General features: G+C 33.5%; 54 protein-coding genes, 3 tRNA genes and 1 pseudogene (1 of these 58 running past the window's edge). 34 read left to right on the forward strand and 24 right to left on the reverse strand.

Annotated elements, in window-relative coordinates; all coding sequences use genetic code 11:
* Positions 1–62 precede the first annotated feature (62 nt).
* From hutW to A9G03_RS10095, 8 genes are all read left to right on the forward strand, one after another.
* A complete protein-coding gene (gene hutW, locus A9G03_RS10060) occupies positions 63–1,463 on the forward strand; it encodes a heme anaerobic degradation radical SAM methyltransferase ChuW/HutW (protein ID WP_065799138.1) in 1,401 nt (466 codons plus the stop codon).
* 28 nt (positions 1,464–1,491) lie between these two features.
* Positions 1,492–1,992 (forward strand): heme utilization cystosolic carrier protein HutX, encoded by a 501-nt coding sequence (gene hutX / locus A9G03_RS10065; protein ID WP_065633005.1) that lies wholly within the window; start codon positions 1,492–1,494, stop codon positions 1,990–1,992.
* Positions 1,993–2,000: 8 nt separating this feature from the next.
* A complete protein-coding gene (locus A9G03_RS10070) occupies positions 2,001–2,639 on the forward strand; it encodes an NAD(P)H-binding protein (protein ID WP_065799139.1) in 639 nt (212 codons plus the stop codon).
* Positions 2,640–2,684: 45 nt separating this feature from the next.
* A complete protein-coding gene (locus A9G03_RS10075; RefSeq protein ID WP_065633007.1) occupies positions 2,685–3,674 on the forward strand; it encodes a FecCD family ABC transporter permease in 990 nt (329 codons plus the stop codon).
* Between the two features lie 16 nt (positions 3,675–3,690).
* Positions 3,691–4,467 (forward strand): heme ABC transporter ATP-binding protein, encoded by a 777-nt coding sequence (locus tag A9G03_RS10080; RefSeq protein WP_065799140.1) that lies wholly within the window; start codon positions 3,691–3,693, stop codon positions 4,465–4,467.
* A gap of 82 nt (positions 4,468–4,549) precedes the next feature.
* Complete coding sequence (gene zntB / locus A9G03_RS10085) at positions 4,550–5,551, forward strand: zinc transporter ZntB (protein ID WP_065633009.1); 1,002 nt, start codon at positions 4,550–4,552, stop codon at positions 5,549–5,551.
* 30 nt (positions 5,552–5,581) lie between these two features.
* Complete coding sequence (locus A9G03_RS10090; RefSeq protein ID WP_082209449.1) at positions 5,582–6,355, forward strand: GNAT family N-acetyltransferase; 774 nt, start codon at positions 5,582–5,584, stop codon at positions 6,353–6,355.
* Positions 6,356–6,370: 15 nt separating this feature from the next.
* On the forward strand, positions 6,371–8,263 hold the full coding sequence (locus A9G03_RS10095; protein WP_065799141.1) for a DNA topoisomerase III: 1,893 nt from the start codon (positions 6,371–6,373) through the stop codon (positions 8,261–8,263).
* A 66-nt stretch (positions 8,264–8,329) separates the two neighbouring features.
* Here the strand turns inward: A9G03_RS10095 and A9G03_RS10100 are convergent, their stop codons facing one another.
* A complete protein-coding gene (locus A9G03_RS10100) occupies positions 8,330–9,028 on the reverse strand; it encodes a hypothetical protein (protein ID WP_065633011.1) in 699 nt (232 codons plus the stop codon).
* A 696-nt stretch (positions 9,029–9,724) separates the two neighbouring features.
* On the opposite strand from A9G03_RS10100, the gene mgtA reads away from it, so the two are divergent.
* Positions 9,725–12,433 carry a magnesium-translocating P-type ATPase gene (gene mgtA, locus A9G03_RS10105; protein WP_065799142.1) on the forward strand — a complete coding sequence of 903 codons (2,709 nt, stop codon included), beginning with the start codon at positions 9,725–9,727 and terminating at the stop codon, positions 12,431–12,433.
* A gap of 358 nt (positions 12,434–12,791) precedes the next feature.
* On the opposite strand, the gene A9G03_RS10110 is transcribed toward mgtA, so the two are convergent.
* Entirely contained in the window at positions 12,792–13,007 is a 216-nt protein-coding gene (locus A9G03_RS10110; protein WP_065633013.1) for a YdcH family protein, read from the reverse strand.
* A gap of 102 nt (positions 13,008–13,109) precedes the next feature.
* Here A9G03_RS10110 and A9G03_RS10115 point away from each other — a divergent pair, with 102 nt between their 5' ends.
* Positions 13,110–14,630 (forward strand): helicase HerA-like C-terminal domain-containing protein, encoded by a 1,521-nt coding sequence (locus tag A9G03_RS10115; protein ID WP_065633014.1) that lies wholly within the window; start codon positions 13,110–13,112, stop codon positions 14,628–14,630.
* Positions 14,631–14,685: 55 nt separating this feature from the next.
* Positions 14,686–15,774 carry an AI-2E family transporter gene (locus A9G03_RS10120; protein WP_065633015.1) on the forward strand — a complete coding sequence of 363 codons (1,089 nt, stop codon included), beginning with the start codon at positions 14,686–14,688 and terminating at the stop codon, positions 15,772–15,774.
* A gap of 21 nt (positions 15,775–15,795) precedes the next feature.
* Here the strand turns inward: A9G03_RS10120 and bcp are convergent, their stop codons facing one another.
* Together bcp and hemL are read right to left on the reverse strand one after the other, a co-directional pair.
* Positions 15,796–16,272, reverse strand: a complete 477-nt coding sequence (gene bcp, locus A9G03_RS10125) for a thioredoxin-dependent thiol peroxidase (RefSeq protein ID WP_065633016.1) — start codon at positions 16,270–16,272, stop codon at positions 15,796–15,798.
* Between the two features lie 48 nt (positions 16,273–16,320).
* A complete protein-coding gene (gene hemL / locus A9G03_RS10130) occupies positions 16,321–17,634 on the reverse strand; it encodes a glutamate-1-semialdehyde 2,1-aminomutase (RefSeq protein ID WP_065799192.1) in 1,314 nt (437 codons plus the stop codon).
* A 156-nt stretch (positions 17,635–17,790) separates the two neighbouring features.
* Here hemL and erpA point away from each other — a divergent pair, with 156 nt between their 5' ends.
* The 3 genes from erpA (at position 17,791) to A9G03_RS10145 (ending at position 18,532) form a co-directional block, all read left to right on the forward strand.
* Positions 17,791–18,129: an iron-sulfur cluster insertion protein ErpA gene (gene erpA / locus A9G03_RS10135; protein ID WP_034914816.1), complete on the forward strand. Its 339-nt coding sequence runs from the start codon at positions 17,791–17,793 to the stop codon at positions 18,127–18,129.
* Between the two features lie 222 nt (positions 18,130–18,351).
* Positions 18,352–18,439 (forward strand) — tRNA-Leu (locus A9G03_RS10140).
* Positions 18,440–18,456: 17 nt separating this feature from the next.
* Positions 18,457–18,532: transfer RNA gene (locus tag A9G03_RS10145), tRNA-Gly, on the forward strand.
* Between the two features lie 135 nt (positions 18,533–18,667).
* On the opposite strand, the gene A9G03_RS10150 is transcribed toward A9G03_RS10145, so the two are convergent.
* From A9G03_RS10150 to A9G03_RS10165, 4 genes are all read right to left on the reverse strand, one after another.
* Positions 18,668–22,471 (reverse strand): hypothetical protein, encoded by a 3,804-nt coding sequence (locus A9G03_RS10150; RefSeq protein ID WP_065799143.1) that lies wholly within the window; start codon positions 22,469–22,471, stop codon positions 18,668–18,670.
* 364 nt (positions 22,472–22,835) lie between these two features.
* Positions 22,836–23,129, reverse strand: coding sequence for a type II toxin-antitoxin system RelE/ParE family toxin (locus tag A9G03_RS10155; RefSeq protein WP_065799144.1), 294 nt, complete (start codon positions 23,127–23,129; stop codon positions 22,836–22,838).
* Positions 23,130–23,131: 2 nt separating this feature from the next.
* A complete protein-coding gene (locus A9G03_RS10160; protein ID WP_065799145.1) occupies positions 23,132–23,389 on the reverse strand; it encodes a type II toxin-antitoxin system prevent-host-death family antitoxin in 258 nt (85 codons plus the stop codon).
* A 447-nt stretch (positions 23,390–23,836) separates the two neighbouring features.
* A complete protein-coding gene (locus tag A9G03_RS10165; protein WP_065799146.1) occupies positions 23,837–24,694 on the reverse strand; it encodes an EcsC family protein in 858 nt (285 codons plus the stop codon).
* A 788-nt stretch (positions 24,695–25,482) separates the two neighbouring features.
* Here A9G03_RS10165 and A9G03_RS10170 point away from each other — a divergent pair.
* Entirely contained in the window at positions 25,483–26,565 is a 1,083-nt protein-coding gene (locus tag A9G03_RS10170; RefSeq protein ID WP_065799147.1) for an ankyrin repeat domain-containing protein, read from the forward strand.
* A 223-nt stretch (positions 26,566–26,788) separates the two neighbouring features.
* On the opposite strand, the gene A9G03_RS10175 is transcribed toward A9G03_RS10170, so the two are convergent.
* A complete protein-coding gene (locus A9G03_RS10175) occupies positions 26,789–27,694 on the reverse strand; it encodes an AraC family transcriptional regulator (RefSeq protein WP_065633018.1) in 906 nt (301 codons plus the stop codon).
* A gap of 263 nt (positions 27,695–27,957) precedes the next feature.
* Here A9G03_RS10175 and A9G03_RS10180 point away from each other — a divergent pair, with 263 nt between their 5' ends.
* The 3 genes from A9G03_RS10180 to A9G03_RS10190 all read left to right on the forward strand — a co-directional run bounded on the left by A9G03_RS10180 (position 27,958) and on the right by A9G03_RS10190 (position 29,991).
* Positions 27,958–28,365: a (R)-mandelonitrile lyase gene (locus A9G03_RS10180; RefSeq protein WP_218837121.1), complete on the forward strand. Its 408-nt coding sequence runs from the start codon at positions 27,958–27,960 to the stop codon at positions 28,363–28,365.
* 146 nt (positions 28,366–28,511) lie between these two features.
* On the forward strand, positions 28,512–29,219 hold the full coding sequence (locus tag A9G03_RS10185) for a carboxymuconolactone decarboxylase family protein (RefSeq protein WP_065633019.1): 708 nt from the start codon (positions 28,512–28,514) through the stop codon (positions 29,217–29,219).
* Positions 29,220–29,241: 22 nt separating this feature from the next.
* Complete coding sequence (locus tag A9G03_RS10190) at positions 29,242–29,991, forward strand: SDR family oxidoreductase (protein ID WP_065633020.1); 750 nt, start codon at positions 29,242–29,244, stop codon at positions 29,989–29,991.
* Positions 29,992–30,107: 116 nt separating this feature from the next.
* Here the strand turns inward: A9G03_RS10190 and A9G03_RS10195 are convergent, their stop codons facing one another.
* On the reverse strand, positions 30,108–30,644 hold the full coding sequence (locus A9G03_RS10195; RefSeq protein ID WP_218056769.1) for a DUF2165 domain-containing protein: 537 nt from the start codon (positions 30,642–30,644) through the stop codon (positions 30,108–30,110).
* Between the two features lie 911 nt (positions 30,645–31,555).
* Here A9G03_RS10195 and A9G03_RS10200 point away from each other — a divergent pair.
* A complete protein-coding gene (locus tag A9G03_RS10200; RefSeq protein WP_065633022.1) occupies positions 31,556–32,197 on the forward strand; it encodes a DUF421 domain-containing protein in 642 nt (213 codons plus the stop codon).
* Positions 32,198–32,255: 58 nt separating this feature from the next.
* Here the strand turns inward: A9G03_RS10200 and A9G03_RS10205 are convergent, their stop codons facing one another.
* Complete coding sequence (locus A9G03_RS10205) at positions 32,256–32,528, reverse strand: DksA/TraR family C4-type zinc finger protein (RefSeq protein WP_065633023.1); 273 nt, start codon at positions 32,526–32,528, stop codon at positions 32,256–32,258.
* A gap of 148 nt (positions 32,529–32,676) precedes the next feature.
* Here A9G03_RS10205 and msrA point away from each other — a divergent pair, with 148 nt between their 5' ends.
* The 3 genes from msrA to msrB are packed head-to-tail and all read left to right on the forward strand — an operon-like array spanning position 32,677 to position 34,237.
* On the forward strand, positions 32,677–33,228 hold the full coding sequence (msrA, locus tag A9G03_RS10210) for a peptide-methionine (S)-S-oxide reductase MsrA (protein ID WP_065633024.1): 552 nt from the start codon (positions 32,677–32,679) through the stop codon (positions 33,226–33,228).
* Positions 33,228–33,746 carry a cytochrome b gene (locus tag A9G03_RS10215; protein ID WP_065633025.1) on the forward strand — a complete coding sequence of 173 codons (519 nt, stop codon included), beginning with the start codon at positions 33,228–33,230 and terminating at the stop codon, positions 33,744–33,746. The genes msrA and A9G03_RS10215 overlap by 1 nt, the downstream gene beginning before the upstream one ends.
* Positions 33,747–33,799: 53 nt before the next feature.
* Entirely contained in the window at positions 33,800–34,237 is a 438-nt protein-coding gene (msrB, locus tag A9G03_RS10220; protein WP_218056770.1) for a peptide-methionine (R)-S-oxide reductase MsrB, read from the forward strand.
* A gap of 723 nt (positions 34,238–34,960) precedes the next feature.
* On the opposite strand, the gene lptG is transcribed toward msrB, so the two are convergent.
* Both lptG and lptF read right to left on the reverse strand, forming a co-directional pair.
* Positions 34,961–36,025 (reverse strand): LPS export ABC transporter permease LptG, encoded by a 1,065-nt coding sequence (gene lptG / locus A9G03_RS10225; protein ID WP_065633026.1) that lies wholly within the window; start codon positions 36,023–36,025, stop codon positions 34,961–34,963.
* A gap of 12 nt (positions 36,026–36,037) precedes the next feature.
* Positions 36,038–37,138, reverse strand: a complete 1,101-nt coding sequence (gene lptF / locus A9G03_RS10230) for an LPS export ABC transporter permease LptF (RefSeq protein WP_065633027.1) — start codon at positions 37,136–37,138, stop codon at positions 36,038–36,040.
* A 138-nt stretch (positions 37,139–37,276) separates the two neighbouring features.
* On the opposite strand from lptF, the gene A9G03_RS10235 reads away from it, so the two are divergent.
* The 7 genes from A9G03_RS10235 (at position 37,277) to A9G03_RS10265 (ending at position 47,009) form a co-directional block, all read left to right on the forward strand.
* On the forward strand, positions 37,277–38,758 hold the full coding sequence (locus tag A9G03_RS10235; RefSeq protein WP_065799148.1) for a leucyl aminopeptidase: 1,482 nt from the start codon (positions 37,277–37,279) through the stop codon (positions 38,756–38,758).
* A gap of 12 nt (positions 38,759–38,770) precedes the next feature.
* Positions 38,771–39,226, forward strand: a complete 456-nt coding sequence (locus tag A9G03_RS10240; protein WP_065799149.1) for a DNA polymerase III subunit chi — start codon at positions 38,771–38,773, stop codon at positions 39,224–39,226.
* Between the two features lie 340 nt (positions 39,227–39,566).
* The gene (locus A9G03_RS10245; protein WP_065799150.1) at positions 39,567–41,105 is read left to right on the forward strand and encodes a hypothetical protein; all 1,539 of its coding nucleotides are present in this window, start codon (positions 39,567–39,569) and stop codon (positions 41,103–41,105) included.
* 293 nt (positions 41,106–41,398) lie between these two features.
* A complete protein-coding gene (locus tag A9G03_RS10250; protein WP_065799151.1) occupies positions 41,399–42,241 on the forward strand; it encodes a Rossmann-like and DUF2520 domain-containing protein in 843 nt (280 codons plus the stop codon).
* Positions 42,238–43,092: a 3-methyl-2-oxobutanoate hydroxymethyltransferase gene (gene panB, locus A9G03_RS10255; RefSeq protein ID WP_065799152.1), complete on the forward strand. Its 855-nt coding sequence runs from the start codon at positions 42,238–42,240 to the stop codon at positions 43,090–43,092. The genes A9G03_RS10250 and panB overlap by 4 nt, the downstream gene beginning before the upstream one ends.
* 6 nt (positions 43,093–43,098) lie before the next feature.
* Complete coding sequence (gene panC / locus A9G03_RS10260) at positions 43,099–43,947, forward strand: pantoate--beta-alanine ligase (protein ID WP_065799153.1); 849 nt, start codon at positions 43,099–43,101, stop codon at positions 43,945–43,947.
* Positions 43,948–44,150: 203 nt separating this feature from the next.
* Positions 44,151–47,009 (forward strand): valine--tRNA ligase, encoded by a 2,859-nt coding sequence (locus A9G03_RS10265; RefSeq protein ID WP_065799154.1) that lies wholly within the window; start codon positions 44,151–44,153, stop codon positions 47,007–47,009.
* Between the two features lie 51 nt (positions 47,010–47,060).
* Here A9G03_RS10265 and A9G03_RS10270 read toward each other — a convergent pair whose 3' ends face one another.
* Positions 47,061–47,732, reverse strand: a complete 672-nt coding sequence (locus tag A9G03_RS10270; RefSeq protein ID WP_065634990.1) for an OmpW/AlkL family protein — start codon at positions 47,730–47,732, stop codon at positions 47,061–47,063.
* A gap of 238 nt (positions 47,733–47,970) precedes the next feature.
* Here A9G03_RS10270 and A9G03_RS10275 point away from each other — a divergent pair.
* Positions 47,971–48,046 (forward strand) — tRNA-Lys (locus tag A9G03_RS10275).
* Positions 48,047–48,070: 24 nt separating this feature from the next.
* Here the strand turns inward: A9G03_RS10275 and A9G03_RS12900 are convergent.
* The 3 genes and pseudogenes from A9G03_RS12900 to A9G03_RS10295 form a co-directional block, all read right to left on the reverse strand.
* Positions 48,071–49,104 (reverse strand): annotated as a pseudogene (locus A9G03_RS12900) (site-specific integrase).
* Between the two features lie 16 nt (positions 49,105–49,120).
* Positions 49,121–49,306 (reverse strand): Lar family restriction alleviation protein, encoded by a 186-nt coding sequence (locus A9G03_RS10285; RefSeq protein WP_065799155.1) that lies wholly within the window; start codon positions 49,304–49,306, stop codon positions 49,121–49,123.
* Positions 49,307–50,015: 709 nt separating this feature from the next.
* Complete coding sequence (locus A9G03_RS10295; protein WP_065799157.1) at positions 50,016–50,198, reverse strand: hypothetical protein; 183 nt, start codon at positions 50,196–50,198, stop codon at positions 50,016–50,018.
* On the opposite strand from A9G03_RS10295, the gene A9G03_RS10300 reads away from it, so the two are divergent.
* Positions 50,197–50,877, forward strand: coding sequence for a DUF4145 domain-containing protein (locus A9G03_RS10300; protein ID WP_065799158.1), 681 nt, complete (start codon positions 50,197–50,199; stop codon positions 50,875–50,877). The two genes, A9G03_RS10295 and A9G03_RS10300, sit on opposite strands and share 2 nt — an antisense overlap.
* A 135-nt stretch (positions 50,878–51,012) precedes the next feature.
* Here A9G03_RS10300 and A9G03_RS10305 read toward each other — a convergent pair whose 3' ends face one another.
* The 4 genes from A9G03_RS10305 to A9G03_RS10320 all read right to left on the reverse strand — a co-directional run bounded on the left by A9G03_RS10305 (position 51,013) and on the right by A9G03_RS10320 (position 53,021).
* Positions 51,013–51,300, reverse strand: coding sequence for a single-stranded DNA-binding protein (locus A9G03_RS10305; RefSeq protein WP_143425849.1), 288 nt, complete (start codon positions 51,298–51,300; stop codon positions 51,013–51,015).
* Entirely contained in the window at positions 51,290–51,928 is a 639-nt protein-coding gene (locus A9G03_RS10310) for a lambda exonuclease family protein (RefSeq protein ID WP_065799159.1), read from the reverse strand. Before A9G03_RS10310 ends, A9G03_RS10305 begins: the two co-directional genes overlap by 11 nt.
* A complete protein-coding gene (bet, locus tag A9G03_RS12775; RefSeq protein ID WP_065799160.1) occupies positions 51,909–52,655 on the reverse strand; it encodes a phage recombination protein Bet in 747 nt (248 codons plus the stop codon). Before bet ends, A9G03_RS10310 begins: the two co-directional genes overlap by 20 nt.
* A 135-nt stretch (positions 52,656–52,790) precedes the next feature.
* A complete protein-coding gene (locus A9G03_RS10320) occupies positions 52,791–53,021 on the reverse strand; it encodes a hypothetical protein (RefSeq protein WP_065799161.1) in 231 nt (76 codons plus the stop codon).
* Between the two features lie 77 nt (positions 53,022–53,098).
* On the opposite strand from A9G03_RS10320, the gene A9G03_RS10325 reads away from it, so the two are divergent.
* Positions 53,099–53,440 (forward strand): hypothetical protein, encoded by a 342-nt coding sequence (locus tag A9G03_RS10325; RefSeq protein ID WP_065799162.1) that lies wholly within the window; start codon positions 53,099–53,101, stop codon positions 53,438–53,440.
* Between the two features lie 168 nt (positions 53,441–53,608).
* Here the strand turns inward: A9G03_RS10325 and A9G03_RS10330 are convergent, their stop codons facing one another.
* Positions 53,609–53,797, reverse strand: coding sequence for a hypothetical protein (locus A9G03_RS10330; protein WP_065799163.1), 189 nt, complete (start codon positions 53,795–53,797; stop codon positions 53,609–53,611).
* Between the two features lie 545 nt (positions 53,798–54,342).
* Here A9G03_RS10330 and A9G03_RS10335 point away from each other — a divergent pair.
* Entirely contained in the window at positions 54,343–54,675 is a 333-nt protein-coding gene (locus A9G03_RS10335; protein WP_065634991.1) for a DMT family transporter, read from the forward strand.
* Positions 54,676–55,064: 389 nt separating this feature from the next.
* Here A9G03_RS10335 and A9G03_RS12905 read toward each other — a convergent pair whose 3' ends face one another.
* Positions 55,065–55,358: a hypothetical protein gene (locus A9G03_RS12905; RefSeq protein ID WP_442903118.1), complete on the reverse strand. Its 294-nt coding sequence runs from the start codon at positions 55,356–55,358 to the stop codon at positions 55,065–55,067.
* A gap of 980 nt (positions 55,359–56,338) precedes the next feature.
* A complete protein-coding gene (locus A9G03_RS10345; protein WP_065799164.1) occupies positions 56,339–56,773 on the reverse strand; it encodes a hypothetical protein in 435 nt (144 codons plus the stop codon).
* Positions 56,774–57,446: 673 nt separating this feature from the next.
* Here A9G03_RS10345 and A9G03_RS10350 point away from each other — a divergent pair.
* On the forward strand, positions 57,447–57,671 hold the 5' end (the start) of the coding sequence (locus tag A9G03_RS10350) for a YhcH/YjgK/YiaL family protein (RefSeq protein ID WP_065799165.1). Its footprint extends 246 nt past the window's final position; 225 of the gene's 471 nt are visible here — the first part of the coding sequence; it begins with the start codon at positions 57,447–57,449; its stop codon lies off the right edge, out of view.

Genomic DNA, 57,671 nt, shown 5'->3' on the forward strand with positions numbered 1-57,671 from the left:
ATATTGATAAATGATAATAATTATTATTTAATCTTGGTAAATTTTATTTACACATAGTCGTTATGAAATCGTTAGATGTGAGTGCTTTTTTTGCTGCAAATTCCGTTTTACCTTTTAAGAATCGTTGGGCAGTAATGCCTTTACAAGCAAGTTTACCGTTGGGCCAAGATTTAATTGAAAAGCAGTGGCAAGATATTCAATTTTCTGAATTAAAAGGTAAAAAACGGTTAATTTATGTGCATGTGCCTTTTTGTGATATTCATTGTCAATTCTGTGGTTTTTATCAAAATCCATTACGTAAGCATAATACCGAAACCTATGTTGACTATCTTTTACAAGAGATATCGTTAGAAATTACCAATAATGCCATGCAATCGGCCCCGATTCATGCAATCTATTTTGGTGGCGGAACACCATCAGCGTTGAAGGCAGGTCAATTGGCTAGAGTCATTCGCTATTTTAAGCAATTTGCCCCCTTAGCGCCCGATTGTGAAATTACCGTAGAAGGGCGCATTTCTGATTTTGATGATGATCACATTGATAGTTATATTGAAGCTGGAGCTAATCGTTTTTCGATTGGTGTGCAAACTTTCGATACGGATATTAGGCAAAGATTAGGTCGTCAATCCTCTAAACAACAAATTATTGATGGCTTTGAGCGTATAGCCGCTCGAGATAGTGTCGCGTTAGTTTGTGATTTAATGTTTGGATTACCTAATCAAACTAATCAATCTTGGCAACAAGATTTAGAAATAGTCGATAATTTACCCATTGATGGGGTTGATCTGTATGCACTTAATTTACTACCAACCACTCCTTTAGCTAAGGGCGTTGAAAATAAACGTATTGAGCTACCTTCAGTTACTGATAAATGCGATCTATATCAACAAGGCGCAAAGTATCTTGAAAAACAAGGTTGGCATCATTTAACTAATGCTCATTGGTCTAAAACTAGTCGAGAACGTAATTTATATAATTTTCTGATAAAGCAAGGTTCTCATTTTTTTGCTTACGGCTCGTGTGCTGGTGGGCGGTTAGGCGGGCAATCTTTTATGCTCAATCGTGATTTAGCAAGTTATTATGCGCAGCTCGATCAAGGTAAAAAACCATTAATGATGTTAACGGGTAAACCTTTAATTGGCGATTGGTTATATAAATTACAAGCAGGTATTGAAAAGGGTAGAATTGACCTAAATAGTTTAACCAATCATGCCGAATTATTCGATCCCTTAATTGAACAATGGCATCAAGTTGGTCTATTAAAAAATCAAGCTCATTGTTTGCAATTAACTTTATCAGGACGTTATTGGTCAAGTAATATTCTTCAAGCTTTACAGCAATTATTATTACAACTGAATAATCCAGAACATATTGAATTGCAACAAAAAATGGCAACGGCTAGACAGTCAATGAAAGCGATGCAGGGTATGTCTAAATCGGTTAATCATAAACAACATGTCTAAATAACATCACATCAATAAGGATACTTCTATGGTAGATAAACAAACACATTTAACTAACTTAGCAACTTATATGCAAACTAATCCAGAAGATTTGCTAGAAAAAATTGCACAAGACTATCAAGTTACTTTAACGCAAGTAATTCAAGCTATGCCAGAAGCTAAAATTGTTGATGGTGATCATTTCGATGCTATTTGGGACGAAGTAACAACTTGGGGTGATGTAATGTTTTTGATTCATACTGGCGATATTATTGCTGAAATTTCAGGTGAGCTACCGCCAGGCACACATAGTCAAAAATATTTTAATTTACGCCATCAAAAAGGGTTAAGTGGTCATATTAAAGCTGAACATTGTCAATATATTGCGTTTATTGAACGAAAATTTATGAAGATGTCGACAGCATCGATGATTTTTTTAAATCACTTGGGACAGTCAATGTTTAAAATATTTGTTGGTCGTGATGAAAATCATCAACTTAAAACCGATCAACTAGAAAAATTTAGAGCTTTGATGCAAAAATTCAATTAAAACATATTATGAAAACATTATTCATTTTTGGGGTGAGCCCAAATCAAGGTACGGGTTACCAACTATCACAGCTTATAAGACAACGTCATCCTGACTGGCGTTGTATTGTATTAGTTAGGCATGCAGATTTTGCCAAACAACTATCGCAACAAGGCATTGAAACTTATGTCGGCGATGCAACGAATGCAACTTTGTTAAATACAATGTTTGAACATGCAGGTACTGACTCTGTTATTGTTTCAACTTTAGGTGGTGAAACGGGTAACTATACAGCACAGCGAATGATAATTGATTGTGCAGAGCAAGCGGCTATTACCAACATGGTTTTGGTCACTTCTTTAGGCTGTGGTGATTCGTGGAACACGTTATCTGCTAGGGCAAAACAAGCCTTTGGTCACGCCGTTCGAGAAAAATCATTAGCCGAAGTGTGGCTGCAAACAAGTTCATTGTCCTATTTGATTTTACGACCAGGTGGACTACGTGATGGCGAAATAACTCATGGCGCGCAATGTTATTTTAATCAGGAAGTTCATGGTTTTATCCATCGAGCAGAGCTAGCTAATACGATTTTAACCAAAATAGAAAATAAGCAATTTGATAATCGTGCATATAGTGTTATCGATCCCCATCTAGCTTTTCATTCTTAATGTATTAAATATATATGATCAAATTGATATTATAAGTGAGGTAAGTTGGTGGGTAATGTTAGTCAACGAATAATATTATGGGCATTATTGATTATCCTTTGTGTGTTGATTATTTTTGCGGCAAACATTGGCGCACTCAAATTTCCCATTACCCAACTTGCAACAATGTCATTTGACGATCCGATATTAAATATTTGGCTCAATATTCGTTTACCCCGCATAATTTTAGCTGTTATTGTCGGAATGGCATTAGCCAGTTCAGGTGCGGTAATGCAAGGACTATTTAGAAATCCATTAGCAGATTCAGGCCTACTTGGAATTAGTAGTGGCGCAAGTTTAATGGTCGGATTGTCGATTTTATTTCCAACCATTTTTCCACCTATTATGATGCTTTACGGTAAGATGGTTGCCGCTTTTATCGGCAGTTTTTTTATTTGCTTGCTGATTTATCTTTATAGCCTAAACGAACAATGTAATTTAGCTAAAATGGTTTTATTAGGTGTAGCAATTAATGCAATTATTGCGGCTGTAATGGGCTGTTTAAGTTATGTTAGTGATGAATCTCAATTAAGACAATTATCTTTGTGGTCAATGGGACATTTAGGTAAAGGCTCTTGGGATTTGGTACTCGTTGCTATGTCTCTAATCATTCCAGCATTAATTTGCATTTTTAAACTTTCTTATCAACTTAATATTTTGCAGCTTGGCGATGAAGATGCGCACTATCTAGGTATTAATGTTCTTCGTATAAAACAATATTTATTATTACTTTGTGCATTATTAATAGGCACAGCTGTTGCTGTGAGCGGTATTATCGCTTTTGTTGGTTTAGTTGTTCCACATATGATTCGTTTACGAATGGGGGCCAATCATCAATGGTTACTGCCGGGTTCTGCACTTGGTGGCGCTTGCCTGTTATTATTGGCTGATACACTAGCTCGAACCTTGATTGCCCCAGCTGAAATACCAGTTGGACTGTTCACCAGCCTAATTGGTGGTCCCTACTTCCTTTGGCTGATTTTAAGACAGAAGTAACAGATGGAATTTGATTATGATGTTAATTGCAAATAATTTAACATTTGCTTATGGCAATAAATCTATAATTAATGAAGTTTCTTTGACCATTAATGCTGGTGAAATTGTCATTATTATCGGCCCTAATGGTGCGGGTAAATCGACTTTATTAAGGCTGTTAACGGGGTATCAGCAGCCATCATCTGGGGAATGTTTTTTACTTAATAAACCACTAAACCAATGGTCGGCAAAGCAGTTAGCGAAAGTTAGAACGGTAATGTTACAGCATAGTCAACTGACCTTTCCTTTTAGCGTTAAAGAAGTCGTTGCGATGGGGCGTGCACCTTATGGAAAAGATTATTTTAATCAAGCTATATTCGAAACCATGGAACAAACTGATTGCTTACAATTAGCGGATCGCGATTATCGAAGTTTATCTGGCGGTGAACAGCAACGTGTTCAGTTAGCAAGAGTGTTAGCCCAGCTGTGGCAACCTACGCTAAAAGAAAAATTACTGTTTTTAGATGAACCAACTTCAGCACTCGATTTATATCATCAACAGCATACTTTAAGGTTATTAAAAAAATTAGCCAAGCAACAAAATTTAGCTGTGTGTTGTATATTACATGATCTTAATTTAGCTGCTTTATATGCGGATAAAATTTTATTACTTAATCAAGGAAAGATAGTTGAACAAGGCACACCAGCAGAGGTGATAACTGTCGATAATATTAAACATTGGTATGGAGTTGAATTAGAAATATATCCGCATCCAATTAATCAAGTTGTTCCGCAAGTTTATTTAACACCCTGAGTAGAAATAACTATTATTCATCACTGCATTTTATATTGGTTTAGGTATATAATTATCTAAAATTAATTTGCAGGTGTAGCTTATGGATCAACTCAACAACCCAAAATCAATTCCTGTTGCTCACTTATTGGCATCTCAGCCTATTTTTAGTTGTCAATTAGATGGCAAAGGCAAAGCTGTAAGCTTAGATGAAAGTAGTGAAGCATCCGTTGAAAAACCCTGTTGGATTCATTTAGATTTTGCTAAGCCTGAAACAATCAATTGGATACACTCAACTACGATCATTCCTGATTTAGTCAAAAGCGAGTTAATTAAACCTAATCAGATTTCGAAAGAAATTCGTTTTGATTCAGGTATTTTAGTTGTGCTAAAAGGGGTTAATTTCACACCAAATGAGTTACCTGATCCGATTGTAACATTCCGCTTTTATATTATCGATAACTTAATTATTTCCTCCAGACATCAGCAAATTGATGCTATTTTTCAATTAAAAGATAATTTAGAAAAAGGGATAGGACCTGTCGATGTTGCCGATTGGTTGATTCAAGTTTCTGAGCTGATTAGTGATCAAGTTAATTTGTCTTTCGATAGTGTACACAACAAAATTATTAAACTTGAAGATTTAGTACTCAATCAGCATATTTTTTCCCATAAAGAGATAGGAAGAGTACGTAAACAATTGATTGTTTTACGTCGTTTATTATCGCCACAGCGGGATATTTTTGTAAAAATTTCAACAGAAAGAATATCTTGGATTGATGACAATGACCGCCAACGTTTGCATGATATTTCTAATCAGCAAAGTCATTATGTCTCTGATATTGACAGTTGTTTATTACGATTGGCATCAATTATGGAACAAATTAATAGCTTTTTGGCTGAATCTACTAATAAACGAATTTATTTAATGTCACTGTTTACCATTATTTTTACGCCAATTACTTTTTTAACAAGCTTATTAGGCGTAAATTTAGCGGGTATTCCAATGAGTGAAAAGAGTTGGTCCTTTCTAGGTTTAGTGTTAATAATTATAGTGATTTGTATTGGTTCGGTAATATGGCTGAAATGCAAAAAATGGTGGTAAAACAGTGAACTTTTTAGTCAAACAGAGTAGATGATGGTGAACTTTCATATTGTTACCGATGTTAAAGCTATCAAGCCGTTATTTGAAAAATTTCATCAATCTCTTTTGCTGACTTATTGGCAAGGCAATATTGGTTATGCATACACAGATAACGCTTTACAACCGTATTCAGCAGTAGTGAATGTTGGTTATTTCTTTTTTTGTGCAGATTGCCCCAATCAGGATATGCTCAGCTATACTCCAACAATTTATAATAACAATTATTTTATTGTTATTGCAGATGATCAAATTTGGCAAAGTTTGATTGAACGAACATATCCCAGTAGTTATCAAAAATTTACCCGTTATAGTTTTTATTTTGAACCATTATTTGAAGGTCAAAAGCTACAAGCTATTGTTTCAAAATTATCTGAAGATTATCAACTAGAAGCAATTGATGAAAATAATTATCAACAGATTACATCGCTTAAATGGTCTAAGCACTTATGCAACAATTTTAACGCTTATTCTGCGTTGACAAAATATGGGTTAGGATGTGTTATTTTGAAAGATAACATTAATGTTTCTGGAGCGTCATCTTCTTTGGCATATGATAATGGTATTGAAAGAGAAGTCGACACACTAGCGCAACAAAGATGGAAAGGTCTTGGTTTGATTTGCTCAGCAAAGTTAATTTTAACCTGTCTGGTACGTCAGATATCACCCAAATGGGATGCGAATAACCATGCGTTTTTAAAAATGACAACTAAACTAGGCTTTAAACCAAATAAATCCTATCAAGCTTATACTATTTTGAATTCATGATTAATATAAATTATTATGCAATCTAATCAATTCTATCGTCTTTTTATCGCCGAAAAACCAAGTTTGGCAAGAGCTATTGCCGATGTGTTACCTAAGCCTCATCAAAAAGGTAATGGTTTTATTAAAGCCAGCAATGGGGATATTGTCAGTTGGTGTATTGGTCATTTATTAGAACAAGCTACTCCTGAAGCCTATGATCAACGTTATAAAAAATGGACTATCGCTGATTTGCCTATTGTGCCCGAAAAATGGATATTAACGCCAAAAAGTAGTACTGAAAAACAGTTCACTATATTGGTCGATTTGATTAAATCAGCCGGTCAAATAGTGCATGCCGGCGACCCCGATAGAGAGGGGCAATTACTGGTTGATGAAGTGCTCAATTATTGTCAATTATTACCAGAAAAACGTAAAACCATTCAACGTTGTTTGATTAGTGATTTAAATGCTAGTGCTGTAGAAAAATCGTTGGAACAGTTACGTAGCAACCAAGATTTTATTCCTTTATCGACCTCGGCATTAGCTAGGGCTCGAGCTGATTGGCTTTATGGGATTAATATGAGCCGATTATGTACTATAGCTGGGCAACGAAATGGTTACCGAGGTGTATTATCAATTGGGCGTGTACAAACGCCTGTATTAGGTTTAGTGGTAAGGCGTGATTTAGATATTGAACAGTTTGTTCCTAAATCTTTTTATGAAGTCTATGCCGTTTTAGAAACCAAACATAAAGAGATCTTTAAAGCCAAATGGCAACCAAGTGAGGCTTGTTCCCCTTATCAAGATGAGGAGGGGCGAATATTAGTTAAAAAATTGGCTGAGAACGTTTGTCAAAGAATAAAAAACCAAACAGGCATTATCGATAAAGTAAGTAATAAAAAGAAAGAGTTAGCTCCACCACTGCCATTTAATTTATCTGCTTTACAAATTGAGATGGCTAAAAAAAATGGATTAAGTGCTCAAGAAGTATTAGATATTTGCCAATCTTTATATGAAAAACATAAATTAATTACCTATCCAAGATCTGATTGTCGATTTTTACCCCAAGATCATCTAAAGCAAATTAATGGTGTAAAATCTGCTATCGAAAATAATTGCCCGCAACTGCAAACTGCTGTTGATAATGCTGATTTTACATTACGTTCTAAAGCTTGGAATGATAAAAAAGTCGAAGCTCACCATGCCATTATTCCTACTTTACGCAAAGTCACAATGAGTAATTTATCAGAGCATGAGAAATCGGTTTATCAAGTTATTGCAACTCAGTATCTGGCTCAATTTTATCCGGCTTATAAATATGCAGAATTACAAATTGATGTTGATATTGAAGGTGGTAAATTTATTGCGAAGGCTAATCAAATGATTGATGAGGGATGGAAAGTATTATTCAGCACTAAAAATAGTCAAAATGATGGGGAATTAGAGAGTAGTGAAAATAGCCCTTTATTAACTAAATTAGTAAAAAAAGGTGATAGCGTTCAGTGTATTGATGCTGAACTGGTGGACAAACAAACTGTGCCACCAAGGCCATTTACTGATGCCACATTGCTTTCTGCTATGACCGGTATTGCGCGATTTGTCAAAGATCCAGAGGTAAAAAAAATATTGCGTGAGACAGATGGATTAGGCACTGAAGCAACTAGAGCCGGCATCATTGAACTTTTATTTAAGCGTCAGTTTTTAACTCGACAAGGTAAATCTATTCGATCAACGCAAGTTGGCCGAAATTTGATACTTTCAATTCCAGAAACAATGTCTATGCCAGATATGACGGCCCATTGGGAATTACAATTAGATCAAATAAGTAAAAAGGAATTTTCTTATCAGGAATTTATGTGCCAACTAAATTCATCACTGGTGAATTTAGTTGAGCAACTCAGAAATAGTCGATTAAATATACAATCTTAATTTTCTTGATTTAAAAATGATACTTAAATCCGGTTATTTGTCAGTGTGACATGTTATTACTTATTTTTAATTCTTGTTATCGCTCTCTTGCTCATTTTGGACAAAAACTTGCTCGGCAATGGATATATTGATTTTCTGATCATCTTCAATAATAACGGCAAGTTGGTGATTGGCTCGATTAAGGAAATCGTTATCCTTAAGAATCAATCTAAGCATATTGAGTCTTTTTATTACAGGCACAATAAATTGGCTAATAATAATTGTGATGATAAAAATGGTTAATATAGCAATGATTACACTGATAATTTCAGGTGATTTAAAAATAGTGTTGAGATTAGATAGTACAAAAATAATAGCAATAACAGCAGCTATACAGCTCACAACAAATTCTTTAACGAGAAAAAGTTTTAAAGGGTAAATTTTATTTTTCTCAATAGCAAAGTATTGGGTTAATGAATTTAACTGTGTTAAATCAATAATGTTGTAAATATCGCTATTGATTAAGGATATAGCAATTCTCTCCTTGTTACGATTACCTGAACGATAAAAACAAACTTTTTCCCAGAGTAATTTCTTTTTAATATTGTTTAAATAGTCTTTTTGATATTGTGGCTGTGGTGTTTTTTCTAAAATATCAGTGTACTTAATAATATTTTCAAAATAGTTGCTTTTAGGTTTTTTTTTGAAAACAAACGCAATTATTGATAGCGCAAAAATAACGATTAAGTTGAGCCAATTATCATTAAATAATGTACTAAATTCCATTCTATTTACCCTAGTTTAAACAGTTATCTTATTGTAACGGATTATGGATAAAACGTGTATCAATTCTACACTAAAATTGTTGCAGTTAAGACAATAAGTGCTGTTTTTAAGCGTTCAAAGCCATTATTTGCCATAATAGGTTGACTTCTTTTTTTTAAAAGCGTATAACTTGCCCGCCTTTGGGCTTTTCTTACTTTTTTAACTATTAGGTGGTTAAAAATGAGGGTTAGGGAAAGTTGAAACGCAAAGGGTTTAGTTCAGTTTACAGGAGAAATATGGACGCTCATTCGGGTCACCCCAACAGCTGGGGAGACAAATTAAAACAAATTACCATCGGTTAATGACCTGTCTAAATATTCATTTTTTCAGTTCACAAGCCGAAAATTGATAAACGGTAACGGTGAACGATATGCATTTTTCTACACGCTATCACATAAATTCAAAACATCATTGCGCACATACACATATGCTATGTGTTTTATATCTTTCTGAAAAACATTTAGAACCACCGAGTTGTATCTAATACACATTTAATTTTCTTAAAACTAATAGATTTTTGCGGCATACCTATCTACAAGGTTAGTTTTGCTATGCAATAAATTTATGGTTATTCACAAATTTTGATTGTCTGTAGTTGATTTGCCAACTAGATGACGGGATCTTTTTGTCAAAAAATGATGAGTGAAGGTACAAAAGATGACAAAGCATATATCAAATATAAATAACAAAAATCAAGTCGGTGTGAAAGCAATTAAAGAGGCTCAAAATAGTCTTGAAACTATTTTATCCAAATATCAAACCAGCCTCTCTGGCTTAACGCAAGAAAATGCGAAAGAACGAATCGAACAATATGGAAAAAATGAAGTCGCACGAGAAAAAGTTCCCTCTTTTATTGTGCAATTATTGATGGCCTTTAATAATCCTTTTATTTTTGTGTTACTAATTTTAGCCATTGTCAGTTTTGTTACTGATTATTGGCTACCTTTACAAAAAGGCGAAGAAACCGACCTAACAAGTATTATTATCATATTAACGATGGTGACACTCAGTGGTTTATTACGATTTTGGCAAGAGTTTAGATCGAATAAAGCAGCGGAAGCATTAAAATCGATGATTCGCACAACCGCTACCGTGTTAAGGCGTCCACATAAAGATATGAATCCTGAGCATTACGAAATTCCGTTAAATGAAATCGTGCCAGGAGATATTGTTTATTTGTCGGCTGGTGACATGATACCAGCTGATATTCGATTAATTGAGTCTCGCGATTTATTTGTGAGTCAAGCGGTGTTAACCGGTGAATCAATTCCCGTTGAAAAATATGATACATTAGGCGCCGTTTCACAAAAAAATAGTGATCAGATTAATCAAGCAGATATCTCTAAAGATAATATTCTTGATGTGAACAATGTTTGCTTTATGGGTACCAATGTGGTGAGTGGTACGGCTAAAGCAATTGTTGTAGCTACTGGAGCAGATACCCACTTTGGTTCATTGGCTAAATCTATTGTTGGTTCTCGCGCTGAAACCTCATTTGACCGAGGTGTGAATAGTGTAAGTTGGTTACTGATTCGTTTTATGCTGATTATGGTACCAATTGTCCTTTTAATAAACGGGTTTTCAAAAGGAGATTGGGGCGAAGCTACACTATTTGCATTAGCTGTTGCTGTCGGGTTAACGCCAGAAATGTTACCAATGATTGTTAGTGCAAATCTAGCTAAAGGTGCGGTTGGCATGGCAAAACGAAAAGTGGTGGTGAAACGTTTAAATGCTATTCAAAACTTTGGGGCGATGGATATTTTATGTACAGATAAAACAGGTACATTAACACAAGATAAAATCATTTTAGAACATCACTTAGACATTAATGGGCAAGTTGATCCATCTGTTTTACAACTGGCATGGCTTAATAGTTACTATCAAAGTGGGATGAAAAACTTGATGGATAAAGCAATCATTCGTTTTGCTGAAGAAAAAACCAGTGTTAAAAAAGTGGGTGTTGGCCTTTATAAAAAAATTGATGAATTACCGTTTGATTTTGTCCGTCGACGTTTATCTGTAGTGGTGCAAAATGCTGATGATAGTCATTTAATGATTTGTAAAGGGGCAGTTGAAGAGATGCTGTCTATTTCGAGTTATGTTTATGAAAATGGTGAATATTTACCATTAGACGATAATCGCAAACAAGCGCTGATTGAACTTGCTCATAATTATAATAAAGATGGATTTAGAGTATTAGCTGTTGGCGTGAAAAATATTGCCGCAGGTGAAACAAAAAATCAATACAATGTGCAAGATGAAAAAGCATTAGCAATTCGTGGCTTTTTGACATTTTTAGATCCACCTAAAGAGAGTGCATATGAAGCTATTTCTGCATTAAATGAACATGGTGTTGGCGTTAAAGTTCTAACTGGTGACAATGAAATCATCACGATTAAAGTATGCCGAGAAGTTGGCTTAGAACCGGGTATACCTTTACTTGGTAACGACATTGAAAAAATGAGTGACGCTGAGTTAAAAGAGCAAATTGAGCAACGCACTATTTTTGCTAAGTTGACTCCATTACAAAAATCTCGAATTATTAGATTATTACAAAGTAATGGTCATACTGTCGGATTTTTAGGTGATGGTATTAATGATGCGCCAGCGTTGAGAGATGCAGATGTTGGTATTTCAGTGGACACAGCTACTGATATCGCGAAAGAGTCAGCTGATATCATTTTGCTTGAAAAAAGCTTGCTTGTACTAGAAGAAGGTGTAATTTGCGGACGCGAAACTTTCGGTAATATTATGAAATACCTAAATATGACCGCAAGTTCTAACTTTGGTAACATCTTCTCTGTATTAGTGGCTAGTGCGTTTCTACCATTTTTACCAATGCTGGCGATTCATTTGCTTATCCAAAACTTATTATATGATATCTCACAACTATCATTACCTTGGGATAAGATGGATGAAGAGTTTTTACAAAAACCTCGTAAATGGGATGCGTTAAATATTAGACGCTTTATGATTTGGATTGGGCCAACATCGTCTATTTTTGATATTACCACTTATGCACTTATGTGGTTTGTGTTTAGTGCTAATAGTATTGAAGCACAGGCTTTATTCCATTCTGGTTGGTTTATAGAAGGGTTGCTTTCTCAAACGCTTGTTGTTCATATGCTTAGAACGCAAAAAATTCCTTTTGTACAAAGTACTGCCACTTTCCCTGTGATAGTAATGACATTATTTATTATGGCTATTGGTATTTATATACCTTTTTCACCGCTAGGGGGGCTAATCGGACTTGAGCCTTTACCGTGGACATATTTTCCTTGGTTAATTGCAACGCTTCTTAGTTATTGTTGTGTGGCTCAACTAATGAAACGCATCTATATAAAGCGTTTTGGTCAATGGTTTTAATATATTATGTCAATATAAGTGATGTAAGTGTTACATCACTTATAAAATCAATTCAATTAAGTCATGTAAAGGCTAAATACTTGTCGTTTGCAACTATAAACACAAAAGTTGATTTTTTAAATAAAACCACTATATTATAAAAAATAGGTTATATAACAATAATAAGAAGGAAATATAAATGAAGACACCACATAAAAATTCAATTATGCTAATTAAAAGCCGTAAACAGAAAAAAACACAAGAACAATTGGTGAAAAGTAGCTAGTTATATCGTAGATAGTATTGTAATAAACCCCAGAATCTGGGGTTTATTTTTCAAGTTCAACAATCGATTATTCGAATAATACATGACAATTTGCTACTCAGACGCCTTTTTTAGTATTTCATAAAGTTCATCTTTTAATTTTAATTTTTGTTTTTTCAATGTTTCTAACATTTCAGATGTATCGACAGCGATGCCTGATTCAATGTTTTTAATTTTTTGATCTAATTCATTATGCTCATCAAATAATTTTTGAAAGTGTAAATCAGTGCTTTTTAATTTTGAGATTAATTCTCGATATTCAGGGAACATAGTAACTCCTTATTTCTACTTGATATAATAATAGCAGTTAATGCTGTTTCAGCTTACAATATTCTTAGTTGTTTTAATAGCAATTTTTATGAGGATTAATCCATGAGTGAATCGATTGTTATTGCAAAAAGTGATAGTAAAGATTTGTCTATTCTTGCTTCAATGGCAAATCGACATGGTTTGATAACAGGCGCGACTGGAACAGGTAAAACGGTCACATTACAAAAAATGGCTGAGAGCTTTTCACAAATTGGTGTGCCGGTTTTTTTAGCCGATGTTAAAGGTGATTTAACAGGTATTGGCGAAAAAGGGGTTTTAACGCCTAAATTGCAAGCGCGCTTAGATAATATTCACGTTTCAAATTGGACCCCCGATTTTTGCCCTATAGAATTATGGGATGTTTTTGCTCAGAAGGGGATACCTGTTCGCAGTACTGTTTCTGATATCGGACCGATTCTGCTAGCAAGATTATTAAATCTTAATGAAACCCAAGCGGGCGTTTTACAGCTTATTTTTAAAATTGCTGATGATAACGGTTTACTTTTAATTGATTTTAAAGATCTACGTTCACTGATTCAGTTTATTGGCGATAATGCGAAAAAATTTACAACTCAATATGGTAATATTTCTGCATCCTCAATTGGTGCTATTCAGCGTAGTTTATTGACACTTGAGCAACAAGGTGCAGAATTTTTCTTAGGTGAACCTATGCTTGAGATTGCAGATCTAATGCAAATCAATGATCAAGGTCGTGGCGTTGTTAATATTTTGTCTGCAGAAAAATTATATAATTCGCCAAAACTCTATTCGGTGTTTTTATTATGGCTGCTATCAGAACTTTTTGAGCATCTGCCCGAAGTTGGCGATCTTGAAAAGCCTAAACTTATCTTCTTTTTTGATGAAGCGCATCTACTATTTAATGATACTTCACCGGCATTACTAGAAAAAATAGAGCAAGTGGTGCGCTTGATTCGTTCTAAAGGCGTTGGCGTTTATTTTGCGACACAAAATCCTACCGATATTCCCGATACAGTACTTAGTCAATTAGGTAATCGAGTGCAACATGCATTACGTGCATTTACCCCTAAAGATCAAAAAGCTGTTAAGACTGCCGCACAAACAATGCGAGCTAATCCAAGTTTTGACACAGAAAAAGCAATTATGGAACTAGGAGTAGGGGAAGCATTGATCTCGTTTCTCGATGAGAAAGGCCGTCCTAATATGGTGGAACGTGCATTTGTTATTGCACCTTGTTCACAAATGGGTCCTATGCCAGAAGATAAACAAGTCGCCATCATCCATGAATCACCATTCTATAAAAAATATTCGCAAACATTCGATCGAGAGTCTGCTTATGAAAAAATTCAGGCTGGTTTCAGCTTTAATAATTCAACTACCAGCCAATCAGAATCTAAACAACAAGGTGATCAAGCTGGAGAAAACCAACAAAACCATGGTGGCATAATGGATTTGCTTAGTTCTTTAATTTTTGGTAGCAAAGGGCCAAGAGGTGGGCAACACGATGGATTAGCGCAGCAAGTCGTTAAAAGTGCAACCAGACAAGTTGTTAATCAAATTGGCAAACAAATTACCCGTGGGATTTTGGGTGGATTTAAAAAATAACTAAACTAAAAACGATGATTGGATACAATTAGAAAGCAAAATTAGGAGTATTTGCATGTTAAAGCTGTTTATTGAGTGGTATAAAAGGCGATTTAGTGATCCTCATGTTGTTTCATTAATGGCTGTGATCATTTTTCTTTTTTTTATCATCTATTTTTTCAATAAAATATTATTACCAATTTTAATTGCTATCGTGCTTTCTTATTTACTTAATACACCTGTCAATTATCTGAATAAAAGAAAGGTCCCAAGAACATTAGCGGTTATCATTGTCCTACTTGTTTTTATTTTGATCGTTTTAGCTGGATTTATGATCTTAGTTCCTTTAGTTTGGCAACAAGGTGTGAGTCTTATTACCAATATTCCAAATATGTTGAATTTTACTAATAACTTTCTCACTTCATTGCCACAACATTATCCTGAATTGATCGATGTCGGACTATTTGATTCAATTATTCAAGGTATTACTAATAAGTTTGTACAAACAGGTAATTCATTATTGCAGTTTTCAATAGTGTCGTTATTCGGGTTGGTATCGGTAGTTATTAATGCAGTATTGGTACCTATTATGATGTTTTTTCTATTAAAAGATAAAACTAAAATATGGGGATACTGTTCTAAAATTTTACCAAGAAATCGTAGCATTTTAAATCAAGTTGCTGCTGAAATGGATTTGCAAATATCTAACTATATTGTAGGTAATGTGTTACATATTATTATTTTAGCGGTGTGTGTTTATATTCCTTTTTGGTACTTTGGTTTAGATTATGGTTTATTGCTAGCGGTAATTGTTGGTCTTTCAGTTTTAGTACCTTATATAGGTATTATTATTTCAAGTATTCCAGTTGTTTTAATTGCTCTTTTCCAATGGGGCATTAGTGCTGAATTTGGGTATTTGATTTTCTTTTATGTTTTAATTCAAGCATTAGATGGTAATTTGCTTGTGCCATGTCTATTTTCTGAAAAACTTAATCTTCATCCTTTAGTCATTATTGTAGCTGTAATAGTATTTGGTGGATTATGGGGATTTTGGGGAATATTTTTTGCTATACCTTTAGCGACGTTAGTCAAAGCTATTATTAATGCCTGGCCAAAAACAGAAGAATTAAATACGAATGAAGTAAAACAAGAGAAAGCAGATTAATGATTTAATCTGCTTTTTAAATTATTGAGCGTGGTTTTTAAGGTAATCTAAAACCACTTCGTGATGGTTGCTAGTTTTGAAATCATTAAAGACTTTTTCAATCTTGCCATCTTTACTAATTAAAAAACTAATACGGTGTATACCATCGTATTTTTTACCCATAAACTCTTTTTCACCCCACGTACCAAAAGCTTGGCAAACTTCATGATTTTCATCAGAAAGCAACGTAAAGTTTAATAATTCTTTTTCAGCAAATCGTGATAATTTTTCTGGCTTATCCGTACTAATTCCAATTATCACCACATTGTATTTTTTAAACTCATCTATAGCATCACGTAAATTACATGCTTGTACTGTACAACCGGGTGTCATCGCCTTTGGATAAAAATAAATCAAAATACGTTGACCTTTAAAATCTTTCGAACTTATTAATTCTCCATCTTGATCTGGTAGCGAAAACTGAGGTGCTTTTTCACCTTCTTTTAGTGGATTAACCATATGTTTGTTACCTATGTTAATAGTTTAATATTTTCATTGATAGTAGTATTAATACTCTTTGTTTTTTTGTTTGCTAATGCTGCTAAAAAAACGCGTTGCTGCATCGATGGTTTTATTGATTTCTGTATTAGAATGCTTAAGTGACATAAATCCAGCTTCGAAGGCCGAAGGAGCGAAATAGATGCCTTCTTCGAGCATATAATGATAGAATTTTTTGAATAATTCAATATCACAATTCATTACATCTTGATAAGTGGTTACTTCATCAGCAGTTGTAAAAAATAATCCAAACATTGCGCCAACATGATTGACGACTAAAGGAATATCGTATTGTTTTGCAGCCGACAATAAGCCATTTGCTAGCGTCGTTGTTTTTTCATCAAGATCATCATAAATACCGACATCGGTTAACTTGGTTAAGGTAGCAAATCCTGCTGCCATGGCTACTGGATTACCAGACAGTGTTCCTGCTTGGTAAATTGGTCCTGTCGGTGCAAGTTGATTCATTATTTCTGCACGACCACCAAAGGCACCAACCGGCATTCCTCCGCCAATAATTTTGCCTAAGCAAGTTAGATCTGGCGTTACACCGTAATAATCTTGCGCACCACCAAGTGCAACTCTAAAACCAGTCATGACTTCATCAATAATTAATAAACTATTGTATTGATTACAAAGATCTCGAAGGCCTTGTAAAAATGCTTTGTTGGCGGGTATACAGTTCATATTTCCTGCAACCGGTTCAACAATTATGGCGGCAATTTCATTAGGGTACTGTTCAAATTGTTTTTTTACTGATTCAAGACAATTATAATCACATACAAGTGTATGCTTAACAAAATCATTTGGAACACCAGGGGAAGTCGGATGACCAAATGTAAGCGCTCCAGAACCTGCTTTTACAAGCAAATAATCGGCATGTCCATGGTAGCACCCTTCAAATTTGATAATTTTATCTCGACCGGTAAAACCTCGAGCAAGACGAATAGCGCTCATTGTGGCTTCAGTTCCAGAATTCACCATTCGTAGCATTTCTATCGAAGGTATCAGTTCGGTGACAAGCGTCGCTAATTTAGTTTCAATCTCGGTTGGCGCACCAAAACTTAATCCGTTGTGTACCGAATGGATAACGGCATTAGCAACATCTGGATCGTTATGACCCAAAATCATTGGCCCCCATGAACCAACATAATCGATATAGGCCTTGTCATCGACATCATAAATATAAGCGCCATTGGCTCGCTCTATAAATAGCGGTGTACCTCCAACGCCATTAAATGCTCGAACCGGTGAGTTAACCCCACCTGGCATAACCGACATGGCTTGCTTGTAACATTTTTCAGATTTGAATTTATTTATCATAATCATGTTTTTTTGATAAAAATTTGTTGCAGTATTTATTCATAAAATTAACTTAAATTCAAGATGATTAGTATAAATTTATCTAATAGCAGTTTCCATTTTGTATTTTGTGGTAGCAAAGGTATATAATAACAACAATTAAATTAGGAGAAAAAAATGAGCGATGCTTTACCGATTAACTTTACAGATGCTGCAGCAAATAAAGTCAAATCATTAGTAACAGAAGAAGAAAACCCGAATCTTAAATTAAGAGTATATATTACAGGTGGTGGTTGTAGTGGCTTTCAATATGGTTTTACCTTTGATGAAAAAGTCAACGAAGATGATCTAGCCATCGAAAAAAATGGTGTTTCACTGGTGATTGATCCTATGAGCCTGCAATATCTTGTTGGTGGTACTATTGATTATGTTGAAGGCTTACAAGGCTCACGCTTTGTTGTTGATAACCCGAACGCAACAACTACATGTGGCTGTGGTTCATCGTTTAGTGTTTAAATTTTAATTATTCTTTATCCATTTTATTTTGTCAGGTTGAATTAAATAATTTTTAATGAGTAAAATTGTTGATTTTTGATGTAGAAGATTAAATATTCTTTAAAAAAGTGACAAACATTGAGCAGTTGATCAATTATTTTGATTTTTTTGTTGACGTTAAAATTAAGATGGGTAAAATGCACAGCATTCAAAACGCACTTACATTTAAGTAATTAGTTTTGAGCCCGGGTGGTGAAATCGGTAGACACAAGGGATTTAAAATCCCTCGGCCTTTTTGGCCGTGCGAGTTCAAGTCTCGCCCCGGGCACCATTTAAAGCACATCTTATGCGGGAATAGCTCAGTTGGTAGAGCGCAACCTTGCCAAGGTTGAGGTCGCGAGTTCGAACCTCGTTTCCCGCTCCAAATTTTAGTTTTGCAAATTTCAATAAAATGCAACATATCTAAAATAGAACTGTAAATTACATTTATTATAATAACCAGAACAATCATGATGCGATATTACTTAATATATCTGTTTATTAAAATATAGATATATTACTAAAAATACCGCTGTTTTAAGAACTCCCATTTCTTTTCATATCCAATCTCTTTATTTGACTGAACAATTAGATTTTCAACAGATTCTCGATGCTCGAGTAAATCGCTTGTGTTTAAAAAGGGAAGGAGTTTAAGCAAAAATTGTTTTTGATTTTCAAGTTTTGGAATCAAGCTACCATGCCAAACGCCAGAATTAGAAATACGGATTATTTCTTCAAAAATAGTTAAATTGTCATTTGCTTTTAGAAAAAATAAAATCATGTCTATTATAAAATTGTCTAGCTTTAAATGAATAATGGTAAATATAAAATAAATATAATCATGATTGTCTTTATTATTCAGTAATGTTTGTTTTAGAAAGTTTTCCTCTAATATGTTCACTTCATTTGAATTTTTATCACGATCATCATGAAACAATTTATGAACAATACTGTCCAAAAAATATCCCTTATGGCATACATACAATGCATATTTTTCAATATCTTGTATATAAGTCTCTCTATGCCATAAAAACTTCAAACTAGGCATGTAAGTTTGTGATGATGGGCGATTTTTTCTTTCGTATAATCTATCGATAAATCTTAATAGAAAATCTGGTTTTTGCTGTATTAAAAGATCTAAAGCTTTTCCATCGTAGTCAAATAAATTAACAGCTTTTAATGCACAGAGATAAATATCAAAAACAAGTTCAATATCATCATATAAATCAGACCATTTATTAAATAGTAAAGAATGAGGATTAAATATACTCATGATCGGTTTCAGAAATAAAATATCTTCCTTAGTGCGTTCTAATAAAATTTTTGAAACTATCGAAAAGATAGCAGGTTCAATTACTTTATACTGTGTTAAAAAATTGATTGAGTTAGGTAAATGCTCAATGCCGATTAACTTAATATGGTCAACCAGAGATTTTACGGTATGAATAGTAATCTTTTCCTTTGGAAAAGTTTGAAAATAATATGTCATCCATAAATTTTTATTTTTAAATGAACTCTTTTCAATTAACAACTCGATATCATCAAACTTATTTAGTCTTAATAAGTTATGAAAAATTATATCGGCTGGGACAACAAAATCTTCATCATAAAGCAAATAATACCTGATAATTTCTACATAATCGGTTAAATGAGTTTCAACTAAAATAGATAAGACAGCGAGCATAGCATATTGTATTTCACTGCTTTTTGTACTTTGTGGATTTTGCTTGAAAGCATGATATAATTCTTGGCATTTTTTAAAAAATAGAGCTACTTGTTGCACATTTAACTTAACTAAATAATGCCTGATTTTTTCATTATAGTATGTTTGATATTTATCTATATCAAAATCAAATTGCTTTTGTTTTTCTCTATCTGTTAACAAAAGGCTTAGCAAAGAAAGGTTAGGATGATTAAAATCGGATTCCCATAATGAAGGAAATATAATATCTATTTGTTTTAATTGGTGACAATAATCGTAGACTGAAACACAGTGACTTAAATTCTGTTTATCTAAATTATCAATAAGATATGTATTTATCAATAATGAATCTGAGGTTACGAGTTCTTTATTATAAGAATAAATTTTAGAGATATATTTAGAGAAAAGACTTAGCACCGATGTTTGATAAGTTGAAATAGCCAATAACCAAGATAAACCCTGAAAAATATTTTCCCTTATTTTTAATATACCTTTACTTCCACGTATTTGAATGGTTCTAGTATACAAAATATTATGTCTTGAATAGCTGTCTTCATATTGGGTCTCTAAAAAAGTTTCTGCCACACACAAAAACAACATAGAGAATAGGTAATTGTTTCCTTTTTCAGCTTTTTCTAAAAGTTTCTCAATTACAATTGTTTGGATTACATAGTCTGAGTAATAATCATCAACTGTTATATTTAATGATTTAGTTAACACACAAATCATGTCCTCAATTAAATCATCAGATTTAACAATAAGCTCTAGCATGAGATCTAAAGCAATCTTAAAATCGGATTCAGATAAATTTCTAAAATTAACCAATAAAGCTAATATAGAATTTTGAGGCTCATATCGTTTGTTTAGTTCAAACTTCACATTATGCCAATCTACTATCTGCTTTTCTTTCTGTTTGATTAAATTTTTTATAAACGTAAGGCAAGTTGAAGGCGGAATAGCATAACCGAATATTTTAAGAAACGTTAAAATTTCTTCGACTTCGGTATTAGTGTTTCGTAAATGTTGATAATAACCAAGAATGTCAGGTTTTATCTGTGCAAGAATATTTTTGTCATCAAACGTATTAATGACAGGTATTAATGCATCGTTTAATATTGAAAATGTATTTTTTACGATAATTCTATGAGGGTGTTTTGGGGCAGCGAAGTTTATCAACAAATTAGAAAACGGTATCACCTTTTTGTCAAACACACCCCGATAAAAAAGATAAGTTGATAGAATTTGATCAGAAATTTTCACCGCTTCATTTTCATACATATCAACAAGTTCATTTTCATGCAATATATTGACATACTTCCAAAATTCACAAAATTCAATACCAAAAATTTGTTGAATATTATCTATTTCAAATTGATTTTGTGTGTCTACTGTTCGGAGTAATGCAATAATACAAGCTGTTTTAATAAGATTAGGATCATTTAAAATATATTTAATATTTTCATGTTTACCAAAATAATCATCATATAAAGTAGCAACATTACTTAATGCAGAGAGTTTTTTTTCATTTTTTGCAAGCTGTGCAGCCATTACCACCAAACGAGGGTTTCCATTTGATACTTCCCAGATACGTTGTTGATAATCAAAGTTTCTAATTGTGAACTGATTTTCCAATAACTCTTTTGTTTGATCTTGTGTAAGTGCAGAAATGGTGAATTGTGTGATGTGTGTAATTTGTTCTACTTTGCTAATAACAAGTTCTTGAACGTAATTTCTAACAGTGGCTATAATTCGAAAGCTACGGTCACTTTTTATATTATTTAAATAAGATAATACATAATCTAGGCGTTCATCTAATCGGTTTGCATCATCGATAAAAATAAAGTATTCACCAGGCTCGCTAAAATAGGCAGTTATATCTCTGGAAAAATCAGTGCCTTTATTAAACAGGCAAAATATTTTGGCTGAGGGATGATGATTTTTTATCAATTTTAAAAGATTCACAGCATATAATGTTTTACCAACACCTGCTGCACCTGAAATTAATAAGAACTTACTTTCGTTAGTGATGATGTTCATTCCTTGTTGTAATAGTTCATCACGAAAAAGAATATTATTATTAATGGGAGTAGCAAATTCATTTGCATTATATTTATTAATAAAAACATCAATATCAACTATTTGACCAGTATCCAGAGAAAGAGACAAATAACGCTCCGCAAGGATAGGATAATTATTTATGATGCTATATGCAAGAGCATCAATATTGTGAAGATCTAATAATATGCTGTATTCACTACATTTTTGACTAAGTTCATTAATATCAGTAGTTGTCAGGTCTCCTAAATAACAGATAATAATTTTTGTAATTTTATCAATTGGGATACCTGTTTTTTTAGGATCTAAGCACTTGGTTATATCATTTTCAATTTTTGATCTTAAATGCCCTTGTTGAGTGGTATACTCAGAAAAAATATATGTTCCATTATCCTGAGTTAATAATGTGTCAGGGGTACCAGTTTTTGTTTTGTTAGACGTATTAGTCATACCGATGGCATTTAAATTTTGATACCCTTTTTTATATAACCAATCATCACATAAACGTTGAAAAAGACCACCTTCTAATTCAAGTAATTCTGATTTTATTTGATTAATAAGTGCCATTAGAATATTTTCTCATCATTGCGTATTGCATAACTGAAGATATTATATAATTATTTATGCTAATTAGCATTTTTATCAATTTTGAATTTGTGATGGTTTATTTTTATTAGAGAGATCATTGATAGTATTATAAACGATCAAATAAAGAGATTGACCAAGAACAAAATAATTAAGTAGTGGATTCAAATGAAAATATCAATAAAAGGTTGCGTCTCATTTTTATTGGACTTTAAACTTGCTGGTTATTAAATTAGTTCTGCTTTCTTTAGAGTTTCTATATTAGCCATAAGCAAGTATTAAAATTTTTCAATTTAAGCTAAAGATTCCGAAGATACATTGTTAGCTTCACTTTTTTGCTTATATATTATTTTTGTAATATCGGATCATTACTAGGTAAACAAGACTTATGTAATACGGTCAAAACGATCATTTTCTTGGCGTCTTGGATAAAGTAAATAATATGACTTTGACAGGGAAAATAGTAAATATTTTTATTATATTGCATGGCAATACTTGGCGAGTGGGCAAGCAAAGAAATAGTTTTGTGCAAATTGGTCAGATATTCTTTGGCTTTTTCTCGTCCCCAATTTTTTATAGAATACTCATAAATGTTTTTCAGTTGTTTGGCTGCATGTTGAGTAATTTTTATTGATAGCACTATTAGTCCTCTAATAGATTGTTAAAGAAGCTATCAGCATCAATTGTTCTACTTTCTTCAATATCTTTTAAACCTAGTTTGATTTGTGCATCAACATAGTTCTTTTTCATCTTTTCAAATAGCTGATATTCATCTATCGACATCATCACTAACACCGGTTTACCGTTTTTAGTGACAGTAACAGGGGCAGCTTGTGCGCTAAGTAAAGCCTCACCAAATCGGTTTTTCACTTCATAAGCAGTTAGGACTTTTGTTGGCATTTTATTTCTCCACATCTAGCTAAAATAGCTAATTTGTCTAAATTTTACTTACTTTAAAAATTATGACAATAGTTTCTTTTTTGTATTTATTCAAAAGTCTTAAAAAATAGACTTATTTGAGATATTTTTATCGATATCAGTTATTATTCGACAGGACTATTGATTCAGTATATTTTTTAGTACATCAAATTTTATAGCTCGAATAATTTTAATAAATAATAGTGGATTACATGTAAAACTAGAGTTGCGTTTCCCGCTCTAAATTTCTAAGTTAAAATCGTCAATAATCTCAAAGCTTTTTAGTAAAAAAATATGCCATCAGGTCAATTTTTAAAGCAATGCTATGCAGGCTAACTAAATACACAACACCTAACAATATTGTTGTGTTTAAATGTTTGATCTTCTTACTCAATGTGATTTTGCTTGGTTATATTAGTGCTGGACATGTTAATGTTTGACATTTTTTATTTTGTTATACATCTCTTTAACATGTTCATAGCCGTATTTTGCCTCTAATCTTTTGATGATAAAATGTCCTCGAGCCATATCTTGATAGAAACTAGTAAACAGCGTGTTCATTGTCGCTCCAGTGATTGCCCCTATAATTGGTACCACTTGTGCAGCAAATTTGTTGGTTATTACAATGCCAAATTGTGAAGCAACTGTTTCTATTAGTTTACTGAACCATTTTCCTGCTTGGTTATGACTAATATGCGTGATGGTACCAGCACCGTGTTTTGTGGCAATTTCAGCTAATTCTTTTGATAGATGGTTCATCGATTTAGTCATAAAACTACGTGATAGATAATACCCAGTGTCAGTACTATTATCATCTGTTTTGGTATTTGCACCTAAGGCAAATACCTCAACGCAGGCTGTTTTAGTGGTAAAAAGATTTAAATCAAATCCTTCACTACGTGCAACATCGGCTACTGCACGCATTATAATCGTCGTCGATATTGGTAGCTCAATAAATAGTGATGTAAACCCAAAAGCGCCACCTAAAGCACCCGATGTGGCAGCATAAAGCTTGTGAAGTTTAGTTGAAGCGGATCTATTTGGCTCATTATCAAGGCTCCATAGTGCTGCATCAGCAGCTTTATGAAGGGCTGAACCAATAATATTATTGACTTTTTTGGATACCGCTGTTGGCAGTTTTTTTACTGCTTCTTCTAATGGAGAACCAATCAAACTAGACATTCTTGCAATGATAGATGGTGACTCCAATAATGCTACAGCTGTTTGTAAATCACTTAAATCTTGTAAGTTTTCTTGAATTGTCACTTTAATTCCTTTTGTATTCATATGTCACTATCTAGTGCTTATTATGCAAAAATTTTTGATAATCTAAGGTTTCATTTATGCGTTATTCATACAAAATTACTCAACACAGGTATTATGCTCAATTATATTAATGGCAAGCCATTCTTGATCATTTTGCTCTTTTTTATAAGTAACAGTGTTGCTTTAAAAATTTCAATAGCTTTTATTGCTAACATGTTGTTCCAATATGGAGAGTGGCTATTAATGTACTGCTGAGCTATGTGCTATATTTTGCAAACTATCTATGCTACTTTATTCTTTTCTTATAAATCTTATTTATTAAGATTATTTTCAGTCTATTTAAAATAAAAATGTTTTGTATTGCTAAACCGTTTTAGCGATCCAGTTGTTATAAATTGTAAATGAAAAGTCGTTATTATTCGCAATATAGCATAAAAATATAGAATAAAAAGTAAAGATTAGTATTAATTTTTAAATGCGGTTTTATTGTCGATTATTAACTTTTACTAAATCGCAAACAAATCATATAGCAACATCATTATGCTTTGATTTGATATTTTTTTGTAAAAATTATTGAGGAATCTATACTGTTGCATTTTGCAAAAGATCCTTAAATTCATGATAAACCTATAGTCAGACATCTCCTTAATTTTATACATAAAGATATGATCGATTATTTATTATTAACGCCGCAACATCTCATAATTGTGATTCACAATAACGCAGATTAAGCATTTAGTAGTTGAATTTAATAGAGATAATTATCAAAATGTATAATACATAGCTGTTAATGCAAGATGGAGTAATTGATGTACAACATACCTTCTATAGGTAACTTTGAGACGTTACCTGAAGTGGCACTAGCCATATATGAATCAGATTTGGAAAAAATGCAGGCACTGTATCAAGCTGACTGGGATATTAATAAATCTATTCATTTTAATAAATATATCGATATGGTACCGATCGCAATTGCAGTAATGACTAATCAGTTACCTGCTTTAAAATGGTTGCTAGCTAAGCAGGTTTCGCTTGATATTGGCGAGTTAACGATTATCGAAATGGCCGCTCAGCACAGCAAAAATAAGATTGTTGAACTGTTATTAGAACATAATGCTCTTGATTTTTTACCAATCAAAAATTATGGAGAAATATTTGAGCGAATTCAATACGGTAATAAATATGAACATATCCAATTATTCGAAAAATATGGTGTTACCGTAAAAAAATATGGTGGTGCAGCACTTCGGTCAAGTGCCTTTGACGGTAATATGGATAAAATCAAAATGTGGTTAGAGATGGGTGCTGATATAAACTATCATCAACCTAATATGGTTTTTCCATATGCATCAACGCCACTTATTGAAGCCGTGAGAGCTAATCATAATGACATTGCGTTATACCTGATAAAAAATGGCTGTGATGTGACTATCACTGATAAAGATGGTTTGCGTGCCTATTCAGTAGCTTTAAGAGAAAATAATACACAATTAATGCAAGTATTGAAATCGTTAGAACCACCGCAATGGCATGACGAGCAAGAAAAAATACGGCAAATTAAGCGTTATAAAATTCCTGCTGATATGCTTGAATACTTAAAACAACCACCAAAGAAGATTTATTTTTCGGGTAAAGATACGCATTCAAAATACATTACGTTTTATCAATTAGTCGATTTGCAGGAGATGAAATGGCATCGAAAAAATCTACTTTGTTTTATTGAAAAAGTTGAAAACTATGAACTTTACCTTGTTTGGTCACCGATAAAAAAAATGATTTGCTGCTTAGATCTTGAACACGATATGCTTACCCCAATGTGCAGTTGGCAAGAGTTTATTGGTGATCCTGAAAAATGTATCAATAAGCTTCTTGATGGTGAGTATGACGATTAAACACTAACCTAACAGTAAAGAATAAAAGAGCGTTATTTATACAAATAGAGAAAAAAGTCGAGCAGTAGTCATTGAAAAAAGGCGGAACAATTGGTTATCTATCAAGGTCAAATTTAGCTAAAAACCAAAATTATAATGTGCCATGGATTGGTGCAATGTCCCGTTTGACGTAATTTTCAATATTCATGATATTTGTCAAAATATGATAATTGCTATTCTGAGTTTATTGGAGATTTTTAATATCCTTATAGGGGGATGTACCAAATAAACGTTTGTACTCCCGATTAAATTGCGTTTGGCTTTCATAACCGACCTCAAGTCCGGCACTATTAGCATGATAATTTTCTGACAACATTAAACGACGAGCTTCATAAAGACGTAATTGTTTTTGATATTGTAATGGGCTTAATGTGGTCACCTGTTTAAAATGACGATGAAACGTCGCTAATGACATATTGGCTTTTTCGGCTAAAGCTTCAACAGTGATGGGTTGTTTATAGTGATTTTTTAGCCAATCAATTGTTGAGGCAATTTGATGGCTTTGTGTGCCTTTTGTATTGATAGAACGCAAGTGTTGCCCGAAAGGTCCAATAAGCAGTAAATAATGGATTTCTTTGATAATCATTGGGGCTAATATCGAAATTTGTTCAGGTTTATCAAGTAATTGGATCAATCGAAAAAAAGCAGTAAGTATGTCTAATTCAACTTTTTTTATACTAATTCCTTTGAAAGGAATGGCTTTAATATTGGCTAACTGTGGATACTCAGTGATGAGTTGGTTGATAATTTGCGTATTAAGGTATAAGGCAAGGGATAAAAACGGTTCAGTTTGCGATGCAATTGTTATAGAGTTAACTGCTGGAATATCAACTGAGGTAACGAGATAATCGCCTTCACCATAAATGTGTTGTTCGGTTCCAATTAACGAGCGTTTACTCCCTTGAATAATAATAGATACTAGTGGTTGGTAGAAGCAGTTTTCGTTATAATCTGTCATGTCACGGCGATAAATACCCAAACCATTTATCGCAGTAGGGTAGTCACCCGCAGTTTGAGCCCAACGTAACATATGTTGTTTTACTTGCTGATTTATTGTGGTAAGTTCACTGTTTAGATCGCTTCTTTTCATTAGATTTCCTTAACATTCACCCAAACATAGTTAGAACTATTTTAAAGCTTATCAGTAAAAATAATATTGTAACTGAAATTATTAGGCAAGAATTTAATAGAATTGTGTCTATTGATAATTAATTGATATGTTTATAGTAACGCATAGATAATCTTTAATTAACTAATGGGATTGTTATGAGAAAATTATCAATAACATTATTAATCACAACAATGATTGTGACTTGTTTTTCAATCCGAATTTATGCTAAGGAGAATAATGCTATGTCTCAAAAAGTTACCAAAAATGGTGCACAGGCTTCCATCAAAGGCTCAGATAAATTTTTTACAGGTGATGTAAGAATCGATCCTCTATTTCCTGCTACGAGTCCATCTCGGACCTCTGGCGCTTATGTGACGTTTGAACCTGGTGCTCGTTCAGCATGGCATACTCATCCATTAGGACAAACTTTAGTCGTCACTTCCGGTGTTGGCTTTACTCAAGAATGGGGCGGTCCTATTGTCGAAATTCATCCTGGTGATGTAATTACTTGCCCACCGGGAGTAAAACATTGGCATGGTGCATCACCACACAATGCTATGACTCATCTTTCCGTGGTTGAGGAACTCGATGGTAAAAATGTTGAATGGTTAGAAAAAGTGACCGATGAACAATATTACGATAAAAAGTAATTATTAAGCAAATAGTGAAGTTAACTTATTAATTTGCATTTTTAATCAATATTTATACTGTTAGTTTATACGTAATTTTTTAAGTATAAAAGTGGTCGTATGGTAGTCAATTTTATCTCGCTGAGCTTGTTTTAGCAGGAAACCCTATGCAAAAAATAGTTCGTGTAGTTATTTCTTTTTTTATGATATGGAGTTTATCAACAATTTGTGAGGCATCAACTATGGATAACCATCAATTAACCGTAAAACAACAATTTATTATTCCTATTGCAGCCTTTACCGCTCAGGGTGATATGCCAAAGCTAAAAGTGTCATTAATAGAAGGATTAGATAATGGTTTAACGATAAACGAAATTAAAGAAGTACTTGTTCAAATGTATGCTTACACTGGCTTTCCGCGTAGTTTAAATGCTATTGGAACTTTTAAGCAACTTTTGGATGAACGTCATCAAAACGGCATTATAGATGTGATGGGGAAAGAGCCTGATCCCTTACCCACCGATAAAACCAGTCTGCAGTTAGGTACCGAGATTCAAACTTATTTAGTCGGACAACCTGTTTCTGGCGGCTTGATGGATTTTGCTCCCGCAATTAATCAGTTTTTAAAAGCTCACTTATTTGGTGATATTTTTGGACGTAATAATATTGATTATCAAAGCCGTGAAATTGCAACTATTGCTGCATTAGCGAGCCTTGGTGGTGTTGACAGTCAACTTCAATCACACATACATATGGCAATGAATATAGGTTTAACTCACGATCAAATTCGTGAACTTAGAGATATCTTGCAATCTAAAGTTGGTAATGAGCAAGCTGATGCATTAGCTCAGGCATTCGTCAATGTTTTGAAATAAACAGGCGTTAAGGAGACAAATAATGAAGCAAAATTCACAAAAGGTTATTGTCATAACAGGTGCATCGAGTGGTATTGGTGAAGCTACAGCTAAATTACTTGCAGTCCAAGGTAATAAAATTGTATTAGGCGCAAGGCGTAAAGATAAACTTGAGAAAATCGTTGCTGAGATCTCCGCTGCTGGTGGCATTGCGACTTATCAATTAACGGATGTGACAAAACGAAATGACGTTGATATGTTAGCGAAAAAAGCGCTGGATGAATATGGTCAAATTGATGTTTGGATCAATAATGCCGGTTTAATGCCACAATCAACTTTTGATAAATTAAAAGTCGATGAATGGGAAAAAATGATCGATGTTAATATTAAAGGTACTTTATATGGCATTGCCGCAGCATTATTACCGATGCGACAAAAGAAACAAGGTCATTTTATTAATATTTCATCTATAGCTGGGCATTTAACTCATCCTGGCGGTGGTGTTTATAGCGCAACAAAATCAGCGGTGTTAGCTATTAGCGATAGTTTACGGCAAGAAGAAGCCTTAGCAAAGAGTAATATACGAGTCAGTGTAATATCACCCGGCGCAATTGCAACTGAGCTTACTCATACTATTACCGACCAAGATATTAAGCCCGCTATTGATAAACTTTATCAACAAGTCGCTATTGCTCCAGAACGCATTGCTCAAGTGATTGCTTTTACTATTAATTCACCTGTAGATACTACTTTAAATGAGATTATCATTCGTCCTAGTTGTCAGCAAGTTTAGCTAAGTTAACAGGCTATTTTTTAATATGGATTTTACTCTTTAAATAAAATTAAAAAGATTAAAATCCATCTTTCCAATCAATTCGACTTTTAGTTGTATAAAAAGTAGGTTTGAATTCAATTTGATAGTTGATTTTCTCTTTTTAATAAAGGCATATAAACAAATAGCGCAGTGATCAATATAAATGTTGCAAATGTATAGGCTTTGGATTGTCCATTCATTTTATTAGCCCACATTGAAAAATATTCCCCTCCAATGACAGCAAAACCAAAGTACCAAATTAAAATCGCTAGTGTTGCTCCGACTAAATAAATCACTTGTCCATTCACAAATCGAGATTTGTTGATTGATGCAAACATATAAAGTGAAGCAAATAGACAGACTAAACCAGTAATTAATTCACCTATAATTATTACCCAGTATCCAATTAAATGGAGCGTTGTATTACTGATTGCTCGAGACGTCATAGCGGGACTTCCCGAAAAAAATGGTTCCATACTATCCATCGATAATACACTTTTTACAAAAGCATAGTTAGTATTAAAATCAACAATATTGTCATACCCAACCAATATACAAAAAAAGCCAACAGTAAAGGCAATTGTTGCTTTTGAAAGTTGTTGAATCGCAATCAAATTTAATAAGTTTTTCACATCCAAATCCATTTAATATTCATTAAAATTTGTCAATTACACGCTGTTATTGACGCCAGAACATTACAATTTACACTTAGCTAAGTGACAAATCAATACGCACAAATGATTTAGTGACCAGCTTGAAATGTACTCCGATTAATCAGTGAAATATTATCTGGTATTGAAAATAAAATAATGAATAAAAATTGAAATTTAAAAAGTTTTAGAATTAAAAAATATGTTTTATAAAATAGTTAGTGATTAATCATCTCAAATTAAAGAGTGAATTGAATTTACCTCTCTTATCAATAGAAACTATGTCAGTATGAAATAGCTTTGTATTTAAGTATTGACAAACTTGTTAGCTGTTTTAATAGGGTTTCGGTCAGTGAGATAATAATTAATATTCTGTAGGATATGATAGTCATCTTGAGATTTATTAAGCACTAGTCCGAATTTTAATATAGATGTCGAGCTTTACTTACAAGCAGCTAATAACATTAATGAGCTTTGTTATGTGTCAAATTAGCTTATTATTATATTTATTATGCATGATTAACTGTTGCTTAAAATAAATATGCTGCGGATTTTGCTAAACGGTCTTTGTTATTTTGTCGATAGGCTATTTTCATAAAAATGAAGAGTAAGCCGTTGATAGAAACATTTCAATAACAGCTAGTGTTGCTATTTTTTTTATTTATTAGTAGCATTACTAAGCTCGCTTAGTCAAAATATCTTAGCGTGGAACTATTTTGCACGATCATGCAATTAGTAAAATATGACTAGTGATGTTATTCGTTAAATCTGTCATTCTATTTTCAAATTAATCAGCAAGTTATACCTATCAAGTAAGTCGATTTTAATCAATTAAAGATTCAGTAACTTTTATTTGTTTACATAATATTGCAAAGTGCGTCTGGAGGTTAGGTATGTATTTATTAGAGATGGCCCCCAAGTTTTTGTTGGCCTTGGTTATTTTACTTATTTATGTCAAATTGTCTGGTAAAAGTCAAATTGCCCCTATGTCTCAGTTAGATCAGGTTGGGAGTATGGTCATTGGTGCGCTTGTTGGTGGTGCTTTACTTAGTCCAACTGTCTCTGCTTTACAAGCTTCAGGGCTTGTCGCCATTTGGGCTGGATTATTAGTTTTAATTCGATTTATTAAATCAAAAAATTCACATTTAAGAGATGCGATTGATGGTACGCCTATTCGGTTAGTTAAAAATGGGAAGTTATTAACCGATAACTTTATCAAAGCTAATTTACCCGTCAGAGATTTTGAAACTTTAATCAATATACAGGGAATTTGTACTTTTGCTGAATTAAAACATGTATGGTACGAATTGAATGGCTCATTAACTATCATCAAAAAAGGTGAAAAAGATATCGCCGTACTTGTTATTGAGGAAGGAAAAATAAGTCAAGAAAACCTGAAAGAAATAAATAAAAACGAAGATTGGATTGTAGAGGAAATTCAGAAACAGGGTTATGAAAAATTGGAAGACATTTTCTGTGCTGAATGGTTTGATAATAAATTAATTATTTATCCTTACGATAAAGAAAATAAATAAGAATAATTTATTGATTTTATTTTATAAATAGGTGGATAACTATCCACCCTAATAAATTCTAACGTAATTGGCTATCTTTACTACCACGTCGATTATATAAATTTGCCGTCTTAGCTAAAGTTTTATCTATATTTTGCTGGCAAACTAAGCAATATTGAACTCCCGGTAAAGCTAATTGTCGTGCTTCGGGTATAGGATCGCCACATTCAATACAAAAATGAGCACTTTCTATACCTTGTTTTAATTGACGCCTTGCGTTTTCAATTGCATCTGCAATAGTTCCTTCAATTTGTTGATTAACTGCATCATCTGATGCCCAGCCACTTGCCATGATAGAATTCCTCCTTACAACTCAATGTGGTGATAATTTAATCATTTTCAAGTAAAAAAAAGTGATTAATAATAGAGATGTTTGCAGTAATAGTGGTATTATGTAAACGGCAACGCTTTTAATTAATATCGTTTAATTGGAGGTTTATATGCAACAATATGAACAAGCAACTTTTGCAGGTGGTTGTTTTTGGTGTATGGTAAAACCTTTTGATAAATATGAAGGTGTAATTGATGTGGTGTCAGGATACACGGGGGGGCATGTAGCTAATCCTACTTATCAACAAGTTTGTCAAGGTGATACTGGTCATACCGAAGCGGTTTTAATCACTTTTGATCCGAAAAAAATTAGCTATAAAACGTTGTTGAATATTTTTTGGCAACAGATTGATCCAACTGATTCAGGCGGTCAATTTGCTGACAGAGGCGATTCTTATCGCCCCGTTATTTTTTATCATAATGAATTTCAGCATAAACTTGCACTAGAATCAAAACAGGCATTGGAAGAAAGTCACCGATTTTCTAGTCCTATTCAAGTGAAGATAGAACCTGCTGTCGAGTTTTATCCAGCAGAAGAGTATCATCAAAACTACTATAAAAAACAATCACAACATTATGACCGTTATTATCAAATGTCTGGACGTTCTCACTTTATATCCGAACATTGGTTAGATAAAAACAATCCAAAGGTGAATAAATAATGCAAAATGATCCTCAATATAGCACTTGTCAAAAATGGAACCATTGGCTATCTGCGATGTTGGTTTGTATGGTGGCATCACTGTTACTATTTAAAATCACTTTATCGCAATTTTTAGGCGGAATGTTTTCTATTTATTTACTGCATAAATCTTTTGGCGTAGTGGTATTTTTATTGACGATTTGGCGCATTTATATCAACATCAAACAGGGAGTGCCTAATGTTTTGCCTTATGATAAAAAATTCCAACGAATTTTGTCAAAATCAATACAAGGATTTATCTATATTTTATTGCTTTTTATTCCATTGTCGGGGTATTTGATGAGTAGTCATGATCTTAATGTTTTTGGGGTGATCTCAATTCCTGCTATCGATATGCCAAATGCGGGGTATATGTTTTTTCATCGTGCTCATCTGTTAGGTTGCTATTTGTTAGCGGTATTTTTGGTTTTACATATTGCAGGAGCTTTGTATCATTATTTAGGGCTGAGAGATAAAGTATTACAATCGATGCTGTAAAGCCAATCTTTACCATTAATTAATGTTTAACACTCTAAAAAGTTAGGTGCATTATGAATAAGTTAATGAAAGAAAAAGCAGTGTCAGCATTGAGTCCAATGCAATATTATGTTACTCAACAAAATGGTACTGAGCCGCCTTTTGAAAATGAATTCAATACTAATCATCAAGACGGTTTGTATGTCGATATAGTCTCGGGAGAGCCATTATTTACCTCCTTAGATAAATTTGATTCTGGATGTGGTTGGCCAAGTTTTAGTAAACCGATTGATAACAAGAGCATCATTGAAAAACTAGATCAAAGTCATGGTATGCACCGTACCGAAGTGCGTTCACTAAAAGCCGATTCCCATCTTGGTCATGTTTTTGATGATGGTCCAAAATCATTAGGAGGATTACGCTATTGTATCAATTCTGCTGCTTTACGCTTTATACCGAAAGAACAACTTCAAGCAGCAGGTTATGGTCAATACTTACCGCTTTTTGAGTAATATTAAATAATTTTAATCCTATCATCGTATCGACGGTTGGTAGGATTTTCAGCTTTTTTTGTAATCAATTTTATTAGGTAGGTTTGTCAATACATTCGCTATCGAAAACCATTAAAGCAATTTAGATTATCAGTTAAATGCTTTTTTTAAAATAACACCTCAAATACTAACAATGAAGATCAACATGATGGGTGTCTTAATAAAGATAAATTAGCATAAAAGTGATTATTACGATATCTCGTTGTCTATTTAACTTTACTAGCATCATTCTATTTTGATGACTAGATTTCAAATCTTACTAAATTTTCGGTTAATACTCATGTTTAATCCATAGCGAAAGTATTTCTGTTGCAATTGTTCTGTTTTTTAAACGTGCTAACTGGTTTCGACTATACTTTAATGACATATGTGAATAGGAAAGCTTAATTCTGAAATAGAATTATCCTGTTAACTTTTGGATTAAATATTGACTGATATCAAGATAAATATTTTTAGCGCAATGCTGATGAGTTTTTGGCTTAATAATTTTTTGTTTTTAGTAATTAGGTAGAAGCAAAGTTATGATATTTAATCTTTCTTTATGACAAACTACATTGAGATGATTAAAATAGAGATAAAAAGCCTAATTATTTTGTCTACGTGTGCATTGAATTATGCGCAAAAATAACTTTTAAAATACTTGTTATCTCTATTATTAAGGATGAACAATATAAAAATTGCTAGCTAATTCTTACGTTTAAATAAAACATAGCTGATAATTAAAAAAACTAAACTTGTTAACATTGACCCTATCACAGGATAGATACCCATAACAATACTAGCTTGTGCAAAAAGATTATCCGCAATATAGAAGATAAATCCAAAACTTATCCCAATAATGACACGTACTCCCATCGATACGCTACGTAAAGGGCCAAAAATGAACGAAAGTGCTAATAACATCATTACTGCAACAGAAATCGGTTTAATAAGTTTTTTCCAGAAAAGTAAATCATAATATTTTGTGTCTTGACCTGAACTTTTTAAATATTGGGCGTATTGATAAAGTCCAGAAGCAGATAGTGAATCAGGATCGAAAGCGACAATATTAAGTTTGTCTGGAGTGATGTTTGTTTTCCATGGCATTGATACCATATCATTACCGATTATTTTGTTTGGTTGGGTTAGATCATTTCTTTCAATTTGTAATAAAGTCCATATGTTATCTTTGAATACAGCACTTTCGGCGTGAGTAATTGATAATAATTTATTATTATCTACTGAATAAATATCAATATTAGCAATAGAGTTATCATTATTGACATGACCAATAAATACATAATCATTGCCATCTTTTGCCCACAGACCACCTTGTTGTGCCATTAATGAATTTCCATATAATTTTTCAGAACGCATATTACGAGCAGTTTGTTCACTTACGGGAGCAACCCATTCACCAATCGCCATTGTTAAAATGACTAATGGTAATGCTGTTTTCATCACCGCTAACGCTATTTTAAAACGACTAAATCCAGACGTTTCCATAACAATTAGCTCACTACGAGAAGCTAATATGCCTAAACCTATTAATGCACCTAGTAATGCCGCCATAGGGAAAAAAATCTCTAAATCCTTTGGTACCATCAACAAAGAATAGATGCCCACAGCAAAAGCATCGTAGTCAACTTTTATTTTTCTTAATTGGTCGATAAAACGAATAATGCCCGATAAGCTAATTAATAAAAACAGGCAAATACCAATTGTGCTTAAAATAGTTTTACCAATATAGCGATCTAAAATCGAAAACATCCTTTTTCTCCTTTATGATGCAATATATTTTAAACGAAGTTTACGCATAAATAAGTTATCCCAACAATTCAAAAATATAGCTAATATGAAATAGGTTAAATTTATAACATAAAACCATAAGGCTGGATCTAATCGACCTTTACCAGCATTTGCTTTAATCGAGCTTGCTAATAGGAAATAAATTAAATACAGCAATAGGGCAGGTAAAATTTGTGCCAAGCGTCCTTGCCTAGGGTTAGAAACACTTAGCGGTATAACTAAAAATGCCATAAGTGGGACAGAAATAATAAGTGTTAGTCGCCAATAAAATTCAGCTTCTGCTTTTATCGTTTTAGTTTGGATTAAATTTGTTAAACTCAATTGCTGAACATCGGTTTTTTCATCATCAATAGAATCTAGCGCTTTAGGCTTTATAATACCTAAGTAATTATGAAAATTTGATATACGAAAATCTTTTAACTGCGCCGTACCTTCATAACGATTGGCATCTTCTAATGTAATAATCTGGTTACCCTCATCATCATGACCGGTTTTACCTTTATTAGCAATAATTATTGACGGTCGTTGGTTGTTTTTAGGATTGATTTGCGCAATAAATACTTTATCTAGAGCATTATTATTGACACTGTTGATATAAATGACTGAATTACCATCTGGTGTTTGTTGGAATTGACCCGCTAAAAGTCCCGCTAAACTAGGATTAATTTTAGCATTCTCAATTAATTGATCTTGTTTAAGGCTTGACCAAGGCCCAAACCAAAGGCAGTTTATTGCGGTTAATGCACAAGTCAATATACAAAGAAAAAACACAACTTGATAGGTTAAATTCTTTTTTACTCCACAGGCTTGCATGGCAACCATTTCACTATCAGAATATAAACGGCCAAAGGTCACTAAAACGCCAAGAAAAAGACTCAAAGGTAAAATTAAATCGGCCATATTAGAAATACCTAAAACCAGTAAAGGCATAATCAAATCGCGTGGAATATTGCCTTCAATAGCGCTGGATAATATTCTAATTAATTTTTGTGAAAAGAAAATTAATAACAAAATAAATAGTATTGCCCCTTGTGTTTTTAATGTTTCTTTAACTAAATATCGACGAATTATCACATTTAACCTATCTAAACGTTTCTAAAAATTTGTCTATTATAATCTGATTTGTTTTGTTTAGTTATCTTTTTGTTGCTATCCCCAAACGAACCGATAAAATATTAGTAATCACAACGAATATAATAAAAGAGAAACCTTATGGAAATTTTAATTAAAAATAGCCTTACTATCACAGATCAAAAATCAGAATGTTTAGTTATTGCCGTTAATGCCGACAAAACTAAGTCTGCAATATTGAAAGAAGTCGATGACGCTACTAATGGTTTTATTCATCAATTAATTAAATCAGAAGATATTAGCGGTGAACTGGGTAGAACGGCATTTTTATATTCTGGTTCAAATAATTTAAAACAAAAATTATTATTTGTTGGTTGTGGTAAATTGAAAGAGTTTGATTTAACCCGAGCTAAAACTATTATAAAAGCTGTTATTACAACATTAATTGAAAAGAAAGTTAAAAATATTAGCTGGGATTTATTAACGATTTGTTCAGCAATTAATCACGATATTGTTAAGCAATTACCCCAAATTATTAACGATATAACTTATAATTTTGATCAATTTAAATCGAAAAAATCCCCATTACCAAATTTAAATAAAATAACATTATTGTTTAGTGATAAAAAACAGCTTAAATCTATTACAAATTATTTAGTGCAAGGTCAAATTATTGCAGAAGCGGTTAATGCAACTAAAACGATTGCTAATATGCCATCTAATGTATGCAATGCCCAATATTTAGCTGAACAAGGTAAAAAATTGGGTAAAAAGCATACATCTTTAAAAGTGTCGTGCCTAGGTGAAAAAGAGTTAGCTAAATTAAATATGAATGCTTATTTAGCGGTAGGTCGCGGTTCAGAGAACGAATCAATTATGACCGTTATTGAATACAACGGTGCTAAAGATAAAAGTGCTCAACCTTATGTTTTAGTTGGTAAAGGATTAACATTTGATTCAGGTGGCATTTCAATTAAACCCGCTGCCGGTATGGACGAAATGAAATACGACATGTGTGGTGCAGCAACTGTTTATGGGGTTATGCAAGCCGTAGCCGAGTTAGCACTACCTATTAATGTAGTTGGTGTAATGGCGGGTTGTGAAAATATGCCAGATGGTAATGCTTACCGTCCAGGGGACATTTTAACCACTATGTCTGGTATCACTGTTGAAGTGATTAATACCGATGCAGAAGGTCGTTTGGTGTTATGCGATGTATTAACCTATGTCGAAAAATATCAACCTAAAGCTGTTATCGATATTGCAACATTAACTGGGGCTTGTATTATTGCTTTAGGCCATCATTATACTGGCGTGATGGGTAATAATGAACAATTAGTTGCTCAATTAGTTACTGCATCAAATAACGCTGATGATAAAGCTTGGGCGTTGCCAATTGATGATAATTTCCAAGATCAAATTAAATCAACGTGTGCTGATATTGTGAATGCTGCTGGTCGCGATGGTGGGACGATTACTGCTGCATGTTTTTTGTCTCGATTCACTGAAAAATATCAATGGGCGCATTTAGATATAGCAGGAACCGCTTGGAAATCTGGCGCGAGTAAAGGTGCGACTGGTCGACCGGTGGCGATGTTAGTTGAATATTTAATGGCTCAGTAAATTCATTTTATTATGAAAAAAGTCATTTTCTATCTTTTACAAAACCAGACACAAGCAGATCAATCAGGTATTTTATATCATGAAAAACTTGCTTGTGAAAAAATTGTTGAAGCATATCAAAACAATCAACGTATACTTGTAACTTGTCATGATCAGATGCAAGCAGAGAGAATTGATGAGTATCTTTGGCAATTAGATACAGATAATTTTGTACCCCATAATTTAGCAGGTGAAGGCATGAAAGGCGGATCACCTGTTGAAATTTGTTGGCCGCAAAAGCGCAGTAATGGTAATCGACAAATCTTAATTAACTTGCAAGAGCAATTTCCTGATTTTTCTGCTGTTTACCATAATATTATAGATTTTGTTCCGGTTGATGAGCGATTAAAATCGCTCGCCCGAGAAAGATACAAATCTTATAAAGATGCGGGGTTTAATTTGAAAACTATCCCTGTGTTATGTGAATAAAAAATACTGAGTTAACTCGTTAAACTATATAAAAAATTGGGTAATTAACATCACTAATTCGCGTTTTGTATTGATGAAAATTTAATACTTTTTTACTATCATCTATTTGTTATTCTGTCATTTTATATAAGAAAATGACAGATGTTTATTATCTTTTTATTTTGTTTACTCTCCGTTATTTTGGTGAAGATTGATAATGATTGAAGTTAACAAATCTTAACAAATATCTCAGATTTCTTGTTGCTCAGCCATCTGCAGTTATTTATACTTTAGCAGATTATTAATCTTAATTAAAAATTAATAAAAAAAAAGTAAATAAAATAGAAAAGGATATGCTAATATGTTAAAATATAATGGATTAGAAGCCAGCCAGCCAGCCAGCCAGCCAGCCAGCCAGCCAGCCAGCCAGCCAGCCAGCCAGCCAGCCAATAATTCATCAATACTTGGCAACTTTTTAAAAAATAAAAATCTATTATTATTTTTAAGTCTATTTACTTTTATCAATCACACTTCGGCTTTGTCAGCACAATCGGTTAATGCAATTAAAGGTAATGCCCCTTATATATCATTCAACGGCTTAACCAAAGATACTCATATTACCCCTCTTTTAAGAATAATATTGCCCGATGGCACAAAAGTCGCGCCTGATAATGATGTTTCAACCTCATCAAATCCTATTCAGCTTGTTACAGGTAAAGCAAAGTTTTCTGATATTAAAACGTTTGTTTCACCTCCTAATGAAAACTCAAGTTATCCACAACAGTCATTAACACAGATTATTACTGCATCGAATTACTGGGGGGACAGAGATGGTGATGGTCAACCAGCGGTTACTGGGAATATAGCGTTAAATTGGTATGATTATGAGGGAAATAACATAACTGATTTTGTAAAAAGTAATTTCAATAGTGAATTAGAAGGCTGTAATGCACCTTACCAGTTGACGCTATCTACACCCGTAGTTGGGTTTATATCAACACAATATGGCATACCAAATACTAGTATGTTTCAAGGTGGAAGTAAAAGTTATTATCTTTATCCGAACGTTGATTCACTTGCAAAATTTTGCTATGCAAAACCCAATTTAGCGAGCGAAGAAGATGTTGGAGATAATTGGAAGTATGGAAAAGGATTTTATTCTTATGATCCTAACAATCCACAAAATAACTTTCCAACAACGGGATCAAATAATTTATTTTTTGATTTGAAAGTTGCTGGATTATCTGCTGATGAACTAATAAATATCAATGGGAGTAGCGTTGGACAAGTGTCTGGTAGTGGTGTGAGTTTAAGTTTGAGTAATTATGGCGGTTTATTGCGTGTAACCCTGAAAGGTCCATCTTTATCGAGTAATGGTGGCGTATTTACACCTTCCACATTTAGATTATATGCGAATAGAGATAAATCTATCGTTTTTTATACCTTTACGATATCGCGCTGGTATATTGGTATTCCTGGTGCTTCAGGGGGTTATTTGAATTCAGAAAATAGATGTAACTCATTAAATGGAGGTTACCGATTACCAGGGGTTTTGGATTTGACCAATTCGAATCGAGTAACCGATGGAAGTGGTAATAATATTAATTGGAATAATGGCGTACCGGGTGTGAAAGAAGTAGATCGACGATTAATTAGTTACCGAAATAGTAGTGGACAGTGGATGGGTGGATTATTTTCTGAATGGGGAAGTGTAACGAATGATTATTATGTTGGTAGTGATTGGGATAATTATCATGATCCCTATTTTGGAGGTGCTTATTATTGGACATCGGATTTAAGAAGTGATCAAAATCATTATGTTGTGGATGCAAGAAATGGCGTTATAGGTAATCGAGGTGATGAAGAGCCTAATTATTTAACAGGATGCGTCACGCCGTAATTATTTTTTATTTAAATTGTATAATTAGCTTAAAATAAAGGCTCTATTTATAAAGTTATAATGGCAAACCTAATATCGTTTTATGATATTAGGTTTGCCAATTTTTTTCGCTTAAAAAATAACCTAAATTAGTGGTTTTATTTGACAAAATATCAAAGAATAACTAGCAACTCAATGCCATATCATTCAAATAGATAGTGATTGAAATTTTATTAGAGTCGATTATATCAATCGCATTGAATATTAAGGCGATTCAGTTATAATGCAGATCATTTTAAAATTGATGTATTTATATGATTATTGGTTTTATTGGAGCAGGTAAAGTTGGGTGCACACTAGCGAAATATTTTAGTTTATCTGGTTTGCAAGTTGCAGGCTTTTATAGCCGAACTTATGAACACGCCAAACAAGCTAGTGATTTTACTCAATCTTATGCCTATTCATCTTTAGCTGATTTAGTGAATAGTTGCGATTGTTTATTGGTGACAGTAGCTGATGGTCAAATTGCTTCTGTCTGGCATGAATTATGTCAATTACCTATTACCAATAAGTGGATTGGTCATTGTAGTGGTTTATTGACATCACACATATTTCAGCAAAATAAAGTTGTGCATCCATTCGCTTTTTCATTACACCCTTTATACGCTATTTATGATAAGTTCGATTGCTATAATGCTATGTCGGACGTCTCTTTTACGCTCGAAGCAAATAAAGCTATTATCGACCAATTACAACGTTTTTTAGCGCTATTACCTAATCGCTTAGCAATTCTTTCAGCAAATAAAAAACCACTATATCATGCTGCTTGTGTCATGCTAAGTAATCAAGTGCTAGCTCTGGTACAAATAGGTGTAGATTTACTTAATCAATGTGGATTAGATAAAGAGTTTAGTGAACAAGCTTGGCATCCGCTATTTCTTGGTAATGCCAACAACATTTGTAAAGCAGGTGTCATAGAGGCATTAACTGGACCTGTGGAGCGTAACGATATTGAAACCATTAAGCAACATATGATGGCAATGCCAGATGAGCTCAAACCAATTTATCAACAATTATCGACTATTTTGCTTAACATTAGTCGACAAAAACATCCATATAAGGACTATCGACAATTAGAATTGGAGCTGTTACCTTGAAAAATACTATTCTTACTTTACAAAAACATAAACAAAATAAGCAAAAAATTACCATGTTGACAGCTTACGATTATACCACCGCTAAACTGATGGATGAAAGTGGTGTTGATTGTTTGTTAGTTGGAGACTCCTTAGGTATGGTTATGCTAGGATATGACAGCACTGTCTCGGTTACTATGGAGGATATGATTCATCATTCAAAAGCTGTTGCTAGAGCGGCTAAAACGGCATTAGTTGTAACCGATTTACCGTTCATGTCTTACCATGCTTCTGTTTATGATGCGGTATATAATGCTGGTCGATTGATTCAAGAAGGCAATGCTCAAGCCGTTAAACTTGAAGGTGGGCAGGCTTTTTGTGAACATATCAAAATGATAGCGCAAGCTTCTATACCGGTTATTGCACACATCGGCTTAATGCCTCAATCTGTACTTGCATTAGGTGGATATAAAGTGCAAGGTAAAGATTATCATGCTGCCAAAAATATTATTCTTGATGCGTTAGCTGTTGAACAAGCAGGTGCGGCAGCAATTTTATTAGAGTGTGTGCCTGCTGATTTAGCAGCGCTTATTTCTGATTTAGTCAATATTCCAACAATAGGGATTGGCGCCGGTCATAACTGTGATGGGCAAGTATTAGTGTACCAAGATATGTTGTCTATGTATGATGGCGTATCATCAAAGTTTGTTAAATCCTTTGCACCTATTGGTGAGCAAATGAAACAGGCATTTGCAGATTATTGCCAAGAGGTTAAACGGCAGCAATTTCCTGATTCAATTCATGAATTTGCTATAGATAGCGAAATCATGGCTAAACTTAAATATGAATTTTTAATCAGTAATAAAGGATAAAAGCACATGAAAGTCGTTACCTCAATTGCTGATGTTCGCCATCAGGTTAAAGCTTGGCACTTAGCGGGTGAAACCATAGGTCTTGTGCCTACGATGGGATATTTACATGAAGGTCATCAGAGTTTAATGGCTAGCGCTAAAAAAGATAATCAAAGAGTGATTGTCACTATATTTGTTAATCCCATGCAGTTTGGCCCTAAAGAGGACTTAGCTAGTTATCCACGTGATCTTGAGCGCGATAAAATCGCTTGTGAACAAATGGGCGTTGATTTAATCTTCGCCCCCACTGCCGAAGAAATGTACACCCCTTGTTTTAATAGCTATGTTGATGTAAATGGTTTAACTGATGCGCTTTGTGGCGAAAAGCGGCCAGGTCACTTTAAAGGTGTTTGCACCGTTGTGAGCAAATTATTCAATATCACTTGTCCCGATCGAGCTTATTTTGGACAAAAAGATGCGCAGCAATTAGCTGTTATTAAACAGATGGTAAGGGATTTAAATTTTGATATTGAAATTATTGGATGTCCGATTGTACGTGAAACAGATGGTTTAGCCAAAAGTTCACGAAATAGCTATTTATCTGACAATGAGCGCAAAGCAGCCGTTTGTCTTTATCAATCGATAGAACTTGCTAATACTATGATCGCTAAAGGAGAAAGATCAGTAGCGACAATTCATAGCGCGATGCAATTACTTATTGAACAACAGTCACTTGCTAAAATTGATTATATTGAATTTGTCGATCTTTGTTCTTTAAAACCCGTATCGCAGTTAACACAAGATACTCTGTGTGCATTAGCGGTATATGTTGGCAAAACTCGATTGATCGATAATTTTATTTATCATTTCCACTAAAGCTTTTTTATATCTTTTATCAAAACCGTTTTATATCTAAAACGGTTTTTTTGTTTTATCAGTAAATATAAATATTTTATATTAAGGCGTGATAACAGCGAATTAAATCATCGACTTTACTGCTTTGCTAATTTATTGTTATGTCATTTTACTGTAGAATAATAGCCATTTTTATGCCTTGAATTAGGATTGATGCCTTTATTATGAAAAATACGACTTATAATCCACAAGAAATCGAACAACCTATCTATCAACATTGGGAAAAAAGTGGTTACTTTAAGCCCAATGGTGACAAATCTCAGCCTAGCTATTGCATTGCTATTCCACCACCAAACGTAACCGGTAGTTTGCATATGGGACATGCATTCCAACAGACCATTATGGATGCATTAATTCGCTATCACCGTATGCAAGGAAATAACACACTTTGGCAATCAGGAACTGACCATGCTGGTATTGCTACTCAAATGGTGGTAGAACGTAAAATTGCCGCTGAAGAAAATAAAACTCGTCATGATTATGGTCGAGATGCCTTTATCGAAAAAATTTGGCAATGGAAAGCTGAATCAGGTGGAAGTATTACTAAGCAGATGAGACGTTTAGGGGATTCTGTTGATTGGGATCGTGAACGTTTTACGATGGATGAAGGCCTTTCTAATGCAGTTAAAGAAGTGTTTGTAAGACTTTATCAAGAAGATCTAATTTATCGCGGTAAACGCTTAGTGAATTGGGACCCAAAATTACGTACGGCAATTTCAGATCTTGAAGTTGAAAATCGTGAAGTTAAAGGTTCAATGTGGCATCTGCGCTACCCATTAGCGGATGATGCGAAAACGGCAGATGGTAAAGATTACCTCGTTGTCGCAACCACTCGTCCGGAAACACTATTTGGTGATACTGGTGTGGCGGTTAATCCAGAAGATCCTCGTTATAAAGATCTCATTGGTAAATTTGTTATATTACCTTTTGTCAATCGACGTATTCCTATTGTTGGCGATGAACATGCGGATATGACAAAAGGTACCGGTTGTGTAAAAATCACGCCAGCTCATGACTTTAATGACTATGAAGTAGGGCGTCGCCATCAATTACCGATGATAAATATCTTTACCTTTGATGGTGATATTCGCACACAAGCAGAAGTATTTGATACTAACGGCGAGCCAAGCACCGCTTACTCAACTGAGATTCCGACACAATTCCAAAATTTAGAACGCTTTGCTGCACGTAAAGCTGTTGTTGCTGCGTGTGAAGCTCAAGGTATTTTAGAAAAAATTGAACCACATGATCTTACCATTCCTTACGGCGATCGTGGTGGCGTGGTCATTGAACCAATGTTAACCGATCAATGGTATGTTCGCGCTAAAGTCTTAGCTGAACCAGCGATAGCAGCTGTAAAAAATGGCGATATTCAATTTGTACCTAAACAGTATGAAAATATGTATTTTTCATGGATGAATGACATTCAAGATTGGTGTATTTCGCGACAATTATGGTGGGGACACCGAATTCCGGCTTGGTATGATAATCAAGGTAATGTCTATGTTGGTCGTGATGAAGCTGAAGTTCGTCGTGAAAACGATCTATCTGCTGATATCGAATTATCACAAGATGATGATGTGCTTGATACTTGGTTCTCATCAGCACTTTGGACATTTTCAACCTTAGGTTGGCCAGAAAAGACCGATGATTTAGCGACTTTCCATCCAACTAATGTTCTTGTTACTGGTTTTGATATCATCTTCTTCTGGGTTGCAAGAATGATTATGATGACGATGCATTTCATCAAAGATGAAGATGGCAAACCTCAAGTACCTTTCAAAACCGTTTATGTAACTGGCTTGATTCGTGATGAAGAAGGGCAAAAAATGTCAAAATCTAAAGGGAATGTTATTGATCCTTTAGATATGATTGATGGAATATCACTTGCCGATTTATTAGAAAAACGTACTGGTAACATGATGCAACCGCAACTTGCTGAAAAAATTGCCAAACGTACTGAAAAACAGTTCCCTAATGGTATTGAAGCCCACGGTACTGATGCGCTACGTTTTACTTTAGCCGCACTGGCGTCAACTGGTCGTGATATCAATTGGGATCTCAAACGTTTAGAAGGTTATCGTAATTTCTGCAATAAACTATGGAATGCTAGCCGTTATGTATTAATGAACACTCAAGATCACGATTGTGGATTCAAAGGTGGTGATTTAGAGTATTCATTAGCGGATAAATGGATCTTATCGGAATTTAATCAAACGGTGAAAACTTACCGCGAAGCATTCGATACTTACCGCTTCGATTTAGCGGCTAATATCTTATATGAATTTACTTGGAATCAGTTCTGTGACTGGTATTTAGAGTTGACTAAATCAGTATTGGCAAATGGTGAGCAATCAGAGCAACGAGCAGCTCGTCATACGTTAGTGACGATCCTTGAAGCACTCTTGCGTTTGGCTCATCCAATCATTCCATTTATAACTGAAGCTATTTGGCAAAGTGTCAAACCATTAATGGCCATCAACGCTGATACCATCATGTTACAACCAATGCCAGCCTTTGATAGCAAATTAGTCGATAATGAAGCGGTAGCTGATATCAATTGGATTAAAGATGCTGTTATTGCTGTTCGTAATATTCGTGCTGAAATGAATATCGCACCAAGCAAATCGTTACAATTATTGATCAGAAAAGCATCACCGACAGTGCATCGCATCATTGGTGACAATGTCACATTTATTGAGTCTTTAGCAAGATTATCCGAAATTGTTTTGCTAGATGAAGGTGAAGTAGGGCCATTATCAGTGACTAAATTAGTTGATGGTGCAGAACTATTAATTCCAATGGCTGGACTAATTAATAAAGATGATGAACTAGCTCGTCTTGAAAAAGAAATCGCTCGTATTGAGGGGGAAATTGCACGTATCGACAACAAACTTTCTAACGCTAGTTTTGTTGATAAGGCACCTGCCGCGGTAGTAGCTAAAGAGAAAGAGAAACAACAAGGCTATGTTGCTGATAAAGCAAAACTGCAAGAGCAGTATTTAGTAATTAAAAGTCTTTAGTTTGTAAAAAAACTCTCGTGACAACGAGAGTTTTTTATCGACCTAACAATATTAGAACTTATAACCAACACCAATCATAGCAACCCATGGATCAAGTTTATAATTGGCCGTTACTTTGGTATCACCTAAATGAGTTTTAGCTTTAGTTTCAATATCGATATAACGTAATTGAGCATTTATAAGCCAATTTTCAGTAATGTTATAATCAGCACCAACTTGCGCAGCTAATCCCCAAGAGCTATCCAAATCTAAACCATGAAAACCTGCATTTTTAGCATCACCACTCAGTTTTTCGTCAAAGAAGAAAGTATAGTTAACGCCTAATCCTACATAAGGTTGGAAATCATAACTTGAATCAAGTGGGTAAAATACAGCACTTAATGTTGGCGGTAAGTGCTTAATTTTACCCAGATGAGCACCCGCTAAACCAGTAGAGTTACCCCCTCCAAGTTTTACACGATGACTAAATGGGGTTGCAGCGAGTAGTTCAATACCAAGATTATCAGTCACCATATATTGAAAGTTTAAACCAAGCTGTGTGTCCTTATCTGCCTTAGCCTTTAAATCACTTTTGGCTCCGCCTACTTTAACATGATCACTTGAATCCTTTGGGTGAACGTAAACAGGACCACCACGGACGATGATTTCATTTGCATGATGTGCATAAGCCATAGAACTTGCTAAACCCATTGACATGAGCATTGCAATAGAAGATATTTTCATTTTTGCCTCCTCGTTTTACTTCTAATCCATAATTTATAAATATGCAAAAAAATGGAATTTTAATTAATGTTTTTCAGATTTTATGTCTAAAATTATTTTATTAGTATAACTCTTTTAATATTAAAAAAATATCATAATAAATTTGATAATTCTGCAATTTGGTTCACATTTTAAAAAAATGCCAATCATAATTTGCATTGTTTATTAAGTTTATATACAATAGCTCGCATTCTTTCGTGGGTTGTTAGCTCAGTCGGTAGAGCAGTTGACTCTTAATCAATTGGTCGCGGGTTCGATCCCCTCACAACCCACCATTAACAATATGATTTTTAACGGTTTTAAGCAGTTTTTGATTCTGTGCCGAAAAAGTCAATTGTGCTTTGTGACGTAAATGTGACATTGTTTGCAAACTCTAACATGTGATCAGCATTCAAGTGGGCGTATTTATTCACCATTTCTAACGTTTCCCATCCGCCAAGATTTTTTAACGTATAGAGTGGTGTACCCGCTTGAACATGCCAGCTGGCCCAAGTATGCCTCAAATCATGAAAATGAAAATTTTCAATACCTGATAATTCACATGCATCACTAAAGTCACGACGATCAATATCATAAACACGTTTTTGAGTTGATCTTGTAAAAACAAACTCGCAATTGTTTTTAAATCTCAATTTTCGTATTAATTCAATCGCATCGTGATTTAACAACAAAGCTCTCGCTTTACCCGATTTGGCATTGTCATTTGTTACAGTAGCTACACGATTAACTAGATCAACGTTATTCCATGTTAGCGTAAATATCTCACTCATTCGTGCACCTGTGGATAATGCAAAAAAACAAACATCTTTCATCCATTGCAAACGCAGGTTCTGAATTAGAAGAGCTGCCTTTTCTTTTGTTATCCATCTTACTCTAACTTTAGGCTCTTTAACTCTTGAACAAACGGCACAGAATCGATCCAATCTAACTTATATGCTAAAGAGAACATCCGCATAATATCAGCTCGATATCTGTTTATTGTTGCGTTAGAAACTTTTTTACACGTTTTTTCAACTATAACTGGCAATGATTTTAGTATTTCCTCACCAGTTATAAATGAAAGTTCACGACCTGAAAATTTTGATAAAAAGTATTCAGCTCGCGCTTGTTTCACACTAAAGCTTTTTTGCTCTTTACCATCTTTTAAAAATAAAATAACCACTTCTTCAAATAGCCGTTGCGGTTTTTTATTTAATTTCACAGTATCCCATAATTCAGCTTTTAGCCTGTCATGATACTTTAACGCTAGCCTTTTGTCTGTCCTGCCAGTAGATTACCTAATTCTTCCGCCATCTGGAGTTACGCTGATTGTTACTGCTTTACGATTTCCCATAATTAATCCTTGAGTTTCAAACTTGTATTGCTTTATTTTCAGAATCTTTTTCACTGCCTCTTGCGTTACATTTATAACAAACGACAGCATTGTAAATGCCTCGTTGTTCCTCTGGAACAATCTTATTAAATCTATAATCAACATCATCAATAAATAAATTTGTGCTAGCACAAAACGGGCAGGGTTTTAATTGTTTAGTCATGTTTATTTCCTTTGGATAGTGCTTTACTGATATGAGCCTTAACTTCTTTCATTGTTTGAAATGAATCGTAATCAGCGCAAGGTGTTTGATAGTCCTGTTCACTTTTATAAACAAGATAACCATAATTTATTCATCTTCTATATATATTCCGCTATCTACGAGGCTCGGGAGACAAGCATTAATTAGTTCTTGCTGGTATGCGTCCTTATCTTTTACTACTTCATATTCAGCTTTGTTAATTTCGATTTTTCCTTCATTTCTTAATGAGCCAATCCGCGCATATACAACAAACGTTATTTTGTCTGACATATTGTTACCAATAGTTATTTAGATAATAGTAATCGCACACTAAATAATCAGCGTGAGAATTGAGTTAATTAAAAAAGGGGAGTTATTTGTCGAGGAAGATTTGAACTTTTAGGGGGTTAACCACTACGTGACCTGTATTCCAAGAGACTAATTGATTGTTTTTCAAATCAAGCATGGTCGGAAATGAAAAACTTGTCATTTTCATAAATACGCTCCCTTTGAATAAAAAGATATCCCCGACACTTAAATTATCTAATTGAACTTTTTTTCTTATAAAAAGCTAATTCATTAATTTTTACTAAAATTACTCCGTATGCGTAATAAATAATCATTGTGTTATTTGATTTAAAATTAATAGGATAGGGTGGATATCAAACGAGTTATTAACAGATATTGGGGATTAAATTATATTATGTTTAAGTTTTTTATTTTGCTCTATCAATTTACCAATCATTGAGGCAACAAGTGATAGTTGTTGCTCTTTATTACATGAATTATATAATTGAAACAAGTCTAATTCTGGGTGTTGATGATTGCTTAGAATTGTTTCAATCTTATTTAAATATGGAGTTAAATTTTCCATGACTATTTCCTTAACTGAATTTACTTGTCCGCATTGCTTAAGAGAAAATGCGACAATGGAAGATTGTGGGTTATTTGTTAAGCCTATTAACACTAATTTAATTTCTTTAGTTTTTACATGTAAAAGTTGTGAACATTCCATCATCATTGAGGTGGATGATAAAGCTTCCGCTTATTATTGGGATGTAGCTGAAAATAATAGAAACTCTTCTTTAAAGATACGCGATAGTTTATTAGAAGGTCCACGTGGTTGGGTTGGCCGAGCTTTATTTATATATCCAGTACCAGAAGAGCAAACAATCCCAGAATATTTATCTGAAATTGTTTCTAAAAATTTGAGGGAAGCTAAAGAACTTTTTCAGAGAAATTATTTTAACCAATCAGGTATGACTTCTCGTAGAGTTATTGATTTAGCAACCAAAGAATTATTACCAGAGCATAAAGGGCAACTCAATGGTCGAATTAAACAACTTTTAGAAAAAGGTGTTATAACAAAACAGTTATCAGATTGGGCTGACATAATAAGGCTTGATGGTAACTCAGCTATCCATGATTATGATGATTTTAGTGAGGAAGAAGCAAGACAATTATTAGATTTCACTGAAATGTTCTTAATGTATGCTTTTACTTTGCCAAAGATGGTTGAAATCAAACGGGAATCTCCGAATGAAAATAATTAACTAAACAATACAAGCCGATTACAACTAGAATTGTATTCCGTCGTCTATAAAATCTTCGGTCTGGGGTTGTGTTGGCCGTTTAACTGGGGCAGGTTGTTGCTATTGCTGATTGTTGCCTTTTCGTTGTAATTGAACTTAATTTACTATAATTGTAGGGCTTGACCGTTTAACTCCGTCTTTTTCCCATTCTTCAGTAACATATTCACCATTAACAGTTACCAGATCACCTTTTTTTATATACGGTTGTAATCCTTCTGCCGTCTTCCCAAATACGCGACAAGTAAGCCAACTTGTTTTTTCGTGTTCACCGTATCCTTGTGTTACAGCTATACTAAAACTCGCTATATTCTTGCCATTCTGCGTTACACGTAATTCACAATCTTTTCCTACATTGCCAGATACGTTAATACTATTAATTGCCATTTTCTTGCTCCAGTTGTTTAATTTGGTCATCAAGCTCTTGCAGAAATTTAATAACTTCCATTTCGATTTCTTGAGCTAAATTTTCGTAATAATTAATGCGGACACATTTGTAACTTAAATTGTCGGGTAATCTATCGTCATAACTCACAAAATCACACCATTTTCGATCCGTACACATCATTCGCCATTGCATTTGTAATATGTATTCTCGTTTTGGTTTTAGTGACTGAATGAATTCTAAATGTGTCCATGTGTTAGGGCATTTTATTTCGATTAGCCAGTCGTCATTTACTAATCCGTCAGGGCTAACACCAGCATTTTCGATTGTGGGGTGGGGAATAAATCCCACTTCCGTAACGGTTACATCAAATTGGTTCAATACATATAGCTCTCTGGCTGTTGGCTCCAATTTGGTGCCACGATGCATGGCTGTATTAGTGTATGATTCGGCAGGCGTTTCAGTTAATCGCTCACAAATTAGTTGAGCCATGTAATTTTGGTGAGAAGCTGAATAACCACTTTTAGTTTTCACCATTACGTCACTAATTCGACTAGCGGTAACTTTTCCTAGTCTTATCATGAACCATTCATCGCTACGTTGTTCAACTTCATTTAAAAGGGTTGCCATCTTGATTTACCTCTTTAAATTCTGCTTCAACTGGGCATGATGCTTTGATTCGTTCTTTTTCATCATTACCAATGATTTTTCTATCTTCTTGGCTAAGTGACATCCAATAAGCGCCAAAAGCTTCTAATCCTTTTTTAGCTTCATCTTCGCATAGCTTAATTAGCTCAGGACGTCTATCACCTGATTGTTTACCAGTATTTACTTCAGTAGCTGAACCTTCAATAATTCGTTCGGCTTCATCTTGATCGTAAATTCCTGCAAAACCAAAAACAAGCCTTGCACATTGAATCATTGCTTTATGCCTTAGCATACGCTTTGGATGAGGTTTCCATGGTTGAGCGCTATCTCTTTTACATTCGTTCATCCATTCGGTCACTGAGATAGGGTGGCTTCTATCTTTTCGATAAATCTTGCATGTGCATTTTTCATCATCTTGGTAAAAGTCCATACCATCAAATTGTGGATTTTGATTAATAATTCTTGCCCATCCATCAACGCCAACAATTGGCACTATACCGTTACCTGAATCAGGGAATGCATAAATTTCTTTAGTCCACGGATTTAATGAATACTGATTGGCTACAATTAAAAGGGCGGTTAATTGATCATCATTAGCATTACTTTTAAATGCAGTATTTTTTAGTACATCAAGAAGCCCTTCGGGGCTTCCTAGCTCTAACTTTTTGGATAATGTTAAAGTCAATTCCGTTAGTTTGTTTCCGCTCATTCTAAAATCTCCATTCATTGAATTTTTCTTTATATTCGGTTTTTGCTTGTGAGTAGCAGATATCAACGATAAATTGGTTATATATATCAGCATCAATACTTTTCTTTCCAGTTTGATTTTGAGCAGTTCGATGATTTACCAGTCATTTTCATTATTAAAATTTCCCATTAGCTCATCAGCACGTTTATCTATCCACTCCTCTTGAGCATCTTGCATTTCAGTATCTTTTATCATTTTGCGGTATGCGCTTTCGTAACTATTCTCAACCAATTTATTTAACTGCATAATCACCTCGAAAAAAGCCCTCGCTAGGAGGGCAAATAGGATGTAGCGATGTACTCGTCTTTCCGAGTTGTCAGTATTCATAAAATCACTCGTAAATAAGTTTGTGAATAATGTATTTGGTTGTATAGTGTTAGTTTATTTACACAAGAGAAATTTATATGAATATATTTAAGAGATTAGCTAAGGGAGAATTAAGCTTAGCTATAACTTTTTGGGGATTTCTTATTCTAGGTTGCGTATTACCATCAACGATTATTTCAGAAGTAATTAGCCAATATGGGATACAGTCATTAAGAGCAACAATAATTACTTTAGCCTCTGTTATTGTGATTAAATTTATAATTTCAGTTATGGTTACATCAGGTATTTTTTTCATTTTACGAAATAAAAAAATTACTTTTTGGGCTGTTATAGCATTTATTATTTCAATTTTAAATTTTATTGATTCAATTTTTGGGCTTTTGACAATTATTTATATAGTTAGTTATATATTTCTGTAACTCTAAAAAGCTAATACTTTATCAAACTATATAACTCTCATTGAAAGGTATTTAGTTTGATTGTTTACCGCCACAGTCTGGACGCGTTTTACTTATAAAAAATTAAGTGAGGCAGAATGTGAAAAAATGGTAGATGGTCAACTTATTGAATTTAAGAGAAAGCCTCAATTAAGAAGCTTTTTTGTTTTCAAGATAAAACTTAACAGAATCAATAATAAGTTGAGACTGTGGAATATTTAAGTCTGTACTCACTTGTTCAATTAATGCTATATCGTCAACATGAAGTTTGAAGCCTTTAACGTTAACTCCTCGCTTCATATCGCTTTTTGCTTGAATTTCCGTTATTGATTTAGCCATCAATTACCTTGATTAATTAATTACCAATTGTTATATTTAAGGTCATTGGCGGGGCTTTCCCTCTACATTGACACTACTTAAAAAGCCGGAAAACTTAAAAGTAGTAGAAGAAACATGATTAAATATTTCATTTTCTTCTCCTTAAGCCCTTATAGAAAGCTGAGGGGTTGCTTTATCAAGTCGTTACTTGATGTTTGTTGTTGTAGGTTAACCTATATTAAAGGTCAACAATAATTATCTAAAAATATTAAATTTTTATTTAATTTATTACTGAAGTTTTCGCATAATGAAAAAAGTAATCCTTTTTCTTTTAACTTTTTACTTTATTATTGAGGAGTGATATATTATATCGATGTGTTGAGTGGATGATAAACATTATATGTTTAATAGGTATTTTTTATAGCTCTTTTCTGATCCCCTCATACCACAGCATTTATTCTATTTTTTCCTGAATTGTGTGATTATTGAGTTTTTATTGATCATTTTTACACTAAGATTTTTGGTGAGTCTTCATTTTTTATTTCAACCAACTTATGAGTCATAATATGAATTCATATCTATTACTTTTTATTGCGATTATTTGTGAAGTGATTGCAACTTCTTCGTTAAAACTTTCTAACGGCTTTACGCATTTATTGTATTCAATAATTACCATTATTGGTTATAGTGCTTCGTTTTATGTTCTTTCATTGGCCTTAAAAACCATTCCGGTTGGTATTGCTTATGCGATTTGGTCGGGAATTGGAATTGTATTTATTAGTCTAATTGCTTGGATATTTATGAAACAAACATTAGATCTTGCCGCTTTAATTGGTATGGGATTTATTATGTTTGGTGTGGTCATTATTAATCTTTTTTCAAAAGTTGCTGCACATTGATGGTAAAAAGTTGCTGGTTACCACTGAGTCACCGGCAAAATTTATCGATTATCTAAGGATAAAACGATGTAATTAGATTCGATGACAAGTTTTATTCTGGTTTAATGAGATCTTTGATAAAAATCACGAAATATTCTATTTTGTTACCTTTTATAAAATCACTGATTTTCCATTCTGAAAATAGTTATTTCAATGATATTTATACTTAATATCTTGTACAAATTGTCTTGCATCATAAAGATTAACGTATCTAAATGGCTATTTAGTTGCAAGTTGTCATGATTCATAGGGTTAAGTGCTTTTTTAAATAAAATATCTTTGCCCATTATTTTTCTTTTAAAAAACGTTTTCGGGTTAAGCTAGCGAAGGCATAGTGATTTAACCTAATTTCATTTTTTAGGCTGCATATTTTGGGCAATAAATTTCTTTAATCGTTTGATTTCGTTAATTAACTTAGGTATATCTTGCCTTGCATTGGCGATAAAGTCTTGATCGTTATTTGTAGCACCAATTAGTTCAATATCCTCACCACGCTGGTGTTTACTCCCCGTCATAATAAAATTGCTACCACTACTATGATCACGATCTTCGACGTACGATTGCCATGGACCAGGTGTCGCACTATCACATCGGTTTTGAATTAGGTTTAATTCATTGTCGGATAGGGGAATAGATTGCTTGATTATCTGTTTGGTAAATTCATTATAAATTTGAACAATTTCAGTTTTATTACTCGTTTTACAGCAATTGATTAACCGATTGGTTAAATCTGGATAATCTAGAATAGCCAATAGCGGTACCATTTTGCGGTAGATAATTTGATCATGATCATCAATATAATCATTTAATAGATTGATTATTCGCTGATTAATATAGGGATTGCTTTTCAGCTTTATTAAAATGTCTTGTGCAAAAATACAGTTATCATTCTTATTATCTAAGGCGATAGCAATAATGCTTGGTAGTAAATGGCTTAGCTGCTCATCCTTTAATTTATCCTCACCGATTAATCTTAATGCGACAACTTGTTGCGATGATAAATTCAGGGCGATTTGAAGCTGCACTAAAAAATCTGGACATTGCCGAAAATTGTTCTTAGCGGTTAACAGATCTTGTTCTGCCTGATTTAACGCAAGCCACTCTTTAGCATTAATAAGATATGTTTGTTGTAATTCTCTTATTTTTTGGGTTAAAGCAAAGCAATTATCTAATGGATGATTCGTTGCCGCCCAATACTCAATGAGCTGACAATGTTGTTGATAATGGCTATAGAGTACCTTCAATAATTGATGAAATATAGGATTGCTTTGGTTAGGATTTTCAGATAATAAATCATTGCATATGTTAAGACACAAATTCATGAGTATCTGTTTTTGTGTTGTTGAGTAATTATTATTAAGATAAGCGTATAAATATTTAGCTAACCACTCAGATGTTCGATATTTAATTGGGACTTCATACTTCCAGTCTTGACTAAAGACATCAATAAAGGGTAAATCTAAGTCTTGGCATAATTTAGAGAATTCACTCATTTTTTATTCTTTTATAGAATGATTGTTATTTCATTATAATCAATTGTTTTACAATTGAAATACCATATATCCTGTTCATTTTATTGATAGATAATTGAGCACCTTTAGCTCAAATAAAGCTAATTTGTAATTTATTTTATTAATTTAAGATTGACCGGATTTGCCAATTCGATAATCAGTTGAAAATTGGCGCTTGATTCAACCATAATTGATTGGTTGGTTAATGGTAATACTTTGATAAAAGGATTCGATTTTTCAAAATATATCACCCAAATTAAATCCTGATTAGCCGATAGATAGGCAATAAAGCCTTCTGAACCATAACTTCCTTCCCCTATAATGCATTGATCACCATTAGCGAGGATGATTTTATCGAAGATATCAATATCGGTTAAATTATCGGCATCGTTATTTAAAATAACATCAAGGTCAAATTGTTCAGCTACATGAATTGATAATTGCGGAAAAAATACCGCATCGAGCGCAATAGATTGACCACTGGCAAAATAAATACCGTCTTTAATTGGCAATTGTTGCTTGTGCCATAATTCCACTATTTTAGTCATAAAATCATCCTAGTTCAAAGACAAAATTGATAAGCTCTCGTCCATTTGTAGCGAATATTAAGCAAGCCTGTTTTTACTTGGCAAATATTATTGACCTTGATTCTCAAATGTTAAATAACCGTAACATACAAAGCGCTATCAAATATCTTCATTATCTATAATCGTAAAAGAGTGATGATATAAAGTGTTGGCAGATTATTGCAAATACTGATGACGATAGCTTTTAAGTGAAAGCTTAATCAAGTACTTGAGTATCAATGTGATAAATACTTAAGCGAGTTAAAAGTTGATTATCGCTATCCAGATAACCAATAGATAAAATATCGGTAATCTTTCGCACTAAACACGTTATTAAATCTATTGCTAACAGCATTAAGTCCAGTTTTGATTAATTGTCTGCATTAGATAAATTAAGCTAGAATTTTAATCATCATAATGAGTTATTTTTGGAATTGATAATTTCACTCACTTTCCTAATTTAATCGCCCGAAAGTATATCATGTTGTTAAAAACATAAAAGTGAGTAAAAAAGTTATTTATAATACCCCTACAAAAATAGGTGACTTAAGTATATACTCATAAAAATTTAAGTCGTTATTCTATCCGATGCCATTATCGCACATAATGAAAGTATCAGGTATTGTGCCAATTTCTCAGTTAAGGATCATTGAGTATGATTTTAGGTAATATTAATCATTTAGGGTTAGTCCCTTATTTGCCCGGCAAAATAAAACAATCCATTGAATATGTAAAAGACAATGTTAATAGCAATACGCCTGTTGGTCGTTATGATATTGATGGTGATAATATGTTTTTTATGGTGTCTGATAATTCATCAAGATATATTCATGAAGCAAAGCCTGAATACCATAAAAAATATATTGATGTGCAAATTGTT

Origin of the sequence: Gilliamella sp. wkB171 (genome assembly GCF_001693755.1) — a bacterium.
GTDB classification, from domain to species: domain Bacteria; phylum Pseudomonadota; class Gammaproteobacteria; order Enterobacterales; family Orbaceae; genus Gilliamella; species Gilliamella apicola_F.

Coding starts and splice junctions, on each gene's coding strand:
- hutW (WP_065799138.1), top strand. CDS start 63: ATGAAATCGTTAGATGTGAGTGCTTTTTTTGCTGCAAATTCCGTTTTA.
- hutX (WP_065633005.1), top strand. CDS start 1,492: ATGGTAGATAAACAAACACATTTAACTAACTTAGCAACTTATATGCAA.
- A9G03_RS10070 (WP_065799139.1), top strand. CDS start 2,001: ATGAAAACATTATTCATTTTTGGGGTGAGCCCAAATCAAGGTACGGGT.
- A9G03_RS10080 (WP_065799140.1), top strand. CDS start 3,691: ATGATGTTAATTGCAAATAATTTAACATTTGCTTATGGCAATAAATCT.
- zntB (WP_065633009.1), top strand. CDS start 4,550: ATGGATCAACTCAACAACCCAAAATCAATTCCTGTTGCTCACTTATTG.
- A9G03_RS10090 (WP_082209449.1), top strand. CDS start 5,582: ATGATGGTGAACTTTCATATTGTTACCGATGTTAAAGCTATCAAGCCG.
- A9G03_RS10095 (WP_065799141.1), top strand. CDS start 6,371: ATGCAATCTAATCAATTCTATCGTCTTTTTATCGCCGAAAAACCAAGT.
- A9G03_RS10100 (WP_065633011.1), bottom strand. CDS start 9,028: ATGGAATTTAGTACATTATTTAATGATAATTGGCTCAACTTAATCGTT.
- mgtA (WP_065799142.1), top strand. CDS start 9,725: ATGACAAAGCATATATCAAATATAAATAACAAAAATCAAGTCGGTGTG.
- A9G03_RS10110 (WP_065633013.1), bottom strand. CDS start 13,007: ATGTTCCCTGAATATCGAGAATTAATCTCAAAATTAAAAAGCACTGAT.
- A9G03_RS10115 (WP_065633014.1), top strand. CDS start 13,110: ATGAGTGAATCGATTGTTATTGCAAAAAGTGATAGTAAAGATTTGTCT.
- A9G03_RS10120 (WP_065633015.1), top strand. CDS start 14,686: ATGTTAAAGCTGTTTATTGAGTGGTATAAAAGGCGATTTAGTGATCCT.
- bcp (WP_065633016.1), bottom strand. CDS start 16,272: ATGGTTAATCCACTAAAAGAAGGTGAAAAAGCACCTCAGTTTTCGCTA.
- hemL (WP_065799192.1), bottom strand. CDS start 17,634: ATGATAAATAAATTCAAATCTGAAAAATGTTACAAGCAAGCCATGTCG.
- erpA (WP_034914816.1), top strand. CDS start 17,791: ATGAGCGATGCTTTACCGATTAACTTTACAGATGCTGCAGCAAATAAA.
- A9G03_RS10150 (WP_065799143.1), bottom strand. CDS start 22,471: ATGGCACTTATTAATCAAATAAAATCAGAATTACTTGAATTAGAAGGT.
- A9G03_RS10160 (WP_065799145.1), bottom strand. CDS start 23,389: ATGCCAACAAAAGTCCTAACTGCTTATGAAGTGAAAAACCGATTTGGT.
- A9G03_RS10165 (WP_065799146.1), bottom strand. CDS start 24,694: ATGAATACAAAAGGAATTAAAGTGACAATTCAAGAAAACTTACAAGAT.
- A9G03_RS10170 (WP_065799147.1), top strand. CDS start 25,483: ATGTACAACATACCTTCTATAGGTAACTTTGAGACGTTACCTGAAGTG.
- A9G03_RS10175 (WP_065633018.1), bottom strand. CDS start 27,694: ATGAAAAGAAGCGATCTAAACAGTGAACTTACCACAATAAATCAGCAA.
- A9G03_RS10180 (WP_218837121.1), top strand. CDS start 27,958: ATGTCTCAAAAAGTTACCAAAAATGGTGCACAGGCTTCCATCAAAGGC.
- A9G03_RS10185 (WP_065633019.1), top strand. CDS start 28,512: ATGCAAAAAATAGTTCGTGTAGTTATTTCTTTTTTTATGATATGGAGT.
- A9G03_RS10190 (WP_065633020.1), top strand. CDS start 29,242: ATGAAGCAAAATTCACAAAAGGTTATTGTCATAACAGGTGCATCGAGT.
- A9G03_RS10200 (WP_065633022.1), top strand. CDS start 31,556: ATGTATTTATTAGAGATGGCCCCCAAGTTTTTGTTGGCCTTGGTTATT.
- A9G03_RS10205 (WP_065633023.1), bottom strand. CDS start 32,528: ATGGCAAGTGGCTGGGCATCAGATGATGCAGTTAATCAACAAATTGAA.
- msrA (WP_065633024.1), top strand. CDS start 32,677: ATGCAACAATATGAACAAGCAACTTTTGCAGGTGGTTGTTTTTGGTGT.
- A9G03_RS10215 (WP_065633025.1), top strand. CDS start 33,228: ATGCAAAATGATCCTCAATATAGCACTTGTCAAAAATGGAACCATTGG.
- msrB (WP_218056770.1), top strand. CDS start 33,800: ATGAATAAGTTAATGAAAGAAAAAGCAGTGTCAGCATTGAGTCCAATG.
- lptG (WP_065633026.1), bottom strand. CDS start 36,025: ATGTTTTCGATTTTAGATCGCTATATTGGTAAAACTATTTTAAGCACA.
- A9G03_RS10235 (WP_065799148.1), top strand. CDS start 37,277: ATGGAAATTTTAATTAAAAATAGCCTTACTATCACAGATCAAAAATCA.
- A9G03_RS10240 (WP_065799149.1), top strand. CDS start 38,771: ATGAAAAAAGTCATTTTCTATCTTTTACAAAACCAGACACAAGCAGAT.
- A9G03_RS10245 (WP_065799150.1), top strand. CDS start 39,567: ATGTTAAAATATAATGGATTAGAAGCCAGCCAGCCAGCCAGCCAGCCA.
- A9G03_RS10250 (WP_065799151.1), top strand. CDS start 41,399: ATGATTATTGGTTTTATTGGAGCAGGTAAAGTTGGGTGCACACTAGCG.
- panC (WP_065799153.1), top strand. CDS start 43,099: ATGAAAGTCGTTACCTCAATTGCTGATGTTCGCCATCAGGTTAAAGCT.
- A9G03_RS10265 (WP_065799154.1), top strand. CDS start 44,151: ATGAAAAATACGACTTATAATCCACAAGAAATCGAACAACCTATCTAT.
- A9G03_RS10270 (WP_065634990.1), bottom strand. CDS start 47,732: ATGAAAATATCTTCTATTGCAATGCTCATGTCAATGGGTTTAGCAAGT.
- A9G03_RS10285 (WP_065799155.1), bottom strand. CDS start 49,306: ATGACTAAACAATTAAAACCCTGCCCGTTTTGTGCTAGCACAAATTTA.
- A9G03_RS10300 (WP_065799158.1), top strand. CDS start 50,197: ATGACTATTTCCTTAACTGAATTTACTTGTCCGCATTGCTTAAGAGAA.
- A9G03_RS10295 (WP_065799157.1), bottom strand. CDS start 50,198: ATGGAAAATTTAACTCCATATTTAAATAAGATTGAAACAATTCTAAGC.
- A9G03_RS10305 (WP_143425849.1), bottom strand. CDS start 51,300: ATGGCAATTAATAGTATTAACGTATCTGGCAATGTAGGAAAAGATTGT.
- A9G03_RS10310 (WP_065799159.1), bottom strand. CDS start 51,928: ATGGCAACCCTTTTAAATGAAGTTGAACAACGTAGCGATGAATGGTTC.
- bet (WP_065799160.1), bottom strand. CDS start 52,655: ATGAGCGGAAACAAACTAACGGAATTGACTTTAACATTATCCAAAAAG.
- A9G03_RS10320 (WP_065799161.1), bottom strand. CDS start 53,021: ATGAATACTGACAACTCGGAAAGACGAGTACATCGCTACATCCTATTT.
- A9G03_RS10325 (WP_065799162.1), top strand. CDS start 53,099: ATGAATATATTTAAGAGATTAGCTAAGGGAGAATTAAGCTTAGCTATA.
- A9G03_RS10330 (WP_065799163.1), bottom strand. CDS start 53,797: ATGGCTAAATCAATAACGGAAATTCAAGCAAAAAGCGATATGAAGCGA.
- A9G03_RS10335 (WP_065634991.1), top strand. CDS start 54,343: ATGAATTCATATCTATTACTTTTTATTGCGATTATTTGTGAAGTGATT.
- A9G03_RS10345 (WP_065799164.1), bottom strand. CDS start 56,773: ATGACTAAAATAGTGGAATTATGGCACAAGCAACAATTGCCAATTAAA.